Source organism: Arsenophonus endosymbiont of Aleurodicus floccissimus, assembly GCF_900343025.1.
Classification (GTDB): Bacteria; Pseudomonadota; Gammaproteobacteria; order Enterobacterales; family Enterobacteriaceae; genus Arsenophonus.
This window is the reverse complement of the sequence record NZ_OUND01000001.1, coordinates 288,358-346,028: the sequence shown is the minus strand read 5'-3', so window position 1 is coordinate 346,028 and position 57,671 is coordinate 288,358. Positions and strand designations below refer to the sequence as shown.

Sequence of the window (57,671 nt, the reverse complement as noted above, 5' to 3'; positions counted from 1 at the left end):
GCTTGATCATTGCGGCTATATTGCAAATCGGCTAGGCGGCGTAAGATAGCTCGCTGATTAATAATCATACCTTTGGTTAAATGAAGCATCATTTTTAGATAGCTATCAGGATCACCTAAACCATAAATCGCTGATACCGAAGCAACAACAATAACATCACGTCTTTCAAGCAGTGCTTTAGTGGCAGAGAGTCGCATCTGTTCAATATGTTCGTTAATAGAAGCATCTTTTTCAATAAAGGTATCGGAGCTTGGAACATACGCTTCTGGTTGATAATAATCATAATAAGAAACAAAATATTCCACCGCATTGTCAGGAAAAAAAGCCTTCATCTCACTATATAATTGTGCAGCCAACGTCTTATTGTGAGCCATTACCATTACCGGGCGGTTAACCTGCTCAATAACATTAGCGATAGTGAATGTTTTACCCGATCCGGTGACCCCAAGTAAGGTTTGATGAGCCAATCCATCATTAAGACCTTCGATTAATTTCTTTATCGCTGCGGGCTGATCACCGGTAGGTTGAAATTCAGCATGCAATTTGAAGACTTTACTCATCTAACCCTCTCTACTAAAAATATTTCTTTATCATACTGGATAAAAAAACAGTTTTAATGTCAGCTGAAATTAAAAAATCAGTTTCATTCACAACCAATTATTTACATATATTTATTATTTTAATAACTTAGTTATCCCCAAGCTTTTTTTTACCTTGAATTATATTTTATGCTAATCAGCCAATGTAAAACTTTATTATATATCATTTGAGACTTTATTTTATATAACATATTAATATTTATATAATTTTAATTCAGAGCCGAGAATGGCATCAACTGCCCGCCAAGCCTCATCCCATCTCGATTAGAGTAACTTTTCTAGATCTAATACACAAGGTTATCCACAGGAATAGTGGATAACTCAAGAAATTCTTTTCAGCATCAATAGTTGTAAGATTTTCACTTGAGCACAGGCAACCATTTTTGCCAAAAAAATAATCACAAAATAAAATTTTTTTATAAGTAAAAAAATAGCATTTAATTTGTTGCAATTAAGCTAATTCAAGCAAAAGATGGCTAAAGCGACATAACGCTTTAGCCTAAAAATTAGTCCTATTACAGTAGGTTATCTAAATTGACAAATTTGCCAATCGAATGAGATTGCCAATTCGGCAAATGCGGAATAACACCTAAACATGGCGCTGACAGCCGTTGCTTTAATGTTAGCAAATAATCCTGCTGATATTGACCCGGTAAAACAATTTCATTAGCCACCCAGCCTGCCAATGATAAACCACTTTGCTCAATGGCCTGTGCGGTTAATAATGCATGGTTGATACAACCCAATTTAATGCCAACCGTTAATATCACTGGCAATTGCTGTTGTATAACCCAATCAGCCAAGGTGTGCTCAGCACAAAGCGGTGTATACCATCCACCAACACCTTCGACAATGATCCAGTCAGCAGATTGTTTTAATTTATTTAATCCTCCATGCATTATCTGCCAATCGATAAGCTCCCCTGTTAGCTGACTAGCAATATGGGGTGACGTTGCTTGAGCAAAAACGATCGGATTAACATCATGGTAATTCAGTTTCACGCTACTATTTTTTCTTAATAACTGGGCATCTGAATTTCTTAAGCCAACGGTTAATTGTTTACTGCCTGAAGCTACCGGTTTATAGGCTGCTGTTTGATAACCCTGATTGGCAGCTGCTTGTAGCAGCGCACAGCTGACGACAGTCTTACCCACATCTGTGTCAGTTCCGGTGACAAAAAAACATCTATTCACGATATAACATTCCATAAACCAGTTGATAAGTTAAGGGAAATTGCTGATTAATATGAGGATAATGATCAACCAGTTTAGCTAACTGGTTTTTTGTCATTAGACCCTGCTGTGACGCCCATCCGTTAGATAAGTCGCGCCAATACCCTTTATAGATTGAAGTAAACAAGCAAATGTAGGGTAAATTAAATGCCAGCAACGCTGTTTTAAACTATGCGGCCAATCACGACAAGCCTGCTTAATTTGTTCAAAAGTCATAAAAGAATTAATGTGCCGGTTATTATCAACCTTTTGCCAACACTGTTGTAACTCTTGTAATGAGCCATCGACTAAAAGTAGAAAAAGCAACGATCCCACCCTTTTTAGTAACACGATATCATTCATTTAATGGGATAGATAAATTACTACACCACTGAATAGCAAGATGACTAAAACAGAGATCAACACTTTCATCGGCGAGTAGTAATTTCTCTATATCGGCCTGGATATAGCTCATAGCCGCTTGCTTTTGTTGAGCTATGCTAACATCAGATGCAGACAGATCGAGGGCAATGACCCGTTTTCCAGCTAACTGCCACTGCGCACTGAAATAGCAGGTACCATAGCCAGCACTGTGTTACCAGGTATTGCAGATAAGCAATCAAACAGATGTTGGCCACTTTGTTGTTGAAATAATGCAATATTGTCGTAATTTTTGGCCGCCCGCCCAAAAGCATGAACAATTGCTTGCTTATTCATCGGCGTCGTTGTTAAAGAAGTCATTTAACTTTTCCATTAACCGTGCAATATCGGCTAATTGATGATTAGCCGTCAAGGTGATCCTTAATCTTGCACTACCCGCGGGGACCGTTGGCGGCCGAATAGCTTGCACCCAAAATCCTTGCTGGCGTAAAAATTGAGATAACTGTAAACAGCGTTGGTTACTACCAACAATGAGTGGCTGAATTGAGCTAGCGGAATTTAATAATAGCAATTGATAGTGGTTAGCTAATTGACGAAAATAATCAATATTGCGCTGTAAATTGGCTCTTAATTCATCTGCTTGACGAATTTGTCTAACCGCCTCAGCTAATGCCACTGCTTGAGACGGAGGCATTGAAGTACTATAAATCAAATAGCGAGCATATTGCAGAAAATAGTCAGTGGTGTTTTCATCACAAAGCAATGCTGCACCACTAAGACCAAAAGCTTTACCAAATGTCACCACCAGCAGTTCAGGTTTTATTTTATGCAGATAACAACTACCTCTGCCTTCATGGCCTCTGACGCCAATACCATGGGCATCATCCACTAATAACCACGCCTGCGCTTGCCTCGCCACTGCCTGCAACTGAGCTAAAGGGGCACTATCGCAATCCATACTAAATATACCTTCAGTGGCAACCATTGTTTTACCAGTATGATTGGTCGCCAAAAGATGCCTTAAGGCGTCAGGTTGATTATGGGCAAAACGTTGTAATCTAGCTGGCGATAACATCACGGCTTCCAGTAAGGATGCATGACTGAGTTTATCGGCCACAATATGATCATTTTTGTTCATTAAGGTCGTTATTACACTTTGATTTGCCGCATAGCCGAAAATAAATAACAAAGCACGGGAGTAACCTAACCAATCGGCAAGCTTTTGCTCTAATTGGGCGTGAGCACAATTAAAACTGATAATATAACCAGAGCTTCCACTACCAGTTCCATATTGGCTTAATCCTGTTTGCCAGGCTTTAATAATTGCCGCATGATGACTTAATCCCAGATAATCATTACTTGAAAAATTGACATACTGCTGTTGATCAAAGATTAGCGTACACGCATCATTTTTTTTAATTAGCTGCCGCTGCCGCCACAATGCTTGCTGCTTGCGGATATCAAGTTGACGAGTTAAAAATGTTGACCAATTCATTATAGTGCCGCGTTATAAAACTGTTCCGTATCCACCTGCATCATAGCCTCTTCCAACCGCTCAATTTGCTGGCGGTGAGTCAAGGCGGTTGCAATCGGTTGAGGATTAATATTTAGCTTGCGAAAAAGTTGCTGATCTTTATCTTCTTTGGGATTAGCTGCCGTTAATAACTTACAGCTATAAAAGAGGGAGTTAGCCCCGGTCATAAAACAGAGTGCTTTCATCTGTTCACGGCCAGCAGAAAGCCGGACAAAAGAGGTTGGCATCATAATACGGGCAACAGAGATGGTTCGAATAAAGTCAAAAGGATCGACATCTTCATTATCTTCAAGGGGCGTGCCTTTTATTTTTATTAGCAGATTAATCGGCACATTTTCAGGAGCCTGCAGTAAATTAGCTAATTGAACCAATAGCGCCGCCCGATCAGTAACCTTTTCGCCTAAACCAACAATTCCACCAGAACACACCTTCATGCCTGCCTGACGAACTACATCAATCGTATCCAGTCTTTCTTGATAGGTTCGAGTGGTAATGATGCTGCCATAAAATTCAGGTGAGGTGTCTAAATTGTGATTGTAATAATCAAGTCCAGCCTCCGCTAACCGGTGTGCTTGATGATCATTTAATTTACCCAGTGTCATGCAGGGTTCTAACCCTAACGCTTTAACTTCTTTCACCATGGTTTCGAGATAAGGCATATCGCATTCATGAGGATTGCGCCAGGCAGCGCCCATACAAAAACGGGTTGAACCGGCTTTTTTGGCTTGTTTAGCCGATTCAATTACTTGCTGGATTTCTAGTCGCTCGGCTTTTAATCCGGTTTTATAACGAGCACTTTGTGGGCAATATTTGCAATCTTCCGGGTAAGCGCCGGTTTTAATGGAGAGTAAAGTACTAATCTGGATCTGTTGCGGATCAAAATGTTGACGATGAACTTGCTGAGCTTGAAAAAGTAATGCAAAAAAAGGTAAATCAAATAGTGCTTGTGCCTGGCTAAGTGTCCATGGTTTTTCCATCTTCACCATTCTCTCTTCCGAAACAAAAAGTATTGCCAGTTTAAATAACTGCGTTATCATGTCAACTAAAATAAATATAATTAGTTGACTATGGATAATGAAAATCGACGATCTTAATTTTGATGCGAAACATATTTGGCACCCATACATTTCAATGACCAAACCAATACCGGCTTATCCTGTCGTGCGCGCTTCAGGTGTCGAACTTGAATTAGCTGATGGCAGAAAATTGATTGATGGAATGGCTTCCTGGTGGGCAGCAATTCATGGCTATAACCATCCCGTACTCAATCAAGCCGCTACAGAGCAATTAACGAAAATGTCCCATGTAATGTTTGGCGGCATCACTCATCCGGCAGCAACTGTTTTGTGCCGACAATTAATCGATATAACTGATGATAAACTAGAGTGCATTTTTCTGGCTGATTCCGGCTCAGTTGCGGTTGAGGTGGCATTAAAAATGGCATTACAGTATTGGCAGGCACGGGGCGAAGCGCGCCACAAGTTTATTGCCTTACAACGAGGATATCATGGGGATACCTTTGGTGCTATGTCAGTTTGCGATCCGGAAAACTCGATGCATAGTCTTTATCGGGGCTATCTACCCGAACATATTTTCGTGCAAGCGCCTCAATTAAGTTTTTATCAGCAATGGCAAGCCGACTCTCTGATCCCATTACAAAAAATACTAACCGAACAGGCCGACAAAATTGCTGCCATCATCGTTGAGCCGATCGTTCAGGGAGCGGGCGGTATGCGCATTTATCACCCTAATTATTTGACGGCAGTGAGAGAATTATGCGATCGCTATAATATTTTGCTGATTGCCGATGAAATCGCCACTGGTTTTGGCCGTACCGGCAAATTATTTGCTTGTCAATATAGCGGCATTGCGCCGGATATTTTATGTTTAGGTAAAGCGCTAACCGGGGGTTATGTCACACTGTCAGCCACTCTGACCAGCCGTCCTATCGCGGAGACCATCAGCCAAGGTAAAGCTGGCTGTTTTATGCATGGACCCACTTTTATGGGCAACCCACTAGCCTGCGCGATCGCTGATGCGAGCATAACATTACTAAGGAATAGCCCATGGCAAAAATGGGTGAAAAACATTGAAACTCAATTGATGGCTGAACTCTACCCACTGCTAGATCAACCACAAGTTGCTGACGTGCGAGTTTTAGGCGCAATTGGCGTTGTTGAAATGAAAAACCCCTTCAATGTGCCCGAATTACAACGTCATTTTGTCGCTGAGGGAGTTTGGATTCGGCCATTTGGTAAATTAATTTATCTAATGCCACCCTATATTATTACCGCTGAACAGCTGACTAAGTTAACGCAAGCGATAAAAAAAATAGTTATCAAACTGTAAATTAAAAATAATTTAGTTTTCAATTATATGGGTCGTGATCCACATCGGCCCTTTGCCAACCGGATATCGATCTAATGCTTGTAGCACGCCAGTCACTACATCTATTTTATAAACCGCAATATGATCGGACTTTTGCACTGCGGCCAGCAAAAAATGACCGCTTTGAGCAATATTGAAGCCACGCGGTTGAGTTTCGGTTGCATAAGCCGCCATCGGCGTTAATTCTAACCCCGCGGCTGTCACCTCGAAATGGCGGATAATACTGGCAGAACGTTCACTAGCATAAAGATGACGACCATTTGGCGTAATATGGATATCCGCAGCCCAAGGTTTACATCCCGATCCGGCAGCTAAAATGTCACAATTTTGCTTTTGCTGATAAGGTTCAAATGCAGAATAAACATTAATGGTAGCATCTAACTCATTTAAACAATAAAAAGCGTTCTGGTTGGGCGAAAATGCCAAATACCGCGGCCCTGCGCCTTTGTTAGTTGTGATCCGATAGGCAACCTGTTCGGTTAAATGTCCATTGTCATTAATGGTATAAATGCGGATCTGATCTTCCCCTAAACAAGGGACAAACAAGTGTGAATTATCAAAACTTACCCCCGAAGCATGGGGATGTTTTAAATCGCCAATAACTTGAATCGGTGATTGAGCGATCCCCTCTTGATCAACCGGCAACACCATTAAATTACCCTGATAGTAAGAGGGAATAAATAACCAACGACCCTGATTATCAATTTCAATATGGGTTGGCGTAGCGGGAATAGCGGTAATGGCCTGTTGGCTGAGTTTCCCTTCAGCTGAAATAAGATAAGTAATAATCGCAAAATTAGGGCGGATACCAACATAAAGGTGTCGACCATTACGACTAATCTGCATCGGTTGCACTTCACATGGTAATGTCAACTTTTGTAATAATGTCAGTTTGCCATTTTCATCCATTGACCAAACATGAATTTGCTTGCTTTCTGGACTGGCAACATACACCACCTGTTTCATTGATTAACTCCTCAGAAATAATTCGACAAAATAGCCTCAATTATCATATCCGATCTGCTGCTAAATAATGACAAAAATAGCAAAATAGTTAATAAAAAAATTTATTCCTCAGCTGACTGATGGCACTAGCTTGCAGGTTTTTATAAATTATCACTGTGTGACTAAAGTTTATATTTACCGATAATAATTTCTCAACTGTTGAAAGCTATTGAATATCGCCTTATTCAACTAAATTTAGTATTCAGATTATCACCAATTAAATTAAACCCTATAAAAAATCTGTTGTTAAAAAGTAAAAAAATAATATTATATAAATAAGATATTTATTTTGTTAATAAAAATATCTTAACAAAAACGCAACACAATCAATATAGGCCATTAAATATCTAATATAAATTTCACATTATTGTTTACTGTAAGCAGTATATAAGCCGAGTTTATTTGACCAAGCGCTTTATATAGATTTTTATCAGTCTCGCATAATTAAGTCATAAATAACATCAGAAAGCCATGAGCAAAATTTTAAAATAATAAACCGAAAATATCAGGATGAGCAGATTAAGACCGCTAAGTGTTAATGAAAAATTAAGAAATAGTAATGAACCCTTGCGAAAATTTAATGGTAGACTTAGAAACCATGGGAATGGGCAGCTGCGCCGCCATTGTAGCAATCAGTGCGGTTTTGTTTTGACCAACAACCGGTGCTGCCTTTTATCAAGCTGTCGATCTCTCTTCATCAATGTCTGCCGGTGGAACAGTTAATCGCGAAACCATAAAATAGTGGTTATGCCAATCTAATGAAGCTCGAGCAACGATTGCCAAAAAAAGTTTACCACTAATTGATAATGTTCTGCGTGAATTACATTTCTGGGCTCGCGAAAATGCACAAGAACGGATGGATGGTTTAAAAGTCTGGGGGAAAAGCGCTAATTTTGTCTTAAGAGGCGCTTATGAAAGGTCACATTTAACCCCTTTTTGGCATGTCGGTAATGATCCGTGATGTACACACTATTATCGATATGGGAATGAATCTTGGCTTTAATCTACAAAATGAGCTGTCAATGGTAAAACGTAAGATAATGCGCTTAATTGTGCGCTTTATCAAGTGAACCATGTTGCCAATATTTAGCAAAAAATTATCCAACATGAGGGGTGAAAATTTATTCCTGCTAATAAAAATTACCAATAATTAATATCAAATACCAATAAACTCACCCTTACTACAAATTATTTGATAAAAGCTAGCTAAGTAGAAATAGCTGGCAATTGAAAATAGTAAATATTACTTAATATAAAAGTTTGCAAATCTGATTTAAAATTATAATATTGGTTACTTCACTCGCTAAAAATGGCTATTAATATTATTTAGCTTGCATATTCACATCGACAACTTGATAAAAAGCATTTGCCGTGTCAGCAATTGACCAAACACCTAAAATAACTTGATAACCAGTGCGGTGTGGAACATCACAATCAAAATAAATCTGATCTTTAGCTGGCATTTCACCACCGTCAAAACGCTCACAGAACGGTTTTAAATCAAAAGAAGCACGGGTTAATGGTGCATTAGGATCCCAATCCTGTTTAGTAATAAAAACTCCCATTTTTCTGTTCTGTGTGGCTGAGTTAGCGACGAACGAAAGGTGTTTTTGCCTGAAGTTAGCGGTACTTTTTTCTAGCGATCAACACTTTGCTAGTTGAGTTTATAAAATTATGAATTATCACCACTGGCTATCTTACCATCACGAGCACCGCCTTCTGGAAAACCTTTCGGCCCTTCAATAGACATAGGATCATATTCAATAGCGCCACAATTATTATTTTCATGTATCCAACATAAAACTACCCGACTCTTAGGTTCAAAAATAAAACCATGCTGTGGTTCTGCAGATGCAGTTGCTATATTGGCAGCAACACATGAGTGTTAACGGAGCTAATAGTAATTTACTTTTCATTTAATACATCCCTTAAATAATTTATACTTTTAATAATTAACACTATTTCTATATAACATTACTTACAGCAGGGTAAATTATTATGCCGGTAAAACTAAAATATCAATTTAATTAATCTATTTTTTTGCTTAAAAAAACATTTCACTTAAATATAAATAAAATAAAAAATTAATATGTTAGCCTTTATGTGAAAAATAATGATCATCAAATAACAAATAAAATAACATATTTAATAGGATATAAATATAATTTCAGTAAATCTTAGCTAAATTATTCTAACGTTATATTTAATGATAATAAAAACTTTAATTGATAAATAATCCATTTTTATAAAATATAATAAATTAATACCTAATTTATAATCTAACCAAAATATCAGTTAAAAATTAACAACCATCAGCATAATAAATTTAAATACTAATATTAAAATAGGCTGTTCAGATAGAAGCACTTATTGTTAAAAAAGGCAATAAATATCGATTTAAAATTAACAAGATTGACATTAAATTAATAAAAATCGCCACCTATTAACTCAACGGACCAAAAATTTTGCTGCTTATCAAAGTTCAATTATGTTGCAAGTTTATTATCCACCAGGGTAATTATTTATTTTTTCTGGTTTAGTTAACCACTGTTATTCGATATGATTAGATTTGCAAAAATTTATCAATTTGAACACTAAGATAAATAATTTACTAAGTTCCATTGTTTAAAATTACTACCTAGATTAAATGCTAAATCGCTATTTAATCTATTTAATGAGGCTGATTTATGTCATATCGCGTCATCGCTTTAGATCTCGATGGTACCCTATTGGATCCACAAAAACAGATTTTGCCCCAATCTTTAGCAGCTATAAACCAAGCTCGTCGCCAAGGGATCAAAGTTATTATTGCTACCGGCCGCCATCACGTTGCTATTCACCCATTTTATCAAGCACTGAATTTGGATACACCCACAATTTGCTGTAATGGTACTTATCCTATGACTATCATGCTAAAAAAGTACTGGAGTCGGATCCGTTATCCGCAGTAGAAGCGACTAAGGTAGTTGCCTATTTACAAGGTACCGATATCAACCACTTGATATATGTTGATGACGCTATGCTATATCAACAACATAATGATGCTATTGAACGAACATTGAAATGGGCAGATTCTTTACCTGAAAATCAACGTCCCAATATCCATAAAATTGACAATTTTAATACAGCAATCCAACAGGTTACGGCTATTTGGAAATTTGCCACTTGTACGCCTAATATCGAAAAATTACGTGCTTTTAGCCAAACTATTCAACAAGAGCTGGAGCTTGCTTGCGAGTGGTCATGGTTTGATCAAGTTGATATTGCTAAAAAAGGCAATAGCAAAGGTTTGCGTTTACAACGTTGGGTCGAATCACAAGGTTTGACGATGAAAGATGTGATAGCTTTTGGTGATAATTTCAATGATGTCAGCATGCTAACTGCCGCAGGTCTCGGCGTCGCAATGGGTAATAGCTGTGATCAGGTGAAAAAACATGCTGATATAATTACCGATCAAAATAGTGCGCCAGGGATTGCTCAGGTGATTGAAAAATATGTGTTATAAAGGCTGTAAAGCTATTTGCACAACTGGCTAACAATCTTTGTTCGCAAATATTGCATCATCATTATAATTAAAACCGACGAGTTAGCGATAGACTCTTGATTTGGGCATAAACCCATTTACCCGGCTTTATTTCTAGCTCATCTCTTGCCCAACGCGTGATCTTGGCCCAGATAAAGTGGCTATCCTATTGCTAACTTAACATCTACTTGCTCGATGTCATCAATGGACTCCATTACTTTGCCCTTTAAGATATTACGAATCGTCGTTTGCGTTGGCTTATGTAAGGTTAAAGAAACGTCTGCAGCATCAATACGAATCTGAACCGATTGACCTAATTGAAATTGCAACTGGGGAAGCCACAATAGTTGATCCGATATAGTAACCGATGTCATCATATAAAGGTTATGATGCTCGATCACCTTAACATTTAATATACTACTTAATGCATCAGCTTGTAACCAGGGACGTAAAACACTGCTCGACCAAATATCAGCTAACAGCGTGACTGCTTCAATTTTACCTGCTGACATAACAATTACATTATCAGCCAACCGGACTATTTCATCCAGATTATGACTGACATAAAGAATAGGGATTTGGATATCTTGCGATAACTTTTCCAAATAGGGAAGTAACTCTCTTTTGCGTGGTAAATCTAACGAAGCTAATGGCTCATCCATTAATAATAATTCAGGCGCGGCCAATAGCCACTCGTTGTTTTTCGTCACCTGACAACTGGCTGGCAAGCGCGGCAATAATGTTTCAATACCAAGCAATTGAACAATATCATCAAAATGTGATTTCATTGCGCCAGACATGCCCCATATTGCAAATTACCTTTGACACTATAGTGTGGAAACAGGCGCGCATCTTGAAAAACATAACCCATTTTACGCCTTTCTGGTGGTACAAACAGACCTTTATCAATATCGACTAAAAGCCGATCATTAAAGATAATCTGTCCTTTATCAGGTCTGGTAAGTCCATCTATCAGGTTTATCAGGGAAGTTTTACCAACACCGGAAACGCCAAAAATAGCGGTGATCCCTTGAATCGAAAGTGTGGTATCAACATAGAGAGATAAATCCCCTAGCTGCTGTTGCAGACGCAAAGCTAACACATTGCCCCCAAGCGTTTTCTGCCACAACGAATTAACCATTCAAAAAAAAGTAACGACAGCAAGGCTAAGATGATAGCAATAATACATAAACGAGCCGCGGCTATTTCTGCGCCTAGTGTTTCAATTAGAGTATACATGGGCTAATGGAATGGTTCTGGTTTCACCTGGAATATTAGAAACAAAGGTAATCGTGGCACCAAATTCACCTAATGAACGAGCAAAAGCCAAAACCATACCAACAATAATTCCAGGTAAGATGAGCGGTAAGGTGATGGTAAAAAAAACTCGTATGAATTAGCGCCTAATGTGCGAGCGGCTTGATCAAGGCGTCTATCAACCCCCTCCAATGCTAATCTTATTGCTCTAACCAACAATGGAAAAGCGATGATGGCAGAAGCTAAAGTGGCACCTCGCCAACTAAAGGTAAAACTAAATCCAAACCAATCGTATAGCCATTCACCTATAACCCCATGGCGGCCAAATGACAGTAAAAGTAGATAACCTACCACCACTGGTGGTAATACTAAAGGTAAATGGATCAAACTATCGATCAATGTTTTGCCCGGAAAATGACAACGCACCAAGATCCAGGCCATTAATATCCCTAAAGGCAGACTCACCAATACGGCAACACTCGATACTTTTAAGTTTAAAATAATAGCTTGCCACTCATATTCACTTAGCATCTGCAAAAATTAATTTCCTATAATGGCCTAAAACCATAATGTTTAAATATTGCCGCTGCGGCCGGCGTTTTTAAATAGGCAAAAAAATCGTTAACCTGATTAGTCTGATGATTTTTAACAATCGCCATCGGGTATTCGGTAGCGTTATAACTGTCCTCTGGAAATATGCCCAACTACTTTAACCTTTTTATTCACCCCTACATCAGAGCCATACACAATGCCTAATGGTGCTTCATTCAACTCAACTAATGCCATGCCACTGCGAACATTATTGGTTCTGGCTAACATAGTATCAACGGTTTTCCAGGCGCCTAAAGCAACTAGTGCCTGTTTAGCATAGATACCAACCGGGACATGATCAGGATCACCAACAGCAATTCACTCACCATTGGCAAATGTGTGCCAATCGGTTTTTTGGCTAATTGTGATTGGTTTTCGTGTTGAATTTATTGGCGCAAGTAAGAACTAAATTATTACCTAACAAAGTATGGCGACTGGCATTAACCATAAGTTGTTTCTGTTGCACATAATCCATACATTGTTGATCAGCAGAGATAAAAATATCGGCCGGAGCACCCTGTTCAATTTGTCTAGCTAACGTTGAGGAGGGAGCATAAGAGGCAATAATTTTAGTGTTATGCTTCTTTTCATATTGCGTTACGATATCATTTAAGGCATTGGTTAACGATGCGGCAGCAAAAACGGTCACTTTATTCTCCGCCGCCCAATTTTGGCCAATGACCAACAAAAAAAGTGCAACCACTGTCACTATTTTGGCAATATATTTTTTCATCATTGATACCTTTTTAATTATTTTTATCATTATACATATCAGGGTATAATGAATAATGAAAGTCGTAAGATATTGATAAAATTAAATTGTCCTAGTTAGTTAAAAACAGTGGTAAACAGAATAAATGAGCGGTATAACAATTGCTAAACATCTGTTGTTAAAAGGTAATTAACAAAAAAATAAAAAATAATTGTATCATATTGATAATTAATAAAAAAATCAGTTTAAAATTTCAATGTCTGGAATTATCTGATAAAAAACTGTTATTTTGCTTATCATTTAAATAAAGTTATTTATACAAATTTTATTTATTAAAGAATATAAAAAATTGGCAATTAATTATTAGAGGCCAAGCTAATTAAATCAATATTATCCTCTACCCTGCTATAATTGTGTCACCATAAGTTAAATAATGATATTTTAAAAATAATAACCCGCTAACCCTTGCTGAATAAAATAAAACAACATTGGACAATCTATGAACGACAAACCATTATCATCGGCAACAAACATAGATCAAGGACAACTCAAACGAGGTTTACAAAATCGCCATATTCAACTGATTGCTATCGGAGGTGTCATAGGCACAGGATTATTTATGGGTTCTGGCAAAGCTATCTCTTTAGCTGGCCCGTCCCTTATTATTATTTATCTAATTATCGGCTTTGTTTTATTTTTCGTAATAAGGGCCATGGGGGAACTACTCCTTTCCAATTTAAATTATAAATCCTTTAGTGATTTTTGTGCAGAACTATTAGGCTCATGGGCCGGCTTTTTCGTTGGCTGGACTTATTGGTTTTGTTGGGTGATCACTGCTATCGCAGAAATTGTTGCTATTACCGCCTATATTGGTTACTGGGCACCTGATTTTCCGCCCTGACTGACTTCATTACTTTGCATACTCTTGTTATTAACCATTAATCTGGTCTCGGTTTCCTTATTTGGTAAAACAGAATTTTGGTTTGCGATTATAAAAATCATTGCCATTGTCTTTCTTATTTTGATTGGCGTAATATTAGTGATTATCGGCTTTAAAACGCCTACCGGTCATATTGCATCCTTTAGTCACCTTTGGAATGATAGCATTTTTCCCATGGGAATTAACAGTTTTTTTGCCGGTTTCCAATTAGCTATCTTCTCTTTCGTTGGGATTGAAATCGTTGGCGCCACCGCTGCCGAAACGTGTGATCCAAATCGAGTTTTACCAAAAGCGATCAGTGCCATTCCGTTTAGATTTATCGCCTTTTATGTCCTTTCCTTAGCGGTTATTATGTCAGTCACCCCTTGGCGTGAAATTGCTGTCGATAAAAGCCCATTCGTCGAGTTGTTTGTCTTAATTGGTGTGCCGGCTGCGGCCAGTATTGTCAATTTTGTGGTGCTGACTTCAGCAGCTTCCTCTACTAATAGTGGCGTCTTTTCCACCAGCCGGATGTTATTTGGGTTAGCTAAGGAAGCCAATGCCCCCAGCCAATTTAGCCAATTATCCAATAAAGCGGTGCCGGTTAAGGGATTACTTTTTACCTGCTGCTGCCTTAGTATGGCGGTGGTATTGATCTATTTTATTCCCGATGTTATGCGGGTTTTTGTCCTGATCACCACCGTAGCTGCGATCCTTTTTATGTTTATCTGGAGTATGATTTTGTGCGCCTGCCTATCTGGCTTATCACAAAAAACAACCCCATCGCCATCAAACTTCGATTTATAAAATGCCTGCTGGCATTGTTATGTCTTTGGTTTGCCTACTATTTTTTGTGTTCGTTTTAATATTGCTAACCTTAGAAAAAGATACTCGCCAGGCGCTATTGGCGGTACCCATTTGGTTTACAATGTTACTAATTGGTTATCAAATCTCTAAAAAACGTAAAGCTTCTTGCTAATAAAACTAAACAGGGTGGTTGCCTAAAACCACCATGTTCAAGTTAGCCGATAAAATAGTTAGCGACTAAAAATAGCATCAAGCCATGAAATCATTGCTGTTGATCGGGTTATAGAACAACATCGATACATTAGCTAGCAAAGCGATAAATTTAGCGCGTCGATTATTGCGACTTATTGGCTGGCTTTATACTCAGCTTCCGCTTTAATAAAGCGTTTCACTGCGCTCTGACTAGGTGCGGTAGTTAACAGGCTAACGACAATAATGGCGATTGAGGCAAAAATAAAACCGGGAATAATTTCATATAAACCAAACCACTTATATTGCATCCATATCAATACTGTTAAAGCACCGACCAGCATACCGGCTAAAGCCCGCCTAGGCGTTGCTAACCAAAACCAATACCTTTATTATTGGGATCACGAGCAATAAAAATAGCCATTGCCACCACCACTAACACCATGGCGAGACCAACCCAAACTAACTCTCGCTGCCGAGCTTTAGGTCTGATAAACGGTTTATAGAGATCTTCAGTCAACCCACTAGCACAAACCAATAATTAACAACTTAAAGTACTCATCACGGCAGCTAAAATGGCTGATAACAATATCCCGGCCAGCCAAGGATTAAATAAAATAATGGCTCATTCCATAAATACCCGCTCTGGATTAGCCATAACTGCACCAGCAACGGCGAGATGCAGATCAAAATAAGCAATGGCAAAAAAACAAACCGCAATCGTGCCTGCTAAACAGAGTACCATCCAGGTCATACTAATATGCTGTGCCCGGTTAATGGTTTGCGCTGAATCAGCTGTCATAAAACGTGCCAAAATATGTGGTTGGACAAAATAGCCATAGCCTAAGCACCATCCCCAATAAAAAGATAATGGCAACAAAATTTAATCCTTTAAACATATATAGATATGCGGGATCTTTATTGTCAATGAATGTTACCGCGCTGTCGAAGCCACCGACAGCCAAAATCACCATAATGGGTGTTAATAATAAGGCAAACATCATCAAAGTGGCTTGTACTGTATCCGTCCAGCTAACAGCTAAAAAACCGCCCAAAAAAGTATAAATAATGGTGGCTAATGCACCTAACCACATCGCCTGCTGATAGCTTATGCCAAAAGTATTTTCAAACAGTAATCCGCCGGCAACCACACCGGAAGCACAATAGATAGTAAAAAACCCAAGATCACCAAGGCCGAAACGATACGCAACATTTTACTTTTATCTTCAAAGCGGCTGGTAAAATAGTCAGGTAATGTTAGTGAATTATGATTATTTTCGGTTTGAACGCGTAATCGCCCAGCGACTAATCGCCAATTTAAATAAGCGCCTAAAGATAATCCGATCGCAATCCAGCTTTCCGCTATTCCGCTATTCCGCTATTCCGCTATTCCGCTATTCCGCTATTCCGCTTAGAAAAATAGCACCCGGTAATCCCATTAATAAACAACCGCTCATATCTGATGCGCCAGCAGAAAGTACCGTTACTATCCCACCTAAACGACGTCCGCCTAAAATGTAATCATCAAAACTGGTTGTTGAGCGATAGGCCCAAAAACCGATTAACAACACCACAAAAATATAAATCACAAACATAATTATCATTGGGTAGCTTAATGTCATCTGTCCCTCTCCATCGTTTTTCTCTTTTTTAATTTTGTCAGTATGCAGGCATGTAAGTTATAATTTTGAATTAACGGAAATTAGACTTATTTTTAACGTATAAACTGACTTTTTTATTTTCCTATTCTTCCTGCTGAAATTTTATTTTGATGAAAATATAATCAACTCAATAAATAAACCACAAAATAACAAAAAATTAACAGTTATTTGTCCAATAATCATAAAACTAGCGGAAAATGTTAATTTATTTGGTGATATATTTAGTTAAATAATTATAATATTAATTAATTTAATATGTTTTTATTTATGTTTCAGCAAGATATAACAATACTTATAATAAAATCTATTTTAATTAATACAAAAATAGATTTATTTCACATTTCTCACACTTTCATTAGTTAATAATATTGCACCAAATTAAAACATAAAGGATATTGCTAAATTACCGACTTCTAACAATCAGCAAAAGAATAAGAATGAGTCGCCGCATAACTGCAGTCTTTCTTTCTGTTAATAAAGTAACCAGATAAGGTATTGAAACAACTTTACAACGCCTGGAGCTTAGATCGATTAGTTAACAGGACAGGCAATATTTAATTATCTTAGACACTTTGATAATTAGGAAACTATGGTTCAATTCCCGGCTACCAAAGTTAATGAAAAAGAAAATTCATCTAGTGACATTGCAATATGCACTAAAACAGGAAAGCCCTCCTTTTTAAATTTTGCACAGCATATTTTACCTCAATCCGCAAAACGCTCAGCAATCACTACAGCCTATCGATTACCTGAAACACAGCTATTACCTCTATTAGTGCAACAAGCACAGCTACTAGAAACTGAGACACAAGCGGCTTATCAACTAGCCTATCAGCTAGCAAAAAAATAGTGTTGGCCGTTCTAGTTTAGTCCAGAGTCTATTACAACAATTTTCTCTCTCGTCGCAAGAAGGGATTGCGCTTATGTGCCTGGCTGAAGCACTGCTGGGCATCCCTGATAACGCTACCCGTGACATATTGATCCGCGACAAAATTAGTAGTGGTGACTGGCGGTCACATATTAGACAGAGTGCATCATTATTTGTTAATGTCGCCGCCTGCGGTTTGCTAATTACAGGAAAATTAGTTGCCAGCCACCATGAAACTTAAACTTACCAATGCTCTTAACCGGATCATGAGTAAAAGTGGTGAACCCATTATTCGTCAAGCTGTAAATATGGCAATGCGGCTAATGGGTGAGCAATTTGTCACTGGTGAAACCATCACAAAAGCACTAAGTAATGCGCATAAAATGGAAAATAAAGCTACATGGCTGCTTACCAACAAGCGATTGATGCCATTGGTAAAGCTTCCCACGGCGAAAGCATTTATGCCAGTGCCGGAATTTCCATTAAACTGTCTGCCCTCCATGCAAGATATTGCCGGGCTCAATATGAGCGGGTGATGTCTGAGCTTTACCCTCGTCTATTAACATTAACCTTACAAGCCCGTCATTACGATATTGGCATTAATATTGATGCTGAAAAAGCAGATAGATTGGAAATTTCCCTCGATCTGTTAGAAAAATTTTGCTTCGAACCACAACTAGCCGGCTGGGATGGAATTGGCTTTGTTATTCAGGCATATCCAAAACGCTGCCCCTATGTGATCGATGAAATTATCGATTTAGCGCAACGCAGTCAGCACCGTTTGATGATCCGACTGGTAAAAGGCGCTGATTGGGATAGTGAAATTAAACGCGCGCAAATAGATGGTCTTGAAGGTTACCCGGTCTATAGCAGAAAAATTTATACTGACGTCAGTTATCTGGCTTGTGCGCATAAATTGCTGTCGGTGCCCAATTTAATTTATCCCCAATTTGCCACCCATAACGCCCATACCTTAGCCACGATTTATTATATGGCTGGTGAAAATTATTATCCTGGCCAATATGAATTTCAATGTTTACATGGCATGGGCGAAGGGCTATATCAACAAGTTGTCGGCTCCATCGCCGAAGGTAAACTTAATCGTCCCTGTCGTATTTATGCGCCAGTCGGTAGTCATCAAACCTTGTTGACTTATCTGGTGCGCCGCTTACTGGAAAATGGCGCAAATACGTCATTCGTTAATCAGATTGCCGATCCTAATATTCCATTAGATAAACTGGTGGCCGACCCAGTACAACAAGTGCTGGCGGCAGCTGAAACGACAGGCCAACTGGGTTTGCCACGCACACAAATCCCACTGCCTCGTGCGCTATATGGCAGCAACCGCCTCAATGCTATTGGTATTGATTTTACTAACGAACATCACCTGGCAGGCACTGGCGTAGACCCTACTGACTACCCCACTCTGTTATCAGGTTAAACCTTTACTGGCAGGAGAACCACCTTCGCCGGCTGAAATTTCAGCCCAACAGCCGATCACTAATCCGGCTAATTTTGACGATATCGTCGGCTATGTCCACCAAACAAGCCTAACCGACGTCGAGCATGCGTTTAAAATTGCTACTACCGCAGCTACTCGCTGGGCGACGAGCCCCGTCATCGAACGAGTGGCCATTTCGCAACAAGCGGCTAGCCTGATGGAGCAGCAATTCTCCCGTTTAATTGGCGTATTAATCCGTGAAGCCGGAAAAACCTTTAGTAATGCCATTACTGAAGTGCGCGAAGCGATCGATTTTTTGCGTTACTACGCCGCGCAGATCAGTGAAAATTTCGATCGATAATGAAAACTGTTCGCCACTGGGTGTGGTGGTTTGCACTAGTCCGTGGAATTTCCCTCTGGCGATTTTTAGCGGCCCAATTGCGGACGCTTTAGCGAGCGGTAGCGGTAGCGGTAGCGGTAGCGGTAGCGGTAGCGGTAGCGGTAGCGGTAGCGGTAATAGTGTATTAGCCAAACCGGCAGAGCAAACACCGATTATTGCCGTACTAGCGGTTGAGTTACTGCATCAGGCGGGCATCCTCCGCGATGTTCTCCAGCTGCTGCCCGGTAGCGGAGAGTAAGTGGGTAGCAAACTGATCAGTGACAAGCGGACGGACGGTGTGATGTTTACCGGTTCAACCCAGGTGGCTAAACTGATCCAGCATAATCTTACCGGCCGACTCAATGCTCAGCAACAGCCCATTCCACTAATTGCCGAAACCGGCGGCTTAAATGCCATGATTGTTGACTCATCCGCTTTAACGGAGTAAATTATCAATGACGTTATCATTTCAGCCTTAGATAGTGCCGGTCAACGCTGCTCTGCCCTACGTATTCTTTGTACCAGGAAGAGGTCGCTGAACGCACACTGACGATGTTAAAAGGCGCGATGGCCGAATACCGGGTCGCTTATCCTAGCCAGCTGGCGACCGATATTGGCCCGGTCATTGATCGTGAAGCATAGCAGAATATCGAACAAGACATTGCCCAGATGCGGCAAGCAGGAAAAAGCCTGTATCAGACTCAACAAGCTAGCCAACCGTATGATAATCAATGGCAACAAGGTACCTTTTGTCCGACCCACCTTAATTGAAATTGACCATTTTAATGAACTGAAAAAGGAAATTTTTGGCCCGGTACTGCATATTTTACGCTTTAAGCGCCATCAATTCGCTAGCCTGATCAAATAGATTAATGACTCAGGTTATGGTTTAACTTTAGGGCTGCATAGCCGTATTGATAAAACTATTGCCGAGGTTTGCCAGACGGACAAAGTAGGTAATATTTACGTTAACCGCAATATGGTCGGTGCGGTGGTTGGGGTACAACCCTTTGGCGGAGAAGGACTATCGGGTACCGGGCCAAAAGCCGGTGTCCCCCTTTATCTCTATCAATTGCTCAGCCAAAGACCAGCTACCATCATGGACAAACTGTTTACGCCAACAAATAATCGCTATCCAGTAAAACATGGCCAACCATCATTGCAGCCATTGACCACAACCTGCATCTGCCATCAACTGCCCAGCCCAACCGGAGAGCATAATAATTATAGGCTAGTGCCCTGCGGGCAGATTTTGTGTCTAGCGGAAACAGAAGCGGATGCAGTGATCCAACTGGCAGCGGTGTTAGCGAAGGGATGTCAGGTACTATGGCCAAATAATGCCATCCAGCAGCAATTGCACACTGAATTGACTGAATTAGTCAACCAGATAATCAGGCTAACTGATAATTGGCAACTAACCGATTGCCAATTTGATGGGGTTATTTTTCATGGCGATCGCCATCAGTTACAAACTGTTTATCAGGTAGTGGCTGAGCGTGACGGGCCAATTATTTCCGTGCAAGGATATCGATCCGGAAACCAGCAGTTATTACTTGAGCGTTTAGTCCATGAACGAGCGGTCAGTGTCAATACCGTGGCGGCTGGTGGCAATGCCAGTTTAATGACACTGGCATAATTTTTCATTGCTAACAATAAAGCCTTAGCGATTTGCTAAGGCTTTATTTATCTAATAACTGTGAAATAATTCAGTTTCTATCCATAGCAACGTTATGCTAAGTAACCAGCCTGCCAACCTAGGAATTGCTCATATTTACGCAACGCAATATTGTAATTACTAAAGGCAGAGTCGGTCATTTTATCCTGCATCTGGGCCTGAATTTTTTCAATCTCCAATTCAGCGAGCGGAAATTGTATTTCACTTAACAACTCATCCAGTCGACGTAGCCGCACCACATATTCGCGTACGGTACTATGGCTCATTTCAGTCTCTTTAAACAGATACTGTTTAAACGACATAATATCAAAATAGCCAGTATCACTATTACAATAGATTTCACTACAAAAACGACATAGCGCGGTAAATTTATGCTGTAACTCAGCCCAAGCTTGCCCATCAATCAGCTCGGTCATCGCTGAAATCGCTTCTTTATTCAGAATTTGATCATTAAACACCAATGAAATCCGATCAAGGGTTTTGTTACAGTGTGCGCAGTGAATTTGACTATGTTTATAGTCTTTAATATAACGGCTCAGCGGCCGCTTCTTTTGGTTAGAAACAGACATATTAGATAAGCCCTGTGTGTAAATCGTAAACAAAAAAATAAAAAATATTATTTATCTGGATTTGAGCGCGCTCGTAGCCGTTTTATCGCCTGACTATGTAGCTGGCTGACGCCGGATTCCGCGACATTCAACACCGCGCCTATCTCCTTCAGGTTCAGATCTTCTTGATAATAGAGCGTCAAAACCATTTTTCCCTTTCAGGAAAACATTCTATCGCCTTTATAATATTTTTGCGAATATCAGTTGCTATTAAAGTTTGCAGTGGATTTCGCTCGTCGTCAACCTCAATAATCGGTTCACAGCTCTCACCATGCACTTCATGCCACTCATCATAAGAGCATAATTGACTATTGTTGCTTATCCTGCAATAACTGCTGATACTTCGACAGACCGATGTACAACTTATCAGCAATCTCCTGCTCGCTTGCCCCGGCCGGCCTAGCGCTTGCTCAAGCTGCTGCATCACTTTGGCCGCTTCTCGCGCCAGTCGGCGCAGACTGCGCGGGCACTCAATCGCGGGCGCGTAATTCATCTAATATCGCACCACGCACCCGGTGCACGGCATAAGTGGTAAAAGCAGTACCTTGCATAGCATCAAACCGCTCTAATGCCTCCAGCAGACCAATACCGCCCGCCTGAATTAAATCATCCAGTTGCACGCTAGCCGATAATCTAACTTGTAGTTTTAATGCCTCATGACGTACTAAAGGAAGATAGCGCTCCAATAGTACATCTTTTTCAATTATCCCATCCTGGGTATAAAGATCGTTCACCGTAAGCATCTGTCATTGATAACAGGCGCTTATTATCCGAAATTGAGGCGGCAAATAATGGCGAAAATAGTGCTATAAAACGGGCTTTTTTTATTTATCTATTATTTTTTAACTACCTCAGTTAACCGAACACCACAGCTAGCGGCAAATCATGGCCAGTGTGAAAGCGATTTATTTAGGTTAACTGATCGCCATCTAGGGAAATATATTTTGGTGGTTAAGGATAGTGGTTGCCAGGAGGGATAAAAGTGAATCAGGCAGGATGGCTAGCGACGATAACCAGCATATTACCATTAATTGATATTAATAATCATTGATTTCAACAGTAATAGCGATAATATCTGCGCCTATTTTATAATACAGACCGGCAAAAGCCGGCCTGCAAAATATTACCAAAATAATGACTAATTAAATTATTAACGCAGTAAAGAAAGCACTGACTGGTTAGACTGATTAGCCATTGCCAATACCGTGGTGCCCGCTTGTTACAAGATTTGGGCATTACGTAAATTAGACACTTCTTCCGCAAAATCGGCATCCAGAATATGGCTACGGGCAGCAGACAGGTTGTTAACTGTATTTGGTTAAATTCTCAACCGCTGATTCCAACCGGCTCCTGTATTGCGCCCCATTGGCTACGTTTAGCAGAGACATCATCCAAAGCGGCATCAAGTTTTTCAAAAACTTGTTTTTGTCCTGCCGAATTTCCACCTTGGCCACCTGGTAAGGGCGTACCTGCATGGCTATTGTTGATTTTAGCACCAACTGCGACGTCCACTTTTCTATCATTACCAGCAACACTAGGTTTTAAAGTCGCCTCGTAAACGTCACCAGCCGTAGTTTTCAATACATATTGACCAGCAACCGCAGCAACAGTTGTATTATCCAGCTTTTGATGCAAGGTATACCCTGCGCCTAATCCATCGCCTACCTTAAGACCAAAAGCACCACCACCAGTAGCTATTTTAGTATTAGCTGTAGTCAAGGCACCTGTTGGACTACCGGTGAAAGTTAGATCGGTTTGAAGTCCAGCTACTGTTGCTGCAGTTGAGTTATACTGCGATGTCGCTAACGTTCCCGCCGAGCCTGCTGCGAATACTTTTAAATCAATATCTTTAATATCTAGAGTAGCGATAGTTGTTGCCGTTATATTTACGTCAATTTGTTCACCATAGTTGGCACCGGGGTTTGCAGCTGTATCTTCCCAGAGGTCTCTAATGTTTTATTGCCGTTAAACTCGGCTTGCTTAATGATACAGCCAATTTCCTCTATACGCTGTTCTACTTCTTTTTACAGCGGCGTACAATATCTTTGTCTGAATTAGTACCGTTACTGGCCTGCACCGCTAAATTACGGATCGCCTGCAAGTTATCATTCACCCGTGACAACGACCCTTCGGCGGTTTGTGCTAACGAAATACCATCATTGGCGTTACGCGTCGCCTGTTTCATGCCCATAATGTTAGAGGTCATGTCATGGGCAATTGACAGGCCTGTAGATAGACGTTGGATAGTGGTTCCCAAGTTACTTTGGGTTTTATTTAATGCTTTTTGCGCATTTAACGCAAACATATTGGTATTGATAACCAGAGCCATAATAATTCCTTTATTTAAATTTAACTTTTTAATTGGCCAGAACGTTTGGCTGTTTTGATACTTTAATTTTTTGTAGCAATAAATTAATTTTGCCTGATTATTTAACTTCTATTAGCTGAGACCGATAATTATGGTAATCAGGTTTAACTAATCAAATAGGATAGGGAAAAATCATGTCAAATGTGACTTCGTTGGGTGTAGGATCAGGCATGACAATTGATCAATGGCTAGGTAGTATAAAGGCCAATGAAAATCAAAGATTGCGGCCGTTAAAACAGAAGCAACAAAAATATAATCAAAAGATCAGTGCTTATGGTTCATTGCGGGCTCAGCTGGATAAATTACAACAAGCCTCTGAATCATTAATGAAGTTTGATAAAATTAGCACCACTTCAGTCAGTAAAAATCATAAGACGGTAACGGTTAGCAGCGACGAAAAAGCGGTGGCTGTTAGTTATGAGGTGAAAGTTGAGTAACTGGCGCAGGCCAAATCGTTAGCCACCACTAAGGTTGATGATTTAAAGAAAATATTGGCTGGCCCTGTTGCAGTAGGCCAAGAGCGGATATTAGTTATCAACCAAAACAGTGAAAAATAGCCGCTGGAAATTAAATTAAGCGAGCAGCAAACATCACTGATTAAGATCCGCGATGCCATCAATGAAACCGATAGCAATGTCAGTGCCGGCCTAGTGAAAATAAAAGAGAATGAACATCAATTAGTACTCACTGCCAAAAAAACCGGCACCGATTCGATGATGGAGATTGAAGTTAAAGGTGATAGCGAGCTAAATAAGATTCTAAATAGTAGCCAAATGCAATAAACCATTGCCGCTAAAAATGCCAAAGTAGAGATTAATGGTATCCAAATTGAGCATACTAGTAATGAAATTAAAAACACGCCCTAAGGGATCACATTTACCCTGGTTAAAACGGCAGAAAAAGGTAAAGCTGATCAATTAATATCAGAAACAGTCACTATGGCTCGGCGATATCGAGCCAACTAAAAAGACGATTAAAAACTGGATTGATGCTTACAATAATCTGCATAGCTTTTATAAAACACAAACCAAATATGTGCCAACTAAATTGGGTGAAGCGCTTTCTGCCGATAATGGCGTGCTATTAAACGATAGCAGTTCATCAATGATCTTTTCGCAAGTGAAAAATTTGACCTTAAATGTGCAAAATCTGCCGGATATGAATCATTTGAACTATTTTAGTATCAGCTTTAATCATGAAGGCAAACTCACTATTGATGATAAAAAATTGGATGAGATACTAAAAGATAACCCAGCGAAAGTTAAACAATTTTTTATGGGTGATGGCGAAAAAACCGGCTTTTCCACTGAAACCTTAATTATCTTAAAAAGACCGTAGAAGGCCCGCTACACCTTACCACAGAGTCACCGAATCAACAAATAAAAGTACTCGATTTGAAAATGGAAAGTGCACAAAAGAATATTGAAGCAAAACTTAAAACTCAGCGGAACAAATTTATTACCATGGATAAAGCCATCAGCGAGATGAAACAAAGTAGCAACTCTTTAGTAGCCTTACTGACGAAATAAATTATGAATACATCAACAACTGAAACTTTATATGCTCAGGTTGATATTAAAAGCCGGGTTTTAAATGCTTCACCTTATCAGCCAGTACAAATTTTATTTAATGGCGCCTTGAGTGCCTTAAAACGGGCAGTAATTTATATTGATCAAAATAATATTCAGCAAAAAAGCCGTGCTATCTCAAAAGCGATTGCCATTATTAATGAGGGATTAAATAGTGGCGTTGATCTAGAACATGGCGGTGAAATTGCTGAAAATATCTCGTTACTGTATGACTATATGATCCGCCAGTTGCTTATATGCCAATCTTTATAATGATGTTGACAGAATTCAGCAGATGATTAAATTATTGACTGAGTCGGCAGACACATGGGCACAAATTAACAATCCGGCAACACAATCTAATGAGCAGTGAGCAACAGACCTTTTTGTATGCTTATCAACAAGCGCAGTGGGAACAGCTATTAATTGTAGAACCGGATTATCGCCAAGCGGTTGGCCAGGTGACGGCGTTAGGCTCAATTATCGGACTGACTGAGCCTTTACAGCATAAATTAACTAAAATGTTGCAAACAATATTGCGTGATGAGAGTGAAATTCGGCAATTAATGCACAGCAGAGTGAATCAACTGGCAACATCCATTAGACAGACCACTCAACAGCAATAGCTGCAATGCTATTACAATCGAGTCGAACAATGAATTTTTGACTTAAATTATCAACTTTATTATTGAGTTGATTATCAATAGCGCGCCAGTTTTATTCACTCAGCAACAGTCAATCCTATCTGTTTAAAGCAAAAAAAAAGACCGCCATAAGCGGTCAAAACATAATACCAGGGTAGGTAAATGATACATATTTAACTATGGGGAAATAATAAATCGGCATGCTTTTGGATTCGCAGTTTAGCAAATAGTTAAGCCCAAATGCTCCTTTGCTTATTGCTATAATTTATTCTCCTGAATAATAAATTATTTTATCTCTCTATTGACCGATGATTTAAAATAGCATGACATCTTTGCGCTGTAATTATGCTTAGCAGGCAGTTTAAACCATCATAATTGTTTATTTTATTAATAATTATTTAATTTATTGTCTGTCATATTTTAATAAAGAAAATACGCAACCCGATTTGCAAGTTCAAACAGTTTTTTTTCAGCCAAGATTAATATAATCATCTTTAAATTTAATTAGTTACAATAAACAACAAACCACTAAATTTTTTTATTTATAATTTTAGCTGATCATTATAAAGACCAGCCGCTAAATAACACTAACAAAATGTTAATTAAAAACTCAACTTTACTTACGCTATAGGCAGAAATATTTATCGCTAGATAACAAGATGACGATATTAAATACTGTAACATTATCTTATAAGCAACATAACTAATTTTTTACAAAAAAAGATTGAAATATATAATTTATTATAATAAAATAATCATACCATTATAAGTCGACATTAAATACTTTGATTAAAATTTTTTGTTTATTTCCAAGTGAATCAGTTTCTACTGATCCTTTTACCAATAACGGCTGTCAATTAAATTCAAACATTACACCAACACGGAATGTATGCTGCCCAGCTGATAATCCAGATGAATACTACTGCTATTTTTCATCTAAACAATCGGTTCAAGATAAAAATAATCAGTAATAGTTAGTTAAAAGCAACAATTGGTTAATATCAAATAAATTTTTCATTTTCTCTTTAGTTAACTCAAGCTTGACGATGAGTTTGGCATAAAGTAAATAAATAAAAATTAATTTTTAACTGAATTGTCAGTAATAAATATATTTTAAATATTATTAGCAAAGAGAATTTGATATTTCCAGCTTGAAAATTTAATCACTAGTGATAACAATTGTTCAATTTTATCAATTAGTAATTCCGTCGCTATTATTTATAATGATATTTATTAGCGCCGGATAATAAAAAATAGCCACTAATTGGTGTCTTAATAATTATAAATGCCATCTGAACTGGCATATTTATAATTTCCTGATAGGCACCAACTAACTTATTTCTTACCTGAATGCCAAACTGCAGTGATAAACTGGCCTTTTGCAGATCCGACTATCACATCATTGAACTCAACCCCGGGGAGTTTCCAGCGTTAATACCTGGGCTTTCTGACTGGCGTTCAACCGTGTCTGATTAATTTTAGTTACCGCATTTAATAACCAGTTTGTGGTGCGGCGGCTAGTTGGCTATTATTGATGCTAACCATTTCTGTTGTCATTTGCGCAATAACAGACTGAATAACGGGAATTGACATAAAAACCTCAACCTATTTTTTCCAATAACTTTCTCTAAGTCGTGCCATCGTATTGATCCATCTTCTGGCACTAATCGGAAAACAACCCTATCACACGCTAAATAAATCAAAACCAACAATTAGCGTCGAACTAAAAGTCTATTTCGACCATTAAACCGATGGCAAAAAACGATAATAGCAGGATGAAACTGGAAATACTTTATCAGTATGGGGAAGCCACTTTGTCACGCCACGTTATAAATCTTGATCAAGAACAAGAAGGCAAGGATTATTTATGAATGCCATAAATACGAATGGAGCAAATCCGCTCAAGGGATTAAGTACCATTTTCGAAAAAATAAAATCAGATCCTAAAGTGCCGCTGATCGTTGCCGGTGCTTTGGCTATTACTTTTTTCATCGCTGCTATGTTTTGGCTACAGGGAAACCGATTATCGCCCGATTTATACCAATCTTAGCGATAAAGATGGAGGAGAAATTGTTACTCAACTACTAAGCCAAATGAATATTCCTTATCAGCTGTCTGACGCGATGGTAGTATGGTTAAGGTGCCGGCTGATAAAGTGCATGAGGTGAGACTAAAGTTCGTGCAACAAGGGTTGCCCAAAGGTGGCAACATCGGTTTTGAGCTACTGGATCAAGAAAAATTTGGTTTGAGTCAATTTAATGAACAGATCAACTATCAACGAGCTTTGGAGGGCGAATTAGCCCGCACTATTGAATCACTCGGTATTGTACTACGTGCCCGGGTGCATTTAGCAATGCCAAAACCGTCACTATTTGTTCGTGAGCAAAAAGATCACACTACGTCGGTTACTCTCAACCTACAAAGCGGCCGCAAGCTGGGTGAAGGCCAGGTTGCCACTATTGTGCATATGATTTCCAGTAGTGTCAATGGTTTATCTGGCAGCAATGTCACCATTGTTGATCAGTCGGGCAATCTATTAACCCAACCCGATGGTATTAGCCGTGATCTTAACCTGACGCAACTCAACTATGTTCAATCGATCGAAAATCGTTATAAGCAACGCATTGAATCGATTATTACACCACTGGTGGGTCGGGGTAACGTGCAGGCGCAGGTGACTGCCCAAGTTAATTTTGCCCGTAGCGAAGAGACCGCGGAAGTATAAACCCAATCAACCGCCTAATGAATCAGCCGTACGTTCAAAACAGACTAGTCGCAGTGAACAAAATGGCTAATCACTGATTGGGGGCGTGCCTGGTGTGCTGTCTAACCAACCAACACCTGAGCCAAAAACACCGATTGACAGAGCTAATGATAAGAATAACCCTCGTCCGCTGAATAATAATCATAATAGTCGGGTTGATGAAACGACCAATTATGAAATCGATCGGCGCATTCCCATACCCAACATCAAATAGGTTCGCTACAGCGACTGTCGGTAGTTATCATCGTTAATTATGCCGATAGCGACAGAAAAGAAAATGATGATAGTTTACCGCTGACAAATGAAAAATTAGCCCAAATAAAAACATTAGCCCAGGAAGCGATGGGGGTTTCTGAACAGCGTGGTGATAGTCTGTATGTGGTAAATGCGCCATTTGAACCGCAGGATGTAGAACTGAAACCGCTTGAATTTTGGCAGCAACCTATTGTGATCGCCAACCTATTAGAAATTGGCCATTATCTGTTGTTATCGTTTTTGGCCTGGCTATTTTGGCATCTGATAATTAAACCTCAATTACGCAAAAAACGTGAAGCGGTGGAGAGCGCTAAAATGGCCGCTGATCTTGCCATAATAAGAGAGGCAGAACGCACCGCTCAACAAAAAATTGAACATGACGAAGCCATGGCGCCAGGAGCAGAAACGTCAGCGTATTAACGCAGAAATGCAGACCAAACGGTTACGTGAAATGGTGTAAAAAAATCCCCGCGTGATGGCCATGGTTGTTCGTAATTGGATGAGTGAAGAACTATGAGTTTTAATGGAATTGAAAAAAGTGCCGTTATGTTAATGTCAGTGGGTGAAGAGCTGGCCGCTGAAATTTTTAAACATTTGAATAGCGGTGAAGTACAAAAATTAAGTGTCGCCATATCAAATTTAGGCTATATTTCTAATCATCAATTGACGGATATATTGTCTGAATTCAAAGAAAATGCCACCAATATGCTGCAATCAATGTTAATACCAGAGATTACTTCAATTCAGTATTAGTCAAAGCGCTGGGTGAAGAGCATGCTAATAGCTTATTAGAAGATATTTTCGAAACCAAGGAAGTCATTACTGGTATTGATAAACTGAACTTTATGGCGCCCGAAATGGCAGCAGAGATGATCCGGGATGAACATCCGCAAATTATTGCTGCTACTTTAGTTCATTTAAAGCGCACCCAAGCTGCTGAGATTTTAGCGCTGTTGGATGAAGAATTACGTTATGATGTGGTATTGAGGATCGCAACCTTTGGAGGCATATAACCTTCCGCTTTAGCTGAATTAACTGAAGTGCTTAATAGTTACTCGATGAGCAAAATATTAAGCGAAGTAAAATGGGTGGTATCCGTACTGCTGCCGAAATCATCAATTTGATGAAAAGCCAGCAAGAAGAAATGGTTATTAGCGCCATTAAAGAATATGACGATGAATTGGCGTAAAAAATCATCGCTGAATGTTCTTGTTTGAGGATCTTATCGAAATGGACGATCGTTCGATGCAACGCCTGCTACAAGAGGTGGAAAACGATTCTCTGGTTATTGCCTTAAAAAGTTGTTCACAGACTTTACGCGATCATTTCCTCAATAACATGTCACAACGTGCAGCTGAAATCATGCGTGATGATCTCGATTCACAACTCCCTGTTCGCTTATCTCAAGTGGAAACAGAACAAAAAGCAATACTGTCTATTGTTCGCTGCTTGGCTGAAAGTGGTGAGATTGCGTTGAATGGTAGTGATGATCGTTATGTCTAAAAAATCTCAATAGCGATGGCAGCCCTGGCTGCCCGATGAAATTACCCTTTGGGCAGATTTAAATCCTGCGATTAATCGCCTACATGAAGAAGATGAAAATTCATCCGTTGAAGATAGTGAAAAATATATTTTATATAAAATCAAACAATTGGATGAACTAAAAGCGCAAGCTAAAGAAATTGGCCATCAGTAAGGGTTGTCAGTCTGGCATCAAGCCTGCTTGGTGAAAAGCCAACAAGAAAGTTATCAGATTGCTATCAACAAGGCTTGACTGAAGTCCATCAGGCAGCGACTAATGAGACCAAATAAGAGATGGCCGCTATCACCCAACAATGGCAAGAATTACTGATCGAGTTTCGCCCCTCTTTAGAAGGCTTGGATAGTATCATTGCCGCCTCGCGCTTAATGCAGATTGCCCGGCAAGCTGCCGGGCAACTATTAGGACAGCCAGCGGTTTGTGATGGTAGCGCGTTATTGAACCAAATTAGTCATTTTCTGCAACAAGATCCACTATTGTCAGGCACTCGTCAGCTGCACATTAACCCTGCTGATCTGGCACTTATCGAATCGCAACTAAGTGGATAGCCTAACCACCAATGGCTGGCGTTTAATGCCAACGCCAGAACTGCATCGATATGGTTGTAAAGTTAGCACAGAAAACAGTGAGTTAGATGGCCAGCATAGAAACCCGCTGGCTTGAGCTTTGTCAGTTAATTCTGCCAGAGAAATGGGCATGACGGTAAAACTTGACCGCTGCTTAAACCGAATTGATAGCTTTAAAAAGCAGATCAGCCAACTACAGTCAGTGCGTCACTATGGCAAATTGACCCGCGTAACGGGTTTAGTGTTAGAAGCAACTGGTCTGCAAATGCCGTTAGGCGCCAATTGTTTAATAAAACGGCAACAGCGACATGACAGTGACGAAATTAGCTGTGAAGTAGTTGGTTTTAATGGTGACAAAATGTTATTGATGCCTTATCAGGATCTAGAGGGGATTTGTGCCAGGCGCTCAGGTTTATCAACCATCGGCGTCAGATAAGCAGCAAAATAGTGGTCAACAATTTCCCCTTGGCCTGCACTGCTAGGTCGTGTGCTGGACGATTTTGGTTAACCATTAGATGGTAAGCCCTTGCCTACCATAGATACTTTCTCTTCTCTGGTTACCACTCCTATTAATCCACTACAACGCGAACTGATTAATCACCCGCTTGATTTGGGAGTAAGAGCGATTAACAGTTTGTTGACGGTTGGTCGCAGCCAACGAATGGGACTATTTGCCGGTTCAGGAGTAGGAAAAAGTATTTTATTAGGCATGATGGCGCGTTATACCCAGACTGACGTGATTATTGTTGGCCTGATTGGTGAACGGGGTCGGGAAGTAGAAGACTTTATCGAAAATATTCTTGGTTCTGAAGGTTTACAGCGCTCAGTGGTTATCTGAGCCTGCTGACGTCTCTCCCCTACTACGCTTATAAGGCGCCACTTACGCCACCCGGATCGCGGAAGACTTTCGCGATCGTGGTTTGCAGGTATTACTGATTATGGATTCAATCACCCGTTATGCTATGGCACAACGTGAAATTGCACTAGCGATCGGGTAACCTCCTGCAACTAAAGGTTACCCGCCTTCAGTATTTGCCAAATTACCTTCGCTAATAGAGCGGGCCGGTAATGGCACTGAAGGTAGCGGTAGCATTACCACTTTCTATACCGTGCTAACCGAAGGGTATGATCAACAAGATCCAATCGCTGATTCAGCGCGGGCTATTCTTGATGGACACATAGTACTGTCTCGTAGCCTGGCAGAAGCGGGGCATTATCCGGCTATTGATATTGAAGCTTCAATTAGTCGAGCAATGAATAGTCTTGTTGCTAAAAGCCATTTTTACCAGGCGCAACAGTTCAAACAGCTATTATCCCGTTATCAACATAATCAAGATCTGATTAATGTTGGCGCTTATGCTGCGAGTAGTGATACGATGCTGGATCAAGCCATCCAGCTTTATCCCCATTTGCAGCAATTTTTACGCCAGGATTGCGAGATCAATACTGTTCAAAGGAGAGCTCTCACCAACAGCTTTGTCAGTTATTTCCTGCGGCTAATCCTGAAAATCCTAGTGAGGAAACATGAAGCAAACAAACTCCTTCGCACTATTACATAATTTAAGCCATAGCGACAGCTAACAGGCGGCACTACAATTGTCGCATATTCAACGGCAACGTCAACAAATGCAACAACAGCTAATACAATTGCTACAGTACCAAGATGAATATCGCCAACAGCTTAATATCATTCTTCACCATGGAACTTCTCCCGCAATATTACAAAATTATCAGTAGTTTTTGCTGACGCTTGAACAAGCGATCTCGCAGCATCAACAACAGCTAGTTAGCTGGCAGCAGCGTGAAATGATCGCAAAAAAAATTGGCAGGGAAAACAGCAAAAAACTAACGCCTTCAGTAAGCTACAACAACGCAGTGAACGTTTACAGAAAAAACAGTCTGATTTCATTGAACGAACAAAAACAAATGGATGAAATAGCACAACGTGCCGTTTTAAGGGCATTATAATGATAGATACATCTGTAACATTCAGTGCGGCCGCGCACTCATTTAAGCAACAGTTATCATCACCAACAGAAAATGCTGCTAATTTTGCTGACATGCTAGCTAACTATTCACTAACAGGAAAAGAGAGAAACACACCAGACGGTGGTAACTCTCAGACCTTGCCCAACTAGAAAATGAACTATCTGCTATCAACGGCTTTTTGGCGGATGAAGTCACTGAACAAATCGACGATAACGCCGACTTATCCCTTGAGCAAGAATTGACACTGTTAACTGACAATCAACTTATTGATCAACTACCGATTTCACTGGAAACCATAGCCTCGCAGCTAAAGCAGGAAAATAGTCCCGCATCTTTATCAGAAGAAATACCCGAGCAGGCTAATAGCGAAACATTAACTGATGATATTGATCATCGGGATAAAAACCTTAGTTTAAAACATCATACTCTGCTATCAACCACAAATAATCCATCAATTGACTTCCCACTGTCCAATTCATCATCGCCGTTTGTTAAACCGGATGCCGTCCAATCTCAGTCACAATTGACTAAACAGGATATTTCACCATTACAGTCATTACTGGCAAAACACAAGGCGGTCTCGCCATCTCAGTCATTAGTTACTAAACAGGACATCTCGCCATCTGAAGCATTATTACCACCAATTCAGGCTAATATCGATACTGCAACCCAGAGTCAATCAATAGAAAACCCTGCGCTAGCTACTGGATCGATAACGAATAATACCACGATATCATTAACATCCTTAATGCCAAACTCAACAACATCAAGCCACTCAATTTCACCTAGCATCAATTCTATTGCCCTGTGGCTACCCCGATTGATCATCCTGAATGGGGACAAAAATTTAGTGAGTATATATTATTTCTCAGCCGCCATGGCTCACAACAAGCAGAGTTACGGCTTTATCCCGAAGAATTAGGCAACCTACAGATCCAACTTAAAGTTCTGGATGATAAAGCTCAACTCTCTATTGTGTCGGCTAACCAACAAGTCCGTCAGGTTATTGAAACCAACCTGCCTCAGTTACGTCAGGTATTATCAGAACAAGGCATAGAACTGGGTCAAACACATGTTGGCGATCAGCATAATAAGCAACATGGTGATGAAAATAGTCAACCGTTCACATCACTATCATCAATTGCTGATGATCAACAGTAACAGACAAAAGATAATACCTTAGTCAGATCCCAACTAATTATGCAGACCGCCTTAATAACGGGTATTGATATATTTGCTTAAATTTATTAGTCATTTTTATTATTTTAACGGGGAAAAATTTCCCCTACTATTTTCAACATTTATCAATGGCAAAATAACCTCCCATTTTTATTGTTTTATTCCTCCGTCAAAATATTGATAGATCAGGATAATTATATCAAAATGCAGAAACAGGGATAACACGTTAATTGATAATAGCTTAATTATCCCAAGTAAAATCAAAAGGAATTACCTGTCTATGTCCAAGTTTCAACGTCAAGGAAAACGCATAAGTCGGATCATGCTAACCATTATCGCGTTACTCTTAATATTAAGTTGTTTTATTGCTGGCTACAGTTGGTAGCTATACCAAATAAAAAAACAGGACGAATATCAACCAAAAAAAAACTGGTGATCCCGGTATTTATGTCCTTAGGAGCGTTTATGGTTAATCTGATTGACAATGATAAACGCGATCACCTGTTGTATGTGGAGATTACTTTACGCCTTACTGATGAAGAGACTCGTAAACGCCTACATGATTTTATGCCCGAAGTACGCAGTCGTATATTACTGTTGTTATCCCACCAAAAAGCCACTGAGATAGTAACAGAAGCCTGCAAGATCCACTTGATGTCTGAAATTAAGCAGGCATTAAGACCGACTTTTGAATCTGAATTAGAAGAGTCTGAGCAAATTATTACCGAGTATTATTCACAACGTTTATTTTACGATAAATCCCATGAGCGAGAATTTTCTTTCTCTTTCACAAACAGATGGTGATGCCCTGTTAAATGATGCCCCAGCTGGTAATCCTGTTGTCAGTAAAGCGAAAAAAACATCTAAAGCTAAAATGAATATCCATCCTTACAATCCGAATACGCAAAGACGTACTGTTCGCGAGCGGCTGCAATCCCTGGAAATGATCAACGAGCATTTTGCCCGCCAATTTCGGATGAAATTATTTAATCTCATGCGTTACAGCCCTGACATTACAGTCGGTTCAATAAAAATTGAGCCTTTCTGTGATTTTGCCGACAATCTGCTCGTGATGAGTAACTTTAACCTGATCCAACTGAAGCCACTGAACGGAACCGCCCTTTTCACTTTTGAAACTAATTTAGTTTCTATTGCGGTTGATAATCTATTTGGCGGAGATGGACGATTTACCACCGCTATTGATGAGCGGGAATTTACCCATACCGAACATCACATTATTGATAAAATAGTCGAGTTAGCACTCGATTCCTATAGTGATGCATGGCAAATAGTTCACCAAATCCAGGCAACATATATTCGTTCTGAGACACAGGCAAAATTTACTAATATTACCTCCTCACATAATGATATCGTCATCACTACTCCATTTTTAATGGAGATTAATAATATGATCGGTGAGTTTAATATTTGCATTCCTTTTTCTATGATCGAACCTCTATATGAACAATTAACCAACCCGCCAGTTGAAAAAATGAAACAAGATGGCGGCGTCTGGATGAAAGGTTGGGTTAAACAGGTTAAATATTCTGAATTAGAGTTAATTGCTAATTTAGTTGAACATCCAACACGGCTGTCTAATATCCTCAAACTGCAAGAAGGGGATGTGATCCCTATTGAAAAACATGAACGTCTTATCGTCGATGTCGATGGTGTGCCCGTACTAACCAGTAAATATGGAACATTGAATGGGCAATATGCTCTTCGTGTCAAACATCTTATTAATCCAGTTTTAAACGCTCAGGAAGAAGAGCAAAACCATGAGTGACACCAAAGATTTTACTGAAAATCAAGCTAACACTTCTGCTGAAGATATCTGGATAGAAACCATTGCTCAGCAATCTAAACCGCTGAAACCAAGCGATAATGGGCCGGCTATCTTTGATAATCTGGAAATACAAAATATTGAAAATTAATTTTCAGATATCAACATGATTATGGATATCCCGGTAAAACTCACTGTTGAGTTAAAGCGTACCAAAATGACTATCAAAAAACTATTAACCTTGACGCAAGGTTCGGTTGTTTCACTCGATGATTTGGCTGGTGAAGCATTAGATATTCTGATCAATGGCTATCTGATCGCGCAAGATGAAGTGGTGGCGGTGTCAGAAAATATGGTATTAGTGTTACTGATATTATTACTCCATCAGAACGCATGCGTAGATTGAGTCGATAAATTATGCCAGCCTATTCGTCTTTTTTCATATTTGGCGCGGCTGATAGCGTGGCCCCTTTATTAAAAGGGGGCGCTACGTCGAACAGTCCGATGCTTTCAGGCAGTAGCATGTTAACTGAAATGAGTAGTTCCTTGTTACTAATTATTGGTTATCTACTGATTACGTTATGGCTAGTGCGCCGTTTTTTACCTAGGCGTTATCTGCCCACTAGCGCAAACGCTATCAAGGTAATAGATAACTATTCATTAGGTAGTAAAATCAAAATTACTATTATTGAAGTTGATCAACAAGCACTGGTGCTCGGTGTTACCAAAGAAAACATTAGCTTGCTGCATAAAATGCCGGCCAAAACAGAACTAAGCGAACAAGCTGAAGCAAAATCTGCTCCACCTTCTTTTGGCCAATTAATAAAAACATGCTTAATAAAAAGTAGAAATAGTGATGCGTAAACAGCTATTTTTGTTATTAGACACGCTATTTTGGCTGCCATTCGATACCTACTCTGCTATACCCTCCATCGTTAGCCAGCCATTAGCCAATGGCGGCCAGAGCTGGTCATTGCCAGTCCAGATGCTTATTTTTATCACTGAGCTGCTGCTGCCCACCAGTTTTACCCGCATCATCATCGTACTGGGTTTATTACGTAATGCGTTAAGCACCCCGACCCGCACCACCTAATCAAATTTTATTAGGCCTGGCGCTATTTATGACTTTTTTTTGTCATATCACCTGTATTCGATAAAATTTATCAAAATGCTTATTTACCCTTTTTAGTCAAAAGAAAATTACCATTGAAGTGGCTTTATCTAAAGGTGCTAAACCCTTACGGCAATTTATGTTACAACAAACCCGACAACCTGATTTGGTACTATTTTCCCGTTTAGCCAATGATAAAGAGTATCAAACACAAGCTGATGTTCCGCTGCGTATTTTAGTGCCGGCATTTATTACCAGCGAACTAAAAACAGCTTTTCAAATCGGTTTTATGTTATTTCTTTCTTTCCTGATTATCGATCTGGTGGTTGCCAGTGTATTAATGGCGCTGGGTATGATGATGGTTCCGCCTGCCACTGTTGTGATGCCATTGAAATTAATGTTGTTTGTTTTGGTTGATGGCTGGCAATTAATTTTAGGCTCATTAGCGCAAAGCTTTTTTAATTAGGAGTAAAAATGACACCGGAAACAGTGATGGGGCTTGGTATTGATGGAATGAAAGTTGCTATTACATTAGCAGCACCACTGTTGCTGGCAGCGTTGATCAGCGGTTTAGTTATTAGTTTATTGCAAGCAGTCACCCAAATTAATGAGATGACCCTCTCTTTCATTCCTAAAATTATTGCTGTTTTTGTTACCACGATAGTAGCCGGCCCATGGATGTTAGAACTATTTATCGAGTATACCCGTCAACTAATCACTCAACTACCACAATTTATTAGTTAATGATGATCACTTTTACCACCGATTTCTTTTATACTTATGTTAACCAACTATTTTGGCCATTTGTGCGAATATTAGCCCTATTTAGTATTGCACTTTTTTTGCTGAAAAACAAATTCCTAAAAAAAAGCAAAATTGCCCTCGCCTTGAATGATCACGATTTTAATCTCAACATCATTGCCATTGCCGCAAATTCCGCTCTTTTCTGCCATGGGTTATTGGATATTAATGCAACAAGTTTTAATCGGTTTATTAATGGGACTGAAGATGCAAATTGCCTTTGCCATCGTTCGGTTATGCAGGGGAAATATTAGGCATGCAAATGGGGCTCTCTTTTGCATTATTTGTTGATCCGTCTGCTGGCCCAATATGCCAATTATAGCGCGTTTTGTGAATCTATTATTACTACTCTTGTTTCTCTCTTTCGATATTCATCTTTGGCTGTTGTCACTGTTAGCGGATAGCTTTCAAACTATTCCGCTGCTATCATCGTCATTAAATAGCAGCAGTTTTATATTAGTTGCCCAATCAGCCGGAATTATTTTTTATTATGGCTTATTATTGGCTTTACCTATTCTAACCTTATTATTAATATCAGTTTGGCGATTTTAAATCGAATGAGCCCCCAACTTTCTATTTTTGTTGTCGGTTTCCCACTGACACTTGTAATTGGTATTTATCTATTACCGCTGTTAACAACCATAGTGACCAAATATACCGAGAAAATATTTAATCATATTCTCCGGTCAATTAACGCTAATATTGCTTACATTAGCTGGAAAATAATAGTTTTTATAATCGCTTTCTCCATTTAACTTTAATTTTTTATTTAATATCAGATCGCTAAAGCAGTTTAATTATATGCTATAACCGGTATAAATTTAGCTTATTTTAAAATTAATAAAGCCACATTGGCTGATAAGCAATAGAGTTTATTTAGGTATCGCTATCGACTCAGCAACAATATCCTGATACACGCCAGTCTTTTTATTTAGATGTAACCATTAATCAACATATAGTTTCCAACTCATATCGTCACGTGGCAGCATATAAGCTTTTTCAATATATTGCAGCGGTCTTTTCGGATTAAGCGCACACAATTTTGGATACTGCTTTTGTTGATAAAGTGCTTCTGATGCATCGGTAACCATAACATCAAATTTTTTATCAATAATTTGCTGGAATATTGCCGCATTATCATGAGTCAGTTGTAACTGTGCTTTCGGTAAATAACGGTGAACAAAAGCTTCGTTAGTACCACCAAACGGGGCAATCAAACCTACTGTTGGTTTATTGAGTTGCTCAATAGTTTGGTATTTTGCCTTATCATCACACCTTACTAAGGGGATTTTGCCATCAACCGCGATTGGGGCAGATAACCAAGCCGTCTGTTGACGCTTTAAGGTGCTAGAAATACCACCCAACCGCAATATCACACTGTTTGCTGCGAAAATCTTCCATTAAAGTTTTCCAGGTGGTTTTTTGCCATTTAACTGTCGCTCCCAGACTGGTGGCCAGATTTTCCATCAGTGCCATATCAATCTCTTAATATTTACCATCCTGCAGTAAATTAGTATAGGGCTTATAATCACCCGTTCGCAAACCGTTAATGTTTTCGTTTTCATCACTCGGTCAAGATGAGACTGCGCCTGTGCTGCTGCGCTCAAGAAAACCAGGCTGACTACTGTCAATTTCTTCATCATGCTTGTTCCTTCCTTTATCTCAGAAAATTGTTTATCGCAGAAAAATCGAGCTAAACAAAATTACCCTCAATTATGAAAATGAAAAATAGTAAAATTCATTCAATATTACTATTTTTTCAACACTATGAAACTGTTATTTTTTGATATTACGTTATAATTTTTGACGTTATAGGCTATAAGAAGCCTGCATCACTTCTTCTAATTGCTTAAATTCCGTTATCTCTTCCAGCAAATTTGTATCCATTAATTGGCTTTGCCGCTCTTTTAATAATACTGAAGTCTCTTCATGACTACTATTTAAATTTTCAACCTCTTTTAGTTGTAAACCAAGCTGGCTAGTAACTGTAGAAAGGCTTTTGGTGGTATCTTGTAAACCTCCAGTAGCCGTACTTATCACAGCGGACATAGCAGCTTGAACCTGGGGAGTCGCTGATTGATAAGGCGTTTTTAAAGTAGTAATTACCGAATCTAATGATTGAAAAATATTTGACCCAGTTGCCGGCAGCAAAACTTGTTTGACCGTAAAGTACACCGTTACTTCGCGATCAGCCTCAATATGTTGCTTAACTGGCTCGGTACCACCATGATAGCTAACCGCACCACTGCTATCCATCACTAACGGTGCGGTATCGGTTTTATAACCAGCAAACATATAATTGCCTGAACCATCTTTACTATTGGCTAAAACAAACAATTGAGATTTTAAATATTCAATTTTAGTAGCATAAGCCAGGTTTTTTCTATCATTCAGAATAGATTGATTAGAAGCTGCCACCAAGGTTTCCTTGATGTTACGCGTCACATCCTCCATTTTATCTATAACCTGCAATTGTGATTGCATCTAATGTTGAGCAATATTATTCACTCTTTGAGATTGAGCTAAACAGACTTGTGTCTGCTTAATTTGTAGGCTTTCTGCTGCGGCTGCCGGATCATCGGCTGATTGTAACAGCCGTTCTTTGGTAGTTATACGCTGATATTTATCTGCTAATTCTAACTAGGAGCCCATCATACTACTCATCTTTTGATAATGCATCAATTGATTGCTTAAACGTGTTACCATCACTTTTTCCTTTTAAATTAATTACATTATCAACATCAGAAAATGCGCATTCGCATTAAAGTCTCAAACAAATTATTTGCCACTTGAACAACTTTGGCGTTTGACATGTAAAATTCTTGCATACGGGTCATTTCTAAATATTCTTCATCCAGATTGACACCGGCAATTGACTGCTACTTCTGATAATAACTATCGGTTATCACTGATTCGGCTTTTACGTCTACTTTGGCCTGGTTTGCTTTAGCCGCTATATCACTAACGATAGAAGTATAAGCTTTGCTGTAAGTTGACGTGCCATCAATTAATTTTTTATTTTGTAGTGCTATTATGTTCTTAATATTGCTACTATCTGCCTGCCATGCTCCCACTTGGCTGGCAGCGGCAATACCTGTCGGATCGGTCATCACAACCGATAATCCATCAATAAAACCCTCAACCGGCTTGATAATAAATTGGTCACCCGCTTGTGGTGCTGAAGCCGTAGCAACCTCAATTTCGATGCCAAAAAAAGTCAATTTTGTGCCGTTAGTACCAGATGCTGCTGTAACAGTGACAGTTACCGGCCGCTTTGTTGCCAGCTCAGTGACCTGCCAATCGTTACCATCAAAGGTCATAGCATAGTCAATGCCTTTAACCTAAGTGGTATCAGTAAATTTAGTAGAAAAATCACTACTACCCTCATTTTGTTGATTGGCCACAATAGTCGGTTGACCAGTCTTAAACAATGCTTGACCAGCATTACCCTGTAAATCAAAGCCGGCCTGCTGAACCTGATTGACACTTTCAGCCAACACCAAACCCAAATGGTTAATTTTTTGCCGGTTAGGTTGCAGTACCTAATCACGCACGGCTAATGCACCGGCTAATTGACCGCCAGTGACAGAAGCGTAATCAATTTCACGGCGTATGGTCATGCCATCATCATAAACCTAGTGTGATACGGTTAGGATCAGCAGCTGATGGCTGCGCGAAGATCTTATTCGCTTTGCTGCCGTTGACCAGTGATAAGCCATTAGTAATGGTTAATATTGATAGTCTCACCATGGGCAACAACATTAATGCCAACCACTGCTGACAGTTCGCGTGCCAGCTGATCACACCTATCTAATATCTCATTAGGTACATTGCCCTGGAGGCCTTTGACTTTTGTGATCTCCCCATTCAAATTGGCCACTTGTTGCGCCAACTGTGAAACCTTATCCGCTATCATGCCAATTTTGCCATTTAACTGTTGTTCCATGGCATTAAATTGTTGCTCAACCGATTTAAACCGATTAACCAAAGCTTGAGATTTGTTAACCACAACATTTCTCAACGGTTCAGAAGCAGCATCTGTTGAAAGCATTTGCAAACTACTAAAGAATTCAGTCACCGATGAAGCTAAATCGGTATCAGAAGTCGACATTAACTTATCCAATTGCAATGCATGATCAGTATAAACTTTTAACTCAGCTTACTTTATTAATGACTTGTTATAATTGGTATTGATAAATTCGTCGTATTCACGTTGAATACGAGCCACTTTTACCCCATTCACATTATTTGTATTGCTGCCATCTGTTGCTAAGGTAATGGTTTGATAGTGATAACCCTCTACTTTAGCATTGGCTATACTACTAATTGTTGCCAACGCAGTTTGCGCTGTTTTTAAGCCGCTCATTGCGGTATTCATTAAACTGCCAGACATAGTCAGTCTCCTAACAAATTCTAATACTGCCAGCTAACCGACAGTGAAATAATGGTTTTACCCAATAAAATATCGGCTTCGAAAGACGAAACTTCAGTAGTGAGCATCAAAAAAGATCTCTTAAATCATGCTGATAGAGTTGCTTAGCGCGACTTTAGCGTAACGTTGGTTTTACGTCAGTAAATTAACATAATCGGCAACCGCATCAAAATAAGAGGGATAAACCCGAAAATCATCGCGTATTTTGACTGCCTGGCCATCAATATATTCGGTAGTGACAATATTAGTCACCTTGCCACGCCAATTTTTACCAGATTTAATACCAAATAAATTATGACTAGGGGTTCCTTCAACGGTCATAATTTAACGCTATCCCCAGCCAGATTCTAAGGCCGCTTGGGCAATAATCAGTAAATGTGGAATACCGCTATTTTCACTGGCTATTCTAGCCGGTATAAACAACTTAGCCAGGAAATCGGCACTATTTTCTGAAAGATATTTTAGGGCTCCCGCCGCTTCTTCCGGTAAAAAACGGCGAAATGTACTAATTATCTGTTCCGGTAAATGGTGGTTAAGTGACGGCGCAGACTGAACATCTTGCGCTTCACTATGCTGACGAGTTAACTATTCAACCATAATATCAGCAAAACCTAAGCTTTTGTACGACAGATCTTGGGCTAATTGCTGATCATAAAGGGAGGTATAAAGATGACTCTGTTGGTTACTAAACAAACCTTCCTGTGGTAAAGCAGCCCGCATGCTTTTTAGCATCATCTGGACAAAAACACTTTCTAATTGCTCAGCGACCTGACGCAGCCCCTGTTGGGGTTGCTGGCTAACTTGATTTTTCAAGACATTCAATGATCTGGCGTCGTAGGCTGCTCCCGTCAGTGTAGCAAGATCTTGCATTAAATGATCTCCAGCTTAGCGCGCAGACAACCCGCACTTTTCATCGCCTGTAAAATTGACATGAGATCTGTTGGCGTAGCACCTAACACTTTTAACGCGCGGATCACTTCATTTAAATTGGCACTAGCATTCACTTTATGTAGACCATCGTTTTTTTCATTCAAGGCGATATCGGTGTTACGGGTCACCACCGTCTTACCACCGTCAAAAGGGGTGTCAGGCTGACTGACGTTAATTTGTTTATCCACCGTAATCGAAAGCCAACCTTGAGAAATGGCACAATTATCTAACATCGCACTACGATTCATCACCACCGAACCGGTACGCGCATTTAAAATAATTTTGGCATCAATCGGTACTGATTTAATAGATAAATTCTGAATTTGCGCTAAAAAAACGCACTTGTTCACTCTGTATAGCCGGTAATCTGAGTTGAACTGTTCGGGCATCCAATGGCGTTGCAGTCCCTAAACCTTTGATACGATTAACTGCATCAGAAATCGTCTGTGCCAGTAAAAAATTTTCTTCATTCAACTGTAAATTAAGGATGTTGGTTTTACCAAATTGGCTGGCCAGTTCACGTTCGATTACCGCGCCACCACTAATGCGGCCACCCGCTAATTGGTTAACCTTGACACTACCGCCACCCACAATAATGTTACCTTGGGCAACGGCATACACCTGATTATCGGCACCTTTTAACGGGGTCATCAAAAGAGTACCGCCGCGTAAACTCTTGGCATTACCTAATGAAGAAACCACCACATCAATAGTTTGTCCAGCACGGCCAAAAGGCCGTAATTTGGTGGTGATCATCGCCGACGCCACATTTTTTAACTGCATGTTGGTACCCGCTGGTACCGTGATCCCCAATTAAGACAGCATATTATTCATACTTTGGGTAGTAAACGGGGTTTGCATAGTTTGATCCCCTGTTCCATCCAAACCGACTACTAAACCGTAGCCGATCAATGCATTTTCCCGTACGCCTTCAATACTGGTTAGATAACGAATACGTTCTGCTGATACCATGCTCGAACATAACAATAACATTGGCAATGGTAACCAAAATAGTAACTTAGCTAATAATGAATTAACCATAAGCTCCCTCTGTTTAGAATGGCGAAATATTTAACAATATCCGCTGTAACCAGCCCATATTTTGCGCTTCGTTAATATAACCATCACCTACATGTTCAATACGGGCATCAGCAACCTGGGTTGAATTGACGCTATTGCTACCACTAATGGTTCTAGAATTGACCACGCCCGAGAAACGGATATATTCGGTACCCTGATTAATGGCGATCTGTTTTTCACCGACAACCTGCAAATTACCGTTAGCCAGTAATTTAGTGACGGTTACGGTTATGGTTCCTTTGAAGGTATTATTGGCATTGGCGCCACCTTTGCCACCAAACTCATTTTCGCCTTCCATATCAAACTCTAATTTATCAACACCGACTAATTTATTTAACACCTTCGGTGTAGCGCCAGCAGAAAAACCACTTTTCCCTTTGCGACTGGCATTAGCAGAAGAATTTTTACTGGCACTAACATTTTTTTGTAAGATGATGGTCAATGTATCACCAACATGGCCGGGACGCCGATCTTCAAATAGCGGTTGATAGGCATAATTAACCGGTTGACTAGCTTGATAAATCGAACCGGTTACTTTGGCACCTGGCATCGCTGCAGGCTCAACCGTTGTTGGGCCAGCAACCAATGGCTTTTTCGGTACGTAAGCACACCCTGACATTACCAATGCCGAGCCAATAATCGCTAACCACCATCGGCTATTTGCTGTCTGGCAAGTCGCGGGGAAAATAAGCGCTATCAAACTGGCATGCTCTTTTTATTCATGTTAAAAACTCTGTTATGATCAACCATCACAATCTATTGCTAGTATGATGGCAGGATAAATTAAAGTTGCATTAAGCGCTGTAACATTTGATCGGAAGTTGACACCGCTTTGCTATTAATTTCATAAGCACGCTGAGTCTGGATCATGCTGACTAACTCTGCCGCCACATTAACATTCGATGTTTCAACATAACCTTGGTAGAGTAGTCCTGCGCCATTAACCCCCGGCGCCGTTTCAACCGGCACACCTGAACTGTTAATTTTCAAATAAAGATTTTCACCAATATTTTCCAAACGCGTTTCATTAATAAAGGTGGTTAAAGTTAATTGGCCAACTTGCTGTGGTTCAGAATTACCCGGCGTAACCACACTGACGATACGATCTTGGCTGATGGTGTATTTAAGTGCATTTTCCGGTATCACAATCGCCGGTACCACCGCAAAACCACCAGCGGTAACTAACTGGTTATCTTGATCTATTCGAAAAGAACCATCACGGATGTACGCATCACTGCCATCGGGTAATTGAATGTGAAAAAATCCCTGTCCTTTAATGACAACATCTTTACTGTTATTGGTTTGTGATAAATTACCCTGGCTATGTAATCGCTCAGTCGCAACTGGCTGGACACACGTTCCTATCTGTAATCTTGAGGGTAATAAGGTTTGCTCTGAAGTCAGTGCACCCGGTTGACGTAAGGTTTGATACATTAGATCTTGAAATACCTCCCGTTGACTCTTAAAGCCATTGGTGCTGACGTTAGCCAGGTTGTTAGAAATTACATCCATGTTAGTTTGTTGAGCATCCAGCCCAGTTTTTGCAATCCATAAAGAACAGATCATTATCTGTTTTCTCCCTTAATAACTTAACTAATGGCTAACAGTTGATTAGCACGCTGGGCATTATCATTAGCACTGTGGATGACCTTCATTTGCATCTCAAAAGTGCGTGCATTGGCTATCATCGCCACCATGGCTTGCGCCGAATTAACATTAATCCCTCTCTAGTACACCGGACAGTAATTTGACACTATTATCCATCACTAACGGCGGCGCATTAGGCTCTACAAGATGAAATAAACCCTCTTCACCACGTACCAATTGTTGCTTGCTGGCTTTTACCCGCTTGATCCTACCAACCTGGCCAAGATCGGTCGGTGGATCGGTCGGAATATAACCGGTAATGGTACCGTCGACCGCAATCGTCAGTTGTGCCTGGGGCGGAACCCTGATTTCACCCCCATCGCCCATCAATGGACGATGCTGGATCACTAATTCACCATCAGCGGAAATTTGAATATTGCCATTGTGGGTGTAAGCTTCGCGCCCATCTGCGAATTACACCGCTAAATAACCACCCTCACTGATAGCTACATCCAACGAGCGGCTGGTATAGTTCATCGCACCTGCTCGCTGATCAGTAGCCGGTGTTGACATCATTGCTAGTGTGCGGGTTTGGTGCCCCACTGTGCCTTCAATCGGCACAAAGCTGGTGGCAGCTAACTGAGCTTTAAAACTATGGGTTGAAACATTAGCCAAATTATTGGTGATGACCGCTTGATGTTCTAATGCATGACGCGCACCATTTAGGGCGGTATAAATGACATGATCCATTTAATCACCCATCTTTAACGTAAAGTGACCAGAGTTTGTAGCATCTGATCCTGAGTCTTAATGATTTGCGCATTAGACTGATAATTGCGTTGTGCCGGAATCATCATTACCAGCTCCTGTCCCATATCGACATTAGAAGCTTCTAACGCATGGAAGGTTAATTTACCGAGAATACCCGTGCCAACAGTACCAATCAGCGCTGTTCCTGAGCTACTGGTTTCGGCCCAGACGTTATTGCCCTTCACTATTAAACCAGTAGGATTAACAAAATTGGCTAACACTACCTGGCCGACTAATTGTTGTTGGCTGTTGGAATAAGACGCACTAATGGAACCATCTTCTTCAAAGTTAAAACTGGTAAATTCACCTGCCTGATAACCATTTTTTTCTATATGAGAAATATTCGATTCAGCTAGTCGCTGCTGGCGTGAACCGGCAAAATTAAAATTAATCACACTGGCAGCACTGCTATTATGAGCGGCTAAATTATAATCAAAATTAGCGGGTAACAGATTGGCGGTAGTGCCCGGATTTAATTGGCCATTTTGATTAAAATTGAGACTTAGGCTTGGTGCCTGTGGCGCTGTCTGACTAGGATCAACTATATAGATATCCCATTTAACATCAGTAGACGGAGTTGCATTAGGGCCACGCTTAACAAAATAGACATTCAGTGCGCGCTCATTGCCTAAACTATCAAAGGCAGTCACACTGGAGCTATAACTATAAGTTTTATTATCCGTTGGACTAAATACAGTTGGAGCAGCAGCCGGAATTACCGCTTTTCCTGAGTCTAAATTGGCCGTCATCGAAATATTGTCGATTGCTTTAGCATTCATTCATATCTATCGGGATAATAATCGGGGCTGGTGATGAACCAGGTTGGATCGTCGGTATACTATTTATGGTTGCTACCGGATAGCCAGTGACAACCATTCCTTGGGGATTAACTAATTGGCCTTTAGCATTTTTATTAAACTGACCATTACGGGTATAAAAAATATCGCCATTAGTATCTTGCACCCGGAAAAAACCACCACCAGAGATGGCCAAATCGGTCACCCGATTAGTTTTAGTAATCGAGCCATCACTAAAATTTTGCTGAATGGCAGTAAGTATTACCCCTAAGCCAACACCTGAACCAGCATAAACATCGGCAAAAGAAGCTGTTGCACTTTTAAAACCAAAAGTTGCTGAATTGGCAATATTATTACCAATAATATCCAGATGACTGGATGCTACATTTAATCCACTAATTGCTTGTGAAAAGGCCATACGCCCTCCATGTTAATTTTTATTGTTCCAATTACAAAACCTGACGGATCTCTTCTAATGAAATACTGTTATCTAAACCAACATCGAGCAAAACACCTTGTGGACCATTTGAAACACCATTAACCAGAGCGTAATTAAGCGGCTTAACCGGCACTTGCCCCTGTTGAGAATAAGCGTTGACAGAAAAACGATAATTACCTGCAGGCTGTTTATTACCCCGCGGTATCGCTGCTATCCCATTCATAACGGTAAACATCTGGCTTCAGCCCTTGCGCCATTTCGATAGTTTTGAGCACATTGCCAGCTTTATCTTTGATCTCGATGACCACCTTACCTGCTGCCCCAATTAGCTCAAAACCAAATGGCGTAGCAATAACCTCATTGCTAGCTGTTGCCTGAGGGTTTTGCTTTTCAAATAAGCTGATTTTATTACCTTCGATCATCACTCCCTGACCAACCAGTTTAGCGGTCGTTAATTTTTGATTTTCATTAAGCTGGCCAGTTAAGTTACCCACCGTTTCATTGAGTTTTTCCACCCCTTGCACCGTACTGATTTGAGCTAATTGGGTAGTCAGTTCATTGTTTTGCATCGGGTTGGTTGGGTCTTGATTTTTCATCTGCGTCAGTAATAGCGTCAGAAAATTATTCTGAATATCATCACTGCCTTTTTTCTTGATATTTTGTGGTGAAGCCGCTGAACCCACTCTGGTATTGTCCAGCGATTCATCGATTGAACTTACAACGCCCATTTATCTTACTTTTCTATTGGCCTAGAGTTAATGTTTTCTGCATTAATGATTTGGTGGTATTCATCACTTCAATATTGTCTTGGTAACTGCGAGAAGCAGAAATGGTATTGATCATCTCGGCAGTCACATCAACATTAGGTTTACGGATATAGCCGCGTTCATCGGCTAAAGGATGAGAAGGCTGATATTCTAAACGAAAAGGCGACGGGTCATCCACTGCTTGAGCCACGCTAACACCACCAATACCATCAGCTGACAAGCCAGAAACAGAAAAGACCACTTGTTTAGCACGATAAGGTTCACCATCAGGGCCCGTAACACTATCAGCGTTAGCCATATTACTGGCGCTGACATTTAAACGTTGAGATTGGCCAGATAGCGCAGAGCTGCTGATCTCAAAAATCGAAAAAAGTGACATCATCTATTCCTTCTATTTATTGCATAACCGCCATCATGCTTTTTATTTGTCCATTTAATATCGATAGATCAGTTTGATATTTAACGCTGTTATCTGCAAAATGACTGCGTTCTATATCCATATCAACGGTATTACCATCCATAGCGGCTTGTTGGGGTACACGATAAAGCAGATCGACCGTCAGTGAATTCGGTGGCTGTATCGCAATATGTTTGGCGGAGGTTACCGCTAGCGATAACTGCTTACCGGTGACTGAATTTGCCATCAGTTTTTTTTCTAATTGGGCACTAAAATAGATATCAAGTGCCCCTGGTAGCCCGGTGTATCAGCATGGGCAATATTGGCTGATAAAATAGACTGGCGCTGGTGCCTTAGTGACAGTGCCTGTTGCTGAAAACTCAGCGTTGCATCGAGTTTATCGAGCATAACTTTCCTCTGTTAACGATAGAGATCCAATTTTGACAATATCTTAGAGCAGTAGCTTATAGGCAGAATAAAAAGTCAAAGGCGGGAAAAAACGATTATTAATAGTTTATTTATCACATTATCAGCGATAATAATACCCTACACTGCTGGCTATACAGATCATGGTTGGTTAAATAGTGGCTATTAAATAAAAATGAAGAGGAAATTTGTGGTTAATCGAATATTTGTTTTACTACTACTCTTGCTACCCGTTAGCGTCAGCGTAGCTGTTAGTCTGCCAAAAACGTTACAGAACTATTTTAACCAGCAGTATCTAAAAAAAGATAAGGTAACAATTACTATTCTTACCCCCGCAGAACAGTTGCCTAACTGTCACAAATTACAAATTAAACTGGCGCCTTCCCAACAATACTGGGGAAAATTAACCCTACCTATTAATTGTGATGAAAAAAATATTATCTTCGCTTAGCCGTTAGTGTTGAAGGCACTTATTTGGGTAGCTAATAAACCGATAAAACGTAATTCGATTATTAATCAGCATAATGTGATGGCTCAACGCGGTATGTTAGAAAAATTACCACACGGTATTATCAGTGATATGCGTAGCTTAAAGAATAACTTTAGTTTACGTGATATTGCTGCCGGGCAGCCCATTACGCAGAATATGTTACGCCCTGTCTGAGTTATTCAGGCCGGTAAAAATGTGATTGTTTATGCCCAAAGTCGCCATTTTTAAGTGGAATATGTAGGCAAGGCGATAAATAATGCCGCCGAAAATTAGCCTGTCCGTATCAGGATATGCTAACAGGCCAAATTATCACTGCGATTGCACAAAAAGAGGGTAACGTCAAAATTATGCTAAAAAATTAAAGTTTTTAGTCACTAAGCCATTATATGATCTATAAAGCATGATAGTCAACCTTAATGATAGCTATTACACCTAAGCCGATTAAATAACAGGATGTAACTCATGAGCATTGAAAAAACCACCCCACTCAATGGTATAGCAGCGCTTTCGCACCATGAAGCGCCATAACCACACCCCAAAAAAGTAAAACCACCAATCACTAGCAACGAAAAAGATCCTATCTTTACCTTAAGTTTGATTGGATCAGCAGAAAAACTATTGCAAGCAAACGACAAAGATATTCGTCAGCCCTTAGTTGAACAAGTAAGACAGAAAATTGAACGTGGCGAATTAACCGTCAATGCAGAAAAAATTGCCGATGCCCTGCTCCAATTAAATACTAGCATATGTGATTAAATCGATGAACCAACAGACGCTACAGGAGATCCTCATTGAGCAAGTTTCCCAATTGGAAACGCTCAATGAGCTACTTAATATTGAATATCAACTACTGATTGCCGGTAAAGTTGATTTACTGCGTTTAAATGAAGTGACCGAAAAAAAACAGTATTGGTTAACCGCACTACGCCATAGTGATGAAAAACGCATTACTTGCAGTCAACAAGGCAATTGTTGCCGCCCTATCAACAAGATAAAACCCTGATTCTTCTCTGGCAAAAAATCGAACTGCGAATTAAACATCTTTATCAACATAATAGACAAAATGGGCTACTGCTTAAGCGGCATATGCAGATCAATCAACAGCAATTAACCTTCCTAAAAAACGTCATAGTCCAGTACTGTATGGTGAGCATAGCCAGACAGAAAATGTCGTCGCCAGCAGTTACGTTACCGAATCAAAATTTAATCCTTAGGCATTGACTAGCAATTCCTTATTTGCGATTGAGCAATACAATATAACGTTGCTATAAACCCATTACCAATCACCAAGATATTACTAACCACAGTAAAACCCGATCACCAAAGAAAGGTATTGCAGAGAAAATTTTGTTGATGGTAATAAACGCTTTTACCACGTAGAAGTGATCAAAGCGTTCATCTTTATATTAATTAACCGTTTGGCCAATAAAGGAGGTTAAACGAATTTTCCGTTCGTCAATCTGATCTCAAGACTGGAAACTACCGCAAGCTGGGGTAAACTTCGACGTAAAAAACGTGACATTAAAGGGCGTAAATTATAATTGACAATTAACACCTATGGTGCACCAATTAAACTTTGATTATTGATAGCTTCAATCGCTTGTTGCTCAATATTACCCGCCTGCCCAGGCTCTAGTCCACCGCCCGATTGTAGCGCCTGGATCAAAACTCGCTCAAGGCTCACATCCAGACCAATGGCTTGGATCTCTTGTTTATCACCAAACCAATACTGCGTGATCGCACTGGCTAACGCAATACGAACCAAACTGGTCAGTTCCATTACCTCTTTTTGTTCTGCCGCATGCTCTGCTAAGGTTTCAATGATGGTGCGTATATCACGTATTGGCGCCTGCTCACTTAATAAATTTTGTAATACTTTATGAAACAGCGTTAAATTGATCACATCAGGCATTAGATCCTGCGTCAGTTTCGGTAACTCTTTTACTGATCCGTTCATAAAGCTGCTGCGCTTCCTAGCGACCAAATAATTCACTAGCAAAGCGACTTAACAGATGATTAAAATGCGTCGCAATTACGGTACTAGCTGCAACCACCGTATAACCTTGCACTTACGCCTGTTCACGTAATGCTTCATCAATCCAAATAGCCGGTAAGCCAAAAGCAGGCTCTTGGGTCGCATCACCGATCAATTCCACGATAGCATCAACCAGGGTTGATTGCCAACCAACGCCCTGGATAGCATTCCCCCTGCCAATTTCTACCCCTTTCATTAAAATACGATAGACTTCCGACTTAAGCGCCATATTATCGCGAATATGTAACACCGGCGGTAAAAAAACTATCTCTTTAGCAAATTTTTTGCAGATGCCGCCAATTCGATTAAGTAGCTCGCCATTTTGTCCCTAATCAACCAACGGGATCAAACGGTAACCAATTTCCATACCTAATAGATCTTCAGGCTGAACATCATCCCAACTGACCTCTACCGCCTGGTAACACTGTTCAATCTTTTGTTGTTGCTCTACATCAATTACCGGTTTGGCCGAGCGTCTCATCAATTTCAACCAATAAAACCTAATACCAAAGTAAAGAGCAAAAAAACAATATTTGGCATACCGGGCACAAGACCAAGCAAACCTAATACTCCCGCAGTTAACATCAATACCCGTCGATTATCAAACAGTTGGCCCAATATCTGCTCGCCGACGTCTTCATCAGTCGCAACCCGGGTAACAATCACACCAGCAGCGGTAGAAATAATAATGCCGGGATCTGCGCCACCAGACCGTCACCAATGGTTAATAGAGTGTAGATACTGGTTGATTCACCCAACGTCAAACCATGTTGAGCAACACCAACCACTAACCCGCCAATGATATTGATCGCCATAATCATCAGTACGGCGATGGCATCACCACGCACAAATTTACTAGCACCATCCATTGATCCATAAAAATCAGACTCTTGGGTAACTTCTTTCCGTCTCGCTTTCTCTTCATCAACCAAGTGGGCATTCAGATCGGCATCAATCGCCATCTGCTTACCTGGCATACCATCTAACACAAAGCGGGCGTCTACCTCTGCTATTCGACCAGCACTTTTGGTGATCACCATAAAGTTAATCAGAATAATAAAAACCACAATGCCAATCGCAAAATTACCACCCGCCAGAAAATGGCCCAAAGATTCAACAACCTTACCTGCCGCAGCCGATCGGGTATGTCCCTTTAACAAAATAACGCGGGTTGAAGCCACATTGAGTGATAACCGTAATAAAGTGGAAAACAGCAAGATAGTTGGAAATGCCGCAAATTCAAGGATGCGCTTGGTAAACATGGCCACTAATAACACCATAATCGAGAGGGCGATATTAAAAGTGAACAACATATCTAATAAAAAAGGCGGCAATGGTAATACCATCATCGACAAAATTAATAAGATCAATATTGGTCCGGCTAAAATTTGCCATTGAGTATCTTTTAAGTCTTTAGGTAAACGCAATCGTGAGGCTAAGTTAGCCATGAGTATTATTATCTCCTGCAAAATCCAGTCCCTGAGGTACTGATACATTGGTTAGTTTCTTTGGTTTCAATCCGCCTTCTCGCTGCCAACGTCTGAGCTGATATACCCATGCTAACACCTCTGCAACCGCGGCATAAAGTGTTGCCGGAATATGACCACCGACTTTGTTATGACGATAAAGTGCTCTTGCCAGAGGTGGCGCCTCCAGCACTGGAATACAATTTTCTTCACCCAGTTGCTTAATATTTAATGCCATTAATCCAGCCCCTTTGGCCAATACTTTAGGTGCTTGCATTCTTTGATTGTCGTACTGTAAAGCAACTGCATAGTGAGTCGGGTTAGCAATAATAACGTCTGCCTTTGGCACATCAGCCATCATTCTACGGCGAGAAATCTCTCGCTGTTGCTGACGAATACGCGCCTTAATGTGCGGATCACCCTCTTGTTGTTTAAATTCATCCTTAATTTCTTGGCGGGTCATTCTGAGTTTTTTCAAATGGCTGAGTAGCTGATAAATAAGATCAAAGCCGACTAATGGAATAAGCATAAAAATGGCAATATAAGCAGCAAATATCATTAATTGTGCTGCCTGAGTTAATGCCAGATAACGCGGTTCGGTGACTAAATGAAAAAAGTGAGGAAGATTGACTGACCCACACAAAAAGACTGATACCAACAGAAACTAATATAACTTTCAATAATGCTTTAAATAGTTCCGCCAATGCATTGATTGAAAATATGCGTTTCAATCCAGAGATTGGGTTTAATTTTTTCCAGTCAAATTTAATCGACTTAAAATTAATATGTATACCACCAAAAAAACTAGGCGCAGCAAAAGCGATTAATACCAATCCGGCTATAATCGGCAATAATGCGTTGAGGCCGATTTTAATCGACTCAAACACTAATTTAGGCAATAAGTGACTATTATATAAAATATATTTATTAAAATATAAAGTCTGTGAAAAAAGTATATGGAGCTTTTGATAACAATAATGGCCACAAACACAGAATAGCGAAACACCGGCAATTAATATGAAAAAAGAACTTAATTCACGGGAACGAACAACCTGGCCATCTTCCTTTGCTTTTTCCTTTTTTCGGGCAGTAGGTTCTTCGGTTTTTTCTAAATCACTCTCTTGTGTCACTCCCTTTTACTCCGTTAATTTTCTTTTGACAAAGGAAAGGCGCTAAGCTTGCCATAATAAAATCAACTTAAAAGGAAGATAACAGAGAAAGAATAGTTATTATTTCCGCTATTAGCTCAGATGGAAAATTATAATAAGCTAAAGATAGATAATATTTCTTCACTATATAGAATCATTAAGTTATGGCTAATATCCACTGATATTAATTTGCAGGTATAACAATGAATGATCGTTTTATCTATTTTGTTTTTTGCAGTATTTAAAAATGCGATCGTAAGGAAAATATATAACCTGATTAAAACTATTAATATTTCACATCTTTATAAAATGAATCTATACTTTATAAACTAGATAAATATTATTTAGTTAGGGATTATTTCGCATTTATCATCACTGCTTATTCAGAAGAAGAGAAAAAAATCGACTATATCGGTGCAACCGATACCTGTAAAGCTTATTTCTCTGAAGTTGATTCGTTAGTTACCAAGGCTTCTGAAAACCCACAAACCAAAGCATAACTTGATTCTATAAAAAATCAACTTGAAGATGGTAAAAAACAGATCATTGCCCTGCCTAAAGATCAGCAAGATAAAGCTTGCCGACAAGGCATCGATGCGATGAAGCAGATAAAACAGTCATTAAATATGAAGTAAATAATATTTGATCATTGTTTTAGAAGAGATACATTGCTTATTTTATTCTGAATAATCTTGTATCTCTTTTATTTTTGTTAGCTATTATAAATCATCAATAACCATAAATGCATGCGGACTACCTAGCGCCCAAATCAGTTAATGCTTTTATACTTATTGCTATAAGATTCAGCTTCTTTATGTTGCCTACTGCTTATACTTCATTCTTATGTTTTACGCCATTTATTGAATAATCTGTTCAATTTTCTGCGCAAAAATCGCAGCAGCAAAATATTTCACCCCATATCTGCTGGCTACGGCTTTAGAGACAACAAAAATGTCTTCCATCCTATTAACCATAATATTCTGTGTTTAATATGACGGATCACGCTTTTTAATCATTTCTTGCACAAGATAAGGCGCCGCCGCACAACCAACAATTCCCTTGTTCGGTTGTTGAGCCAGAATTTGTCACATAACTTTGCGTATTAACGCTGTTTAATCTAAAAAACTATCTAATCAGATTTTCAATAAAGATAGTTTTATTTTTATAACTGACAAAAGCCAGATTTTGCAGCATAAATTTTAACAAAAAGTGAATAACCATAACGAATTAATGACCTTATGAAATATTAAAAACAACAATATTTGCGCCATCTCATTCAAAACACGTTCTTCTGCTTTATGAAAATATTTGATAAAGCGCGTCTAAATAGTTATTTATTTTTTCGTTAAGGTACCATTATCTACCATTGTCGATAGATAATGGTACTGATGGTACTAAATCAATTACGAATTCTTCTATTGACTGCCCTTTTCTCTACTCTCTTTTGTAAGCTGTGGCCGCTGATTTTCATGAATAATTGCGGCTTCACGCTCTTTGTTTAACACCAAAATACTAATCCGACGATTAGCCGCTGCCGCTGGATTGGTTTCTAATGGTACCGTTGAGGCCATTCCTATCACACGGATGATTTTATATTCTTTCAAACCACCACTAATTAATGTCCGGCGTGAAGAATTTGCCCTATCTGACGATAATTCCCAGTTACTATAACTATAACCTCCCTTAGCATATGGGCGTGGGGTACTATCAGTATGGCCAGCAAGACTAATTTTATTCAGATAATCATTTAATACTGATGCTAAAATATGGAGAATTTTTCGCATATTTTTGTCAATTACCGCGCTGCCGGTGCCAAACATAGGCCGACTTTCACCATCAATAATTTATATTTGTAACCCGTCCTCCATTAAATCTATTAATAAATTAGATTTTACATCCTGCAAACGAGGATCATTCATAATTAACTGTTCCAGATCTTGTTGTAATTTTTTAAATCTTTCTGGTTCACGATCTGGTAGTTGAATAGTCTGTTCTACTGCTGTATCATCGTCTTGATAAATAGCATCTTGTGACCACCACCAGGTATAGGGTTAGTAACATCACTACTTTTAGTACCTTCATTTAATGAAGTTTTCAGTGGCGTACGAAAATAATCGGCAATACGAGTTAGTTCCTAAGGACTAGAAATGGATAAAATCCACATAACTAAAAAAAAGCCATCATAGATGGTCATAAAATCGGCATAAGCAATTTTCCATGAGTCAGTATGATAATGACCTATTTTATTACGCTCTTTTTTCTTGATGATGATAGTAGATTTTGCTGTTTTCATAATCAATAATCTTTAACATCAGCAGAATTGATACCGATCTGATTTTTCATACTACGAACATGATCTTCTAATTCATAAAAAGAAGGCCTATCATTCAAAAACAGTGTCTTACGGCCAAACTCTACCGCAATTCGTGGGGCATAACCGTTTAGGGATGACAATAAAGTGACTTTAATACATTCCATCATCTTAATTTGTTGATGGCTCTTTTGGCGCACCAAATTTGCTAATGGTGAAATAAAACCATATACCAGTAGA

General features: G+C 39.6%; 54 protein-coding genes and 26 pseudogenes (2 of these 80 only partly in view). 34 read left to right on the top strand and 46 right to left on the bottom strand.

Annotation, left to right across the window (positions count from 1 at the left end; translation table 11 throughout):
- From uvrB to bioB, 7 genes are all read right to left on the bottom strand, one after another.
- A protein-coding gene (gene uvrB, locus ARADI_RS01810) for an excinuclease ABC subunit UvrB (protein WP_119710947.1) crosses the window boundary here: on the bottom strand, positions 1 to 560 show its beginning. Its footprint begins 1,453 nt before the window's first position; the window shows 560 of its 2,013 coding nt (coding positions 1-560); its start codon is at positions 558 to 560; its stop codon lies beyond the left edge, outside the window.
- A 554-nt stretch (positions 561 to 1,114) separates the two neighbouring features.
- Entirely contained in the window at positions 1,115 to 1,792 is a 678-nt protein-coding gene (gene bioD, locus ARADI_RS01805) for a dethiobiotin synthase (protein WP_119710946.1), read from the bottom strand.
- A 96-nt stretch (positions 1,793 to 1,888) separates the two neighbouring features.
- The gene (locus tag ARADI_RS17090; RefSeq protein WP_238149074.1) at positions 1,889 to 2,137 is read right to left on the bottom strand and encodes a malonyl-ACP O-methyltransferase BioC; all 249 of its coding nucleotides are present in this window, start codon (positions 2,135 to 2,137) and stop codon (positions 1,889 to 1,891) included.
- 28 nt (positions 2,138 to 2,165) lie between these two features.
- The gene (locus tag ARADI_RS17085; RefSeq protein ID WP_238149224.1) at positions 2,166 to 2,342 is read right to left on the bottom strand and encodes a methyltransferase domain-containing protein; all 177 of its coding nucleotides are present in this window, start codon (positions 2,340 to 2,342) and stop codon (positions 2,166 to 2,168) included.
- A gap of 14 nt (positions 2,343 to 2,356) precedes the next feature.
- On the bottom strand, positions 2,357 to 2,551 hold the full coding sequence (locus tag ARADI_RS17080; RefSeq protein WP_238149073.1) for a hypothetical protein: 195 nt from the start codon (positions 2,549 to 2,551) through the stop codon (positions 2,357 to 2,359).
- Positions 2,520 to 3,686 carry an 8-amino-7-oxononanoate synthase gene (gene bioF, locus ARADI_RS01795; protein WP_119710945.1) on the bottom strand — a complete coding sequence of 389 codons (1,167 nt, stop codon included), beginning with the start codon at positions 3,684 to 3,686 and terminating at the stop codon, positions 2,520 to 2,522. Before bioF ends, ARADI_RS17080 begins: the two co-directional genes overlap by 32 nt.
- Positions 3,686 to 4,702, bottom strand: coding sequence for a biotin synthase BioB (bioB, locus tag ARADI_RS01790; protein ID WP_439647085.1), 1,017 nt, complete (start codon positions 4,700 to 4,702; stop codon positions 3,686 to 3,688). The genes bioF and bioB overlap by 1 nt, the downstream gene beginning before the upstream one ends.
- Before the next feature lie 97 nt (positions 4,703 to 4,799).
- Here bioB and bioA point away from each other — a divergent pair, with 97 nt between their 5' ends.
- On the top strand, positions 4,800 to 6,074 hold the full coding sequence (gene bioA / locus ARADI_RS01785) for an adenosylmethionine--8-amino-7-oxononanoate transaminase (protein WP_119710943.1): 1,275 nt from the start codon (positions 4,800 to 4,802) through the stop codon (positions 6,072 to 6,074).
- A 12-nt stretch (positions 6,075 to 6,086) separates the two neighbouring features.
- Here bioA and pgl read toward each other — a convergent pair whose 3' ends face one another.
- Positions 6,087 to 7,079, bottom strand: a complete 993-nt coding sequence (pgl, locus tag ARADI_RS01780; RefSeq protein WP_119710942.1) for a 6-phosphogluconolactonase — start codon at positions 7,077 to 7,079, stop codon at positions 6,087 to 6,089.
- A gap of 598 nt (positions 7,080 to 7,677) precedes the next feature.
- Here pgl and ARADI_RS20490 point away from each other — a divergent pair.
- Positions 7,678 to 8,079: pseudogene (locus tag ARADI_RS20490) on the top strand (3'-5' exonuclease).
- A gap of 361 nt (positions 8,080 to 8,440) precedes the next feature.
- Here ARADI_RS20490 and ARADI_RS19370 read toward each other — a convergent pair.
- Together ARADI_RS19370 and ARADI_RS19365 are read right to left on the bottom strand one after the other, a co-directional pair.
- Positions 8,441 to 8,683, bottom strand: coding sequence for a lytic polysaccharide monooxygenase (locus tag ARADI_RS19370; RefSeq protein WP_255420591.1), 243 nt, complete (start codon positions 8,681 to 8,683; stop codon positions 8,441 to 8,443).
- A 107-nt stretch (positions 8,684 to 8,790) separates the two neighbouring features.
- Positions 8,791 to 8,910: a hypothetical protein gene (locus tag ARADI_RS19365; protein WP_255420636.1), complete on the bottom strand. Its 120-nt coding sequence runs from the start codon at positions 8,908 to 8,910 to the stop codon at positions 8,791 to 8,793.
- An 895-nt stretch (positions 8,911 to 9,805) separates the two neighbouring features.
- Between ARADI_RS19365 and ARADI_RS01770 the strand changes: the two are divergent.
- A pseudogene (locus ARADI_RS01770) lies at positions 9,806 to 10,623 on the top strand (pyridoxal phosphatase).
- Between the two features lie 67 nt (positions 10,624 to 10,690).
- Here ARADI_RS01770 and modC read toward each other — a convergent pair.
- The 3 pseudogenes from modC to modA form a co-directional block, all read right to left on the bottom strand.
- Positions 10,691 to 11,743 (bottom strand): annotated as a pseudogene (gene modC, locus ARADI_RS01765) (molybdenum ABC transporter ATP-binding protein ModC).
- Positions 11,737 to 12,429 (bottom strand): annotated as a pseudogene (gene modB / locus ARADI_RS01760) (molybdate ABC transporter permease subunit). The pseudogenes modC and modB overlap by 7 nt, the downstream one beginning before the upstream one ends.
- Before the next feature lie 17 nt (positions 12,430 to 12,446).
- Positions 12,447 to 13,222, bottom strand: a pseudogene (gene modA, locus ARADI_RS01755) (molybdate ABC transporter substrate-binding protein).
- A gap of 478 nt (positions 13,223 to 13,700) precedes the next feature.
- On the opposite strand from modA, the pseudogene cycA reads away from it, so the two are divergent.
- Positions 13,701 to 15,099 (top strand): annotated as a pseudogene (cycA, locus tag ARADI_RS01750) (D-serine/D-alanine/glycine transporter).
- Between the two features lie 172 nt (positions 15,100 to 15,271).
- On the opposite strand, the pseudogene putP reads toward cycA, so the two are convergent.
- A pseudogene (gene putP / locus ARADI_RS01745) lies at positions 15,272 to 16,738 on the bottom strand (sodium/proline symporter PutP).
- A gap of 574 nt (positions 16,739 to 17,312) precedes the next feature.
- On the opposite strand from putP, the pseudogene putA reads away from it, so the two are divergent.
- A pseudogene (putA, locus tag ARADI_RS01740) lies at positions 17,313 to 21,101 on the top strand (bifunctional proline dehydrogenase/L-glutamate gamma-semialdehyde dehydrogenase PutA); the annotation flags it as partial.
- Between the two features lie 92 nt (positions 21,102 to 21,193).
- Here the strand turns inward: putA and fliZ are convergent.
- The 4 genes and pseudogenes from fliZ to ARADI_RS01720 all read right to left on the bottom strand — a co-directional run bounded on the left by fliZ (position 21,194) and on the right by ARADI_RS01720 (position 24,077).
- On the bottom strand, positions 21,194 to 21,709 hold the full coding sequence (fliZ, locus tag ARADI_RS01735) for a flagella biosynthesis regulatory protein FliZ (RefSeq protein ID WP_119710941.1): 516 nt from the start codon (positions 21,707 to 21,709) through the stop codon (positions 21,194 to 21,196).
- A 47-nt stretch (positions 21,710 to 21,756) separates the two neighbouring features.
- Positions 21,757 to 22,482, bottom strand: a pseudogene (locus tag ARADI_RS01730) (RNA polymerase sigma factor FliA).
- A 416-nt stretch (positions 22,483 to 22,898) separates the two neighbouring features.
- Positions 22,899 to 23,155 (bottom strand): annotated as a pseudogene (locus ARADI_RS17060) (flagellin); the annotation flags it as partial.
- 607 nt (positions 23,156 to 23,762) lie between these two features.
- Positions 23,763 to 24,077 carry a flagellin N-terminal helical domain-containing protein gene (locus ARADI_RS01720; protein WP_238149070.1) on the bottom strand — a complete coding sequence of 105 codons (315 nt, stop codon included), beginning with the start codon at positions 24,075 to 24,077 and terminating at the stop codon, positions 23,763 to 23,765.
- A gap of 173 nt (positions 24,078 to 24,250) precedes the next feature.
- On the opposite strand from ARADI_RS01720, the gene ARADI_RS01715 reads away from it, so the two are divergent.
- The 6 genes from ARADI_RS01715 (at position 24,251) to fliT (ending at position 26,310) form a co-directional block, all read left to right on the top strand.
- Entirely contained in the window at positions 24,251 to 24,553 is a 303-nt protein-coding gene (locus ARADI_RS01715) for a flagellar cap protein FliD N-terminal domain-containing protein (RefSeq protein ID WP_119710940.1), read from the top strand.
- A gap of 213 nt (positions 24,554 to 24,766) precedes the next feature.
- Positions 24,767 to 24,898: a hypothetical protein gene (locus tag ARADI_RS19360; protein WP_255420590.1), complete on the top strand. Its 132-nt coding sequence runs from the start codon at positions 24,767 to 24,769 to the stop codon at positions 24,896 to 24,898.
- A gap of 169 nt (positions 24,899 to 25,067) precedes the next feature.
- Positions 25,068 to 25,454 (top strand): flagellar filament capping protein FliD, encoded by a 387-nt coding sequence (gene fliD / locus ARADI_RS01710; protein WP_119710938.1) that lies wholly within the window; start codon positions 25,068 to 25,070, stop codon positions 25,452 to 25,454.
- A gap of 56 nt (positions 25,455 to 25,510) precedes the next feature.
- On the top strand, positions 25,511 to 25,645 hold the full coding sequence (locus ARADI_RS19355) for a hypothetical protein (RefSeq protein WP_255420589.1): 135 nt from the start codon (positions 25,511 to 25,513) through the stop codon (positions 25,643 to 25,645).
- A 3-nt stretch (positions 25,646 to 25,648) separates the two neighbouring features.
- Positions 25,649 to 25,957 (top strand): flagellar export chaperone FliS, encoded by a 309-nt coding sequence (gene fliS, locus ARADI_RS01705; RefSeq protein WP_439647068.1) that lies wholly within the window; start codon positions 25,649 to 25,651, stop codon positions 25,955 to 25,957.
- 89 nt (positions 25,958 to 26,046) lie between these two features.
- Positions 26,047 to 26,310 (top strand): flagellar protein FliT, encoded by a 264-nt coding sequence (fliT, locus tag ARADI_RS01700; protein WP_119710937.1) that lies wholly within the window; start codon positions 26,047 to 26,049, stop codon positions 26,308 to 26,310.
- A gap of 1,313 nt (positions 26,311 to 27,623) precedes the next feature.
- On the opposite strand, the pseudogene fliE reads toward fliT, so the two are convergent.
- A pseudogene (fliE, locus tag ARADI_RS22075) lies at positions 27,624 to 27,747 on the bottom strand (flagellar hook-basal body complex protein FliE); the annotation flags it as partial.
- 448 nt (positions 27,748 to 28,195) lie between these two features.
- Between fliE and fliF the strand changes: the two are divergent.
- The 18 genes and pseudogenes from fliF (at position 28,196) to fliR (ending at position 39,071) form a co-directional block, all read left to right on the top strand.
- Positions 28,196 to 29,807, top strand: a pseudogene (gene fliF / locus ARADI_RS01690) (flagellar basal-body MS-ring/collar protein FliF).
- 53 nt (positions 29,808 to 29,860) lie between these two features.
- A pseudogene (fliG, locus tag ARADI_RS01685) lies at positions 29,861 to 30,850 on the top strand (flagellar motor switch protein FliG).
- 312 nt (positions 30,851 to 31,162) lie between these two features.
- Positions 31,163 to 31,435, top strand: coding sequence for a FliH/SctL family protein (locus ARADI_RS01680; RefSeq protein WP_119710936.1), 273 nt, complete (start codon positions 31,163 to 31,165; stop codon positions 31,433 to 31,435).
- A complete protein-coding gene (locus ARADI_RS19350; RefSeq protein WP_255420588.1) occupies positions 31,428 to 31,550 on the top strand; it encodes a hypothetical protein in 123 nt (40 codons plus the stop codon). Before ARADI_RS01680 ends, ARADI_RS19350 begins: the two co-directional genes overlap by 8 nt.
- Before the next feature lie 33 nt (positions 31,551 to 31,583).
- Positions 31,584 to 33,012, top strand: a pseudogene (locus tag ARADI_RS01675) (FliI/YscN family ATPase).
- 34 nt (positions 33,013 to 33,046) lie between these two features.
- Positions 33,047 to 33,190, top strand: a pseudogene (locus tag ARADI_RS17050) (flagellar FliJ family protein); the annotation flags it as partial.
- A gap of 3 nt (positions 33,191 to 33,193) precedes the next feature.
- A complete protein-coding gene (locus ARADI_RS01670; protein ID WP_238149068.1) occupies positions 33,194 to 33,421 on the top strand; it encodes a flagellar export protein FliJ in 228 nt (75 codons plus the stop codon).
- Positions 33,421 to 33,591, top strand: a complete 171-nt coding sequence (locus ARADI_RS01665) for a hypothetical protein (RefSeq protein WP_182853026.1) — start codon at positions 33,421 to 33,423, stop codon at positions 33,589 to 33,591. The genes ARADI_RS01670 and ARADI_RS01665 overlap by 1 nt, the downstream gene beginning before the upstream one ends.
- A gap of 29 nt (positions 33,592 to 33,620) precedes the next feature.
- Entirely contained in the window at positions 33,621 to 34,364 is a 744-nt protein-coding gene (locus ARADI_RS01660; protein ID WP_147392333.1) for a hypothetical protein, read from the top strand.
- Positions 34,250 to 34,603, top strand: coding sequence for a flagellar hook-length control protein FliK (locus tag ARADI_RS01655; RefSeq protein WP_119710935.1), 354 nt, complete (start codon positions 34,250 to 34,252; stop codon positions 34,601 to 34,603). Before ARADI_RS01660 ends, ARADI_RS01655 begins: the two co-directional genes overlap by 115 nt.
- A gap of 396 nt (positions 34,604 to 34,999) precedes the next feature.
- Positions 35,000 to 35,425: a flagellar basal body-associated FliL family protein gene (locus ARADI_RS01650; protein ID WP_238149067.1), complete on the top strand. Its 426-nt coding sequence runs from the start codon at positions 35,000 to 35,002 to the stop codon at positions 35,423 to 35,425.
- A complete protein-coding gene (gene fliM, locus ARADI_RS01645) occupies positions 35,385 to 36,407 on the top strand; it encodes a flagellar motor switch protein FliM (RefSeq protein ID WP_119710934.1) in 1,023 nt (340 codons plus the stop codon). Before ARADI_RS01650 ends, fliM begins: the two co-directional genes overlap by 41 nt.
- Positions 36,400 to 36,555, top strand: a complete 156-nt coding sequence (locus ARADI_RS21495; protein ID WP_439647067.1) for a hypothetical protein — start codon at positions 36,400 to 36,402, stop codon at positions 36,553 to 36,555. Before fliM ends, ARADI_RS21495 begins: the two co-directional genes overlap by 8 nt.
- Positions 36,556 to 36,561: 6 nt before the next feature.
- Positions 36,562 to 36,818: pseudogene (gene fliN / locus ARADI_RS21490) on the top strand (flagellar motor switch protein FliN); the annotation flags it as partial.
- Positions 36,819 to 36,821: 3 nt separating this feature from the next.
- Positions 36,822 to 37,268, top strand: a complete 447-nt coding sequence (gene fliO, locus ARADI_RS01635) for a flagellar biosynthetic protein FliO (protein ID WP_119710933.1) — start codon at positions 36,822 to 36,824, stop codon at positions 37,266 to 37,268.
- Positions 37,261 to 37,981: pseudogene (gene fliP / locus ARADI_RS01630) on the top strand (flagellar type III secretion system pore protein FliP). Before fliO ends, fliP begins: the two are co-directional and overlap by 8 nt.
- Before the next feature lie 8 nt (positions 37,982 to 37,989).
- Positions 37,990 to 38,259, top strand: coding sequence for a flagellar biosynthesis protein FliQ (fliQ, locus tag ARADI_RS01625; protein ID WP_119710932.1), 270 nt, complete (start codon positions 37,990 to 37,992; stop codon positions 38,257 to 38,259).
- A gap of 2 nt (positions 38,260 to 38,261) precedes the next feature.
- Positions 38,262 to 39,071, top strand: a pseudogene (fliR, locus tag ARADI_RS01620) (flagellar biosynthetic protein FliR).
- Between the two features lie 117 nt (positions 39,072 to 39,188).
- Here the strand turns inward: fliR and ARADI_RS01615 are convergent.
- The 19 genes and pseudogenes from ARADI_RS01615 to flgB form a co-directional block, all read right to left on the bottom strand.
- Positions 39,189 to 39,959: pseudogene (locus ARADI_RS01615) on the bottom strand (transporter substrate-binding domain-containing protein).
- A 166-nt stretch (positions 39,960 to 40,125) separates the two neighbouring features.
- The gene (locus tag ARADI_RS01610; RefSeq protein WP_119710931.1) at positions 40,126 to 40,800 is read right to left on the bottom strand and encodes a flagellin; all 675 of its coding nucleotides are present in this window, start codon (positions 40,798 to 40,800) and stop codon (positions 40,126 to 40,128) included.
- Between the two features lie 257 nt (positions 40,801 to 41,057).
- The gene (locus ARADI_RS20485) at positions 41,058 to 41,174 is read right to left on the bottom strand and encodes a hypothetical protein (protein WP_369406968.1); all 117 of its coding nucleotides are present in this window, start codon (positions 41,172 to 41,174) and stop codon (positions 41,058 to 41,060) included.
- A gap of 21 nt (positions 41,175 to 41,195) precedes the next feature.
- A complete protein-coding gene (locus ARADI_RS01600; protein WP_369406967.1) occupies positions 41,196 to 41,648 on the bottom strand; it encodes a hypothetical protein in 453 nt (150 codons plus the stop codon).
- A gap of 9 nt (positions 41,649 to 41,657) precedes the next feature.
- Positions 41,658 to 41,855: a FlgK family flagellar hook-associated protein gene (locus ARADI_RS01595; protein ID WP_439647084.1), complete on the bottom strand. Its 198-nt coding sequence runs from the start codon at positions 41,853 to 41,855 to the stop codon at positions 41,658 to 41,660.
- A gap of 179 nt (positions 41,856 to 42,034) precedes the next feature.
- Positions 42,035 to 42,439, bottom strand: a complete 405-nt coding sequence (locus tag ARADI_RS01590) for a FlgK family flagellar hook-associated protein (protein WP_439647066.1) — start codon at positions 42,437 to 42,439, stop codon at positions 42,035 to 42,037.
- 36 nt (positions 42,440 to 42,475) lie between these two features.
- Positions 42,476 to 42,709, bottom strand: a complete 234-nt coding sequence (locus tag ARADI_RS01585; protein ID WP_119710927.1) for a flagellar basal body protein — start codon at positions 42,707 to 42,709, stop codon at positions 42,476 to 42,478.
- Positions 42,710 to 42,880: 171 nt separating this feature from the next.
- Positions 42,881 to 43,069, bottom strand: coding sequence for a glucosaminidase domain-containing protein (locus ARADI_RS01580; RefSeq protein WP_182853024.1), 189 nt, complete (start codon positions 43,067 to 43,069; stop codon positions 42,881 to 42,883).
- 9 nt (positions 43,070 to 43,078) lie between these two features.
- The gene (locus ARADI_RS01575) at positions 43,079 to 43,171 is read right to left on the bottom strand and encodes a glucosaminidase domain-containing protein (RefSeq protein WP_182853023.1); all 93 of its coding nucleotides are present in this window, start codon (positions 43,169 to 43,171) and stop codon (positions 43,079 to 43,081) included.
- 162 nt (positions 43,172 to 43,333) lie between these two features.
- Complete coding sequence (locus ARADI_RS01570) at positions 43,334 to 43,618, bottom strand: rod-binding protein (protein ID WP_119710926.1); 285 nt, start codon at positions 43,616 to 43,618, stop codon at positions 43,334 to 43,336.
- Positions 43,618 to 44,671: pseudogene (locus ARADI_RS01565) on the bottom strand (flagellar basal body P-ring protein FlgI). Before ARADI_RS01565 ends, ARADI_RS01570 begins: the two are co-directional and overlap by 1 nt.
- 61 nt (positions 44,672 to 44,732) lie before the next feature.
- On the bottom strand, positions 44,733 to 45,377 hold the full coding sequence (locus ARADI_RS01560; protein WP_119711606.1) for a flagellar basal body L-ring protein FlgH: 645 nt from the start codon (positions 45,375 to 45,377) through the stop codon (positions 44,733 to 44,735).
- Positions 45,378 to 45,541: 164 nt separating this feature from the next.
- The gene (gene flgG, locus ARADI_RS01555) at positions 45,542 to 46,324 is read right to left on the bottom strand and encodes a flagellar basal-body rod protein FlgG (protein ID WP_119710925.1); all 783 of its coding nucleotides are present in this window, start codon (positions 46,322 to 46,324) and stop codon (positions 45,542 to 45,544) included.
- 23 nt (positions 46,325 to 46,347) lie between these two features.
- Positions 46,348 to 47,095: pseudogene (locus ARADI_RS01550) on the bottom strand (flagellar basal body rod protein FlgF).
- Between the two features lie 14 nt (positions 47,096 to 47,109).
- A pseudogene (gene flgE, locus ARADI_RS01545) lies at positions 47,110 to 48,370 on the bottom strand (flagellar hook protein FlgE).
- 31 nt (positions 48,371 to 48,401) lie between these two features.
- A complete protein-coding gene (locus tag ARADI_RS17045; RefSeq protein WP_238149065.1) occupies positions 48,402 to 48,614 on the bottom strand; it encodes a flagellar hook assembly protein FlgD in 213 nt (70 codons plus the stop codon).
- Entirely contained in the window at positions 48,583 to 49,119 is a 537-nt protein-coding gene (locus ARADI_RS01540; protein ID WP_238149064.1) for a flagellar hook capping FlgD N-terminal domain-containing protein, read from the bottom strand. The genes ARADI_RS17045 and ARADI_RS01540 overlap by 32 nt, the downstream gene beginning before the upstream one ends.
- 13 nt (positions 49,120 to 49,132) lie before the next feature.
- Positions 49,133 to 49,537, bottom strand: a complete 405-nt coding sequence (gene flgC, locus ARADI_RS01535) for a flagellar basal body rod protein FlgC (RefSeq protein ID WP_119710924.1) — start codon at positions 49,535 to 49,537, stop codon at positions 49,133 to 49,135.
- Positions 49,538 to 49,553: 16 nt separating this feature from the next.
- A pseudogene (flgB, locus tag ARADI_RS01530) lies at positions 49,554 to 49,963 on the bottom strand (flagellar basal body rod protein FlgB).
- A 208-nt stretch (positions 49,964 to 50,171) separates the two neighbouring features.
- On the opposite strand from flgB, the gene ARADI_RS01525 reads away from it, so the two are divergent.
- From ARADI_RS01525 to flgN, 4 genes are all read left to right on the top strand, one after another.
- Complete coding sequence (locus ARADI_RS01525) at positions 50,172 to 50,432, top strand: hypothetical protein (protein ID WP_119710923.1); 261 nt, start codon at positions 50,172 to 50,174, stop codon at positions 50,430 to 50,432.
- Positions 50,433 to 50,441: 9 nt separating this feature from the next.
- The gene (locus tag ARADI_RS01520) at positions 50,442 to 50,645 is read left to right on the top strand and encodes a flagella basal body P-ring formation protein FlgA (protein ID WP_182853022.1); all 204 of its coding nucleotides are present in this window, start codon (positions 50,442 to 50,444) and stop codon (positions 50,643 to 50,645) included.
- 420 nt (positions 50,646 to 51,065) lie between these two features.
- Positions 51,066 to 51,227, top strand: coding sequence for a flagellar biosynthesis anti-sigma factor FlgM (locus ARADI_RS01515; RefSeq protein WP_255420587.1), 162 nt, complete (start codon positions 51,066 to 51,068; stop codon positions 51,225 to 51,227).
- A 4-nt stretch (positions 51,228 to 51,231) separates the two neighbouring features.
- The gene (gene flgN, locus ARADI_RS01510) at positions 51,232 to 51,474 is read left to right on the top strand and encodes a flagellar export chaperone FlgN (protein WP_147392332.1); all 243 of its coding nucleotides are present in this window, start codon (positions 51,232 to 51,234) and stop codon (positions 51,472 to 51,474) included.
- A gap of 552 nt (positions 51,475 to 52,026) precedes the next feature.
- Here the strand turns inward: flgN and ARADI_RS19345 are convergent.
- From ARADI_RS19345 to flhB, 5 genes and pseudogenes are all read right to left on the bottom strand, one after another.
- Positions 52,027 to 52,428 carry an FHIPEP family type III secretion protein gene (locus ARADI_RS19345; protein WP_255420586.1) on the bottom strand — a complete coding sequence of 134 codons (402 nt, stop codon included), beginning with the start codon at positions 52,426 to 52,428 and terminating at the stop codon, positions 52,027 to 52,029.
- Between the two features lie 112 nt (positions 52,429 to 52,540).
- On the bottom strand, positions 52,541 to 52,774 hold the full coding sequence (locus ARADI_RS19340; protein WP_255420635.1) for an FHIPEP family type III secretion protein: 234 nt from the start codon (positions 52,772 to 52,774) through the stop codon (positions 52,541 to 52,543).
- A gap of 60 nt (positions 52,775 to 52,834) precedes the next feature.
- Positions 52,835 to 52,996 carry a hypothetical protein gene (locus ARADI_RS17035; protein ID WP_238149063.1) on the bottom strand — a complete coding sequence of 54 codons (162 nt, stop codon included), beginning with the start codon at positions 52,994 to 52,996 and terminating at the stop codon, positions 52,835 to 52,837.
- Positions 52,997 to 53,003: 7 nt separating this feature from the next.
- Positions 53,004 to 53,954, bottom strand: a pseudogene (locus ARADI_RS17030) (FHIPEP family type III secretion protein); the annotation flags it as partial.
- Positions 53,947 to 55,102, bottom strand: a pseudogene (gene flhB, locus ARADI_RS01500) (flagellar biosynthesis protein FlhB). The pseudogenes ARADI_RS17030 and flhB, both read right to left, overlap by 8 nt.
- Before the next feature lie 527 nt (positions 55,103 to 55,629).
- Here flhB and ARADI_RS19335 point away from each other — a divergent pair.
- The gene (locus ARADI_RS19335) at positions 55,630 to 55,755 is read left to right on the top strand and encodes a DUF5339 family protein (protein WP_255420634.1); all 126 of its coding nucleotides are present in this window, start codon (positions 55,630 to 55,632) and stop codon (positions 55,753 to 55,755) included.
- A gap of 780 nt (positions 55,756 to 56,535) precedes the next feature.
- Here the strand turns inward: ARADI_RS19335 and ARADI_RS01490 are convergent.
- The 3 genes and pseudogenes from ARADI_RS01490 to motA form a co-directional block, all read right to left on the bottom strand.
- Positions 56,536 to 56,940 carry an OmpA family protein gene (locus tag ARADI_RS01490; protein WP_119710919.1) on the bottom strand — a complete coding sequence of 135 codons (405 nt, stop codon included), beginning with the start codon at positions 56,938 to 56,940 and terminating at the stop codon, positions 56,536 to 56,538.
- Between the two features lie 314 nt (positions 56,941 to 57,254).
- Positions 57,255 to 57,413 (bottom strand): flagellar motor protein MotB, encoded by a 159-nt coding sequence (locus ARADI_RS01485; RefSeq protein WP_119710918.1) that lies wholly within the window; start codon positions 57,411 to 57,413, stop codon positions 57,255 to 57,257.
- 2 nt (positions 57,414 to 57,415) lie between these two features.
- Positions 57,416 to 57,671 (bottom strand): annotated as a pseudogene (motA, locus tag ARADI_RS01480) (flagellar motor stator protein MotA); it runs 643 nt beyond the window's last position.

What these genes read in the sequence shown, in the direction of transcription:
- ARADI_RS17080 (WP_238149073.1), bottom strand. Translation starts at nt 2,551, where the DNA reads ATGACTTCTTTAACAACGACGCCGATGAATAAGCAAGCAATTGTTCAT.
- bioF (WP_119710945.1), bottom strand. Translation starts at nt 3,686, where the DNA reads ATGAATTGGTCAACATTTTTAACTCGTCAACTTGATATCCGCAAGCAG.
- bioB (WP_439647085.1), bottom strand. Translation starts at nt 4,702, where the DNA reads ATGGAAAAACCATGGACACTTAGCCAGGCACAAGCACTATTTGATTTA.
- bioA (WP_119710943.1), top strand. Translation starts at nt 4,800, where the DNA reads ATGAAAATCGACGATCTTAATTTTGATGCGAAACATATTTGGCACCCA.
- pgl (WP_119710942.1), bottom strand. Translation starts at nt 7,079, where the DNA reads ATGAAACAGGTGGTGTATGTTGCCAGTCCAGAAAGCAAGCAAATTCAT.
- ARADI_RS19370 (WP_255420591.1), bottom strand. Translation starts at nt 8,683, where the DNA reads ATGGGAGTTTTTATTACTAAACAGGATTGGGATCCTAATGCACCATTA.
- fliZ (WP_119710941.1), bottom strand. Translation starts at nt 21,709, where the DNA reads ATGTCTGTTTCTAACCAAAAGAAGCGGCCGCTGAGCCGTTATATTAAA.
- ARADI_RS01720 (WP_238149070.1), bottom strand. Translation starts at nt 24,077, where the DNA reads ATGGCTCTGGTTATCAATACCAATATGTTTGCGTTAAATGCGCAAAAA.
- ARADI_RS01715 (WP_119710940.1), top strand. Translation starts at nt 24,251, where the DNA reads ATGTCAAATGTGACTTCGTTGGGTGTAGGATCAGGCATGACAATTGAT.
- fliS (WP_439647068.1), top strand. Translation starts at nt 25,649, where the DNA reads ATGAATACATCAACAACTGAAACTTTATATGCTCAGGTTGATATTAAA.
- fliT (WP_119710937.1), top strand. Translation starts at nt 26,047, where the DNA reads ATGAGCAGTGAGCAACAGACCTTTTTGTATGCTTATCAACAAGCGCAG.
- ARADI_RS01680 (WP_119710936.1), top strand. Translation starts at nt 31,163, where the DNA reads ATGGCCGCTATCACCCAACAATGGCAAGAATTACTGATCGAGTTTCGC.
- ARADI_RS01665 (WP_182853026.1), top strand. Translation starts at nt 33,421, where the DNA reads ATGATAGATACATCTGTAACATTCAGTGCGGCCGCGCACTCATTTAAG.
- fliM (WP_119710934.1), top strand. Translation starts at nt 35,385, where the DNA reads ATGAGCGAGAATTTTCTTTCTCTTTCACAAACAGATGGTGATGCCCTG.
- ARADI_RS21495 (WP_439647067.1), top strand. Translation starts at nt 36,400, where the DNA reads ATGAGTGACACCAAAGATTTTACTGAAAATCAAGCTAACACTTCTGCT.
- fliO (WP_119710933.1), top strand. Translation starts at nt 36,822, where the DNA reads ATGCCAGCCTATTCGTCTTTTTTCATATTTGGCGCGGCTGATAGCGTG.
- fliQ (WP_119710932.1), top strand. Translation starts at nt 37,990, where the DNA reads ATGACACCGGAAACAGTGATGGGGCTTGGTATTGATGGAATGAAAGTT.
- ARADI_RS01610 (WP_119710931.1), bottom strand. Translation starts at nt 40,800, where the DNA reads ATGCAATCACAATTGCAGGTTATAGATAAAATGGAGGATGTGACGCGT.
- ARADI_RS01585 (WP_119710927.1), bottom strand. Translation starts at nt 42,709, where the DNA reads ATGTCTGGCAGTTTAATGAATACCGCAATGAGCGGCTTAAAAACAGCG.
- ARADI_RS01580 (WP_182853024.1), bottom strand. Translation starts at nt 43,069, where the DNA reads ATGACCGTTGAAGGAACCCCTAGTCATAATTTATTTGGTATTAAATCT.
- ARADI_RS01570 (WP_119710926.1), bottom strand. Translation starts at nt 43,618, where the DNA reads ATGCAAGATCTTGCTACACTGACGGGAGCAGCCTACGACGCCAGATCA.
- ARADI_RS01560 (WP_119711606.1), bottom strand. Translation starts at nt 45,377, where the DNA reads ATGTCAGGGTGTGCTTACGTACCGAAAAAGCCATTGGTTGCTGGCCCA.
- flgG (WP_119710925.1), bottom strand. Translation starts at nt 46,324, where the DNA reads ATGATCTGTTCTTTATGGATTGCAAAAACTGGGCTGGATGCTCAACAA.
- ARADI_RS17045 (WP_238149065.1), bottom strand. Translation starts at nt 48,614, where the DNA reads ATGAATGGGATAGCAGCGATACCGCGGGGTAATAAACAGCCTGCAGGT.
- ARADI_RS01540 (WP_238149064.1), bottom strand. Translation starts at nt 49,119, where the DNA reads ATGGGCGTTGTAAGTTCAATCGATGAATCGCTGGACAATACCAGAGTG.
- flgC (WP_119710924.1), bottom strand. Translation starts at nt 49,537, where the DNA reads ATGTCACTTTTTTCGATTTTTGAGATCAGCAGCTCTGCGCTATCTGGC.
- flgN (WP_147392332.1), top strand. Translation starts at nt 51,232, where the DNA reads ATGAACCAACAGACGCTACAGGAGATCCTCATTGAGCAAGTTTCCCAA.
- ARADI_RS19345 (WP_255420586.1), bottom strand. Translation starts at nt 52,428, where the DNA reads ATGAACGGATCAGTAAAAGAGTTACCGAAACTGACGCAGGATCTAATG.
- ARADI_RS01490 (WP_119710919.1), bottom strand. Translation starts at nt 56,940, where the DNA reads ATGTTTGGCACCGGCAGCGCGGTAATTGACAAAAATATGCGAAAAATT.
- ARADI_RS01485 (WP_119710918.1), bottom strand. Translation starts at nt 57,413, where the DNA reads ATGAAAACAGCAAAATCTACTATCATCATCAAGAAAAAAGAGCGTAAT.